The following is a 45151-nucleotide window of genomic DNA, read 5'->3' on the forward strand; positions in this document are numbered from 1 at the left end:
GACAATTATGTTTAAATCCGTTATCATAGAATTAATAGAATATATTTGAAGATTTGTGGTGCCTTGTAAGAGGAGAATAGGGAATCAGGTGTAAGTCCTGTACGAACCCATCACTGTGAATGGTTTTGTTTTTGTATATGTCACTGGTAAAACGGGAAGGCGCAAAAACTGATAAACCTGAGTCAGGAGACCTGCCAGAAATTGATTTTGAGAAACGAAGGTAAAGTTTCGACTATTTATAGTCGAAGCTTTTTTTTTGTATAGAAGGGGATTATTAACTGAATGAAACCAATTATAAGCATTGATTTAGAAGCATTGGTCTTTCCAGAGGAGAAAGAGGCGGCTTTAAAGAATATAAAACTGGACATCAATCAAGGTGATTTTATTGCCGTAACAGGGGGAACGGCTTCCGGAAAATCCTTATTGCTTCATGCTATTACTTCTGCGGCACCCAAGTTTTATCCCTGTACAATTGAGGGGACCGTCAGAGTGGCCGATCGGAATGTGGAAGAAATTCCGCTTTGTGAAATGGCAGATTATGTGGGATATATGATGCAGGAGCCACAAAATCAGATGATCAGCAGAGTCGTTTATGATGAGCTTGGGTTTGGGGTGGCCAATATGAATTTGAGCAGCGAGGAAATACAATCCCGCGTCGGAGAAATCATGTCATTTCTCTCCATCCAGGACTTTGCACACCGGTATACCGATGCTTTGTCCGGGGGCCAGGCTCAAAAAGTTGTTTTGGGCAGCATCCTGACATTAAAAGCGCCTATTTTACTTCTGGATCAGCCGGCGGCAGAGCTTGATCCCAAAACCAGTTCGGAACTCTACAAGTATCTTTCATGGCTTAACAAGAATGAAAAAATTACGACAATGGTTGTTATGGATAAATCAAGAGAGGTTTTAAAATATGCCGATCGGGTTGTTGTTATGGAAAACGGCACCGTCAAGGATTATTTGAGTACCGAAGAATATAAAAATAAATACCAGCAAAAAGAAAAAACCAGGAGACCAATAGAATTAATAGTTGATCATGAAACTGATATCGTCAAATTGCTGGGGACCTCCCATATTTACAAGGGCGGCATCGTCGGATGCAAAGCCATCGATTTTACGCTGAAAAAGGGTGACTTTACCGCGGTGATCGGACAGAACGGATCGGGCAAATCGACGATGCTTAAACTGATCGAGGGGTTGTTAAAGCCGACCGCAGGCTCCATTGAATTGTTTGGATTGTCTGTAACAAAAAAAAATATCGGCGACCTCCGGCGACGAATCGGTTTTCTTTTTCAAAATCCGGATGATCAGATTTTCTGCAGCACCATAAAAGAGGAAATTGGATATGTTTTAAAGCGTAAGGATGATTCGGAAGCGGAAAAAAATAGAAAAATTCAGGATGTTCTGGCGTTTATCGGTCTTGAAGGCTCCGAGGAGGTACATCCACAACGGCTTAGCCGGGGTCAGCGCCAACTGCTGGCATTGGGGTCCGTCATCATCAGTGAACCGGAACTTATTATCGCCGACGAACCGACATCCGGATTGGATGAAAGTCAAAGCAGACTGGTGATGGAAAAACTTTTGTTACTTGCCCAGCAGGGAAAAACGGTTCTTTTAGTCACCCACGATTTGAGCGATGCCAAATATTTTGCTAATCGGATCGTGGTCATGAATCGACACGAACTGGTGCTGGATTTCAACGCCGACCAGATGGACTGCTTCACCGATGATTTAATAAAAATGGAACTCATGTAGGGAGGAAGGTTCAGCGATGATAAATGTAAAAAATTGGGATCCGCGGCTAAAACTGACCTGGTGTTTATTTCTTGTTCTAACAGCGTTAATTTCGAGGAATATGGTACTGGATCTGGTGCTATTGCTAACCATTCTGATAACCGAAATTATTACCGAAAAAAGTCTTAAACGTTTTAAAGTGATTGCAATCCTGCTGTTGATTGCCGGCTCTCAGGTATTGATTATTAATTTACTGTTTGGGAGAGTGGGTGAGCCGGTTTGGTCCTGGTGGATTTTGACTGTTTACAACGGTTCACTTATTGCCTCACTGTTAGGATTTTTAAGAATTTGTGTGATTACCATCAGTGCCATCCAATTTGCGTATAACACCGACGCCACGGATATTGCGCAGATGCTGATTAAATGGCATATTCCCTATCGTTATGCGATGCTGGTACCCATTACGGCGCGGTTTTTTCCGGTCATGGTCAATGAATATCATTCGATTTGTGACAGCAATTCGGCCCGAGGGGTTCCCTGTGACACGGTGATGGAACATATCAGAAATTTGCCGGCCGCCGTGATGCCGCTGATTTACCGGGCCCTGAGAATATCCAACGACGCATCGCTTTCCGTCGAACTGCGAGGCTTTGGCCGCTATGAAACAAGAAATTTTCAAAAAACAATTGGGCTAAGACCTTTTGAAGGAATCATGATCTTGTTTATTATCATGATGTATATCTCGATTATGCTATACATCATGTTTTTATAAATATAAAATACTAAGGAGATTAAAATGGAAAATGAACTAGCTTTGAAGAGAAAAAAGATTTTTAAAACGGACACAAAATCGCTAATCGGCGCAGTTGTAATGGGGATTGTCTTTGTAATTGCCTGTCAGATTACTGGTCAAATTGATAACATGTTACCATGGGGAAAAGCCGGTATGTACCTGATAAATGGCAGTTGCTGGGCATTTTTTACAGCCTTTATTACGCTTATCTACAAACAGCCCGGTGGAATCATTGCGGCAGAGATAGAAGCCTTAACATCAGTGATGTATTCGCCTTTATGGGTAGCTTTTATATTTGCTAATGCCGTTGGCACAATTTGGGTTTCGTTTGTCGCTTCAAAATATGATATGACAAAATGGTCCCATCATATTCTGGCTCAGGCAGGGGTTTGTATTTTAGGTAACTGTATTGTTACTGTAGGCATGATCTTCATTTTGGAAATACCTCTTGATGTTGCCATTATCGAAACCCTAATTCTTATTGCCGTCAACTGGATTGTGGCTACTGTTATTACAAAATTAACCTATGATGCTGTTTTAAAATCAGGCCTGGTTAAATAAAAGTTTTATACTGATGTTTCTGCTATAATTTAATTGATTTTTATTAACGACAATTGTTTTTGCCTTTTTCTCATTGAGAGTCAGGCTTAAGCGATTGTCGTTTAGGTCGTTATACCGTAATTTAAAATATTATAAAGGTGAGGTAAGTAATGAGTCAGGATCTACGCGTATTTTTAGAACAGCTGGAAAAGGATGGAGAAATAAAACACGTTACCGAAGAAGTTAAAAGAGAGTACGAAATCAGCACATTAATGATGGCACTCGAGAAGGAACACCGCTACCCGGTGATGTGGTTTGATAAAGTGGAAGGCAGTGAATTTCCTGTTGTGACAAATATTTTAGGATCAAGAGAGCGCTTTGCGAAGGCCATGGGTGTGAAAACAGAAAATATATCCCAGGAATTCGGAGAACGGGTCAAAAACAGGTTTGATAATTTAAAGGTTGTCGAAAATCCTCCCGCCAATGCAAATCTCATCACTGGAAATGATGTGGATTTAACTAAATTCCCGATTCTCAAACATTTTCCCATTGATGCCGGTCCCTATATTACATCCGGGCTTTGTGTGGCCAAGGATCCGGAAACTGGATCCGACACCTGTGGCTTTCATCGCCTCCAGTTAAAAGGGAAAAACAAACTGGGAATCTCTTTCCATTCCAGAGGGAGAATGTGGGAATATTTTAGAAGAAGCGAAGAGCGCGGCGAAAATATGAAGATGGCCATTTGTATTGGCGTGCATCCCAATATTTCCCTGGGTTCCCAGGCATCCGTGCCCTACAGTCTGGGTAAATTCGGGGCCATTGGCGGTCTTTTCGGAGAACCCTTAGAGGTAGCTCAATGTGCAACCATTGATCTGCAGGTGCCGGCCTATGCAGAAATTGTACTGGAAGGCGAGGTTCTGGCAAATGTTCGGGAGCCGGAAAGCCCGTTTGCCGAATACACCAACTATGCATGCTTCCGGAGTACCGAAAATGTTTTTCAGGTCAATGCCATCCGCTATCGTGAAAACCCTATTTTTCATGATATTACACCGGCCATGAGCAGCGAGCATATCACCATTATCTCGATCCAGAGAGAAGGGGATATTTTAAAAACGCTCAATCAGAACCTGCCAAATATCAAAGCGGTGCATTCACCGTTATCCTCCTGCGGTATTTTCCACTGCTATATTTCCATGAAAAAAATTGCTGAAGGCCAGCCGCAACAGGCGCTTTTGACAGTATTGGGGATGGACCATCATATTAAGATGGCCGTTGTGGTGGATGAGGACGTCGATGTCTTTAATGAGCAGGAGGTTCTGTGGGCAATGGCAACACGGCTCCAGGCCAGCAAAGGGGTCATGATTCTACCAAATTGTATGGGCGAAACCCTGGACCCTTCTTCTGATGAGCTGAGTCGGTCCGACAAAATGGGAATTGATGCCACTAAACCGCTGAGCGGTTTTTCACCCAAGATCGAGATCGATAAAGAGGCCCAGGAAGCAGTCAAGCGTTTATATAAATACACAAAGTAAGAAGGCCGAAAGATGATAAAAATAGCAATTGATACAGGTGGAACCTTCACTGATTATACCTCGGTGGGCAGGTTTAAAGACCAGGCATATCACAAAATATTCGTCAAGAATCCGACAAATCATCAATATCCGGCGGATGGAATCCTGGCTGGTTTAAAAAAGTTAGCTGAGGAATGGGATGCGGATTTAGAGACGTTTTTAAAAGAAACGGAAAAGATAACGCTGGGAACGACCCTGGCACTCAATGCTCTGTTGGAGAAGAAGGGGGTAAAAACCGCCCTGTTCACAACAGCAGGCTTTCGTGATGCTCTCGAAATCCGCCGCGCCCAATTGAAAAACCAGTGGGATCTGGCCGCGGAAAAACCCATGGTTCTGGTTCCTCGCCGATTACGTTTAGGAATCGAGGGACGAATGGATTATCGTGGGGATATTGTAGCCCCCCTGAATGAAGACAAAGTCCGGGAAGCTTGCCGTAAATGTCGGGAGCTAGGGGTCAAGGCCATTGCGGTCTGTTATCTTTTCTCGTTTCTTAATCCCGAGCATGAACGGCGGACAGCGGAAATCATTAAAGAGGAGCTGCCTGATGTGTTTGTTTCCCTATCCGCGGATGTGGCCCCCCGCATCCGAGAATATGAACGGACCACCACAACGGTGATCAATGCCTATCTGACCCCGGTTCTGGCAGATTATTTAAACGATATTAAAAAGGAGCTGGCCCTTTATGGCTGGCAGAAACCAATCCATATTATGCTGAACAACGGCGGACTCAGCGATACCGAAGCGATGGCAGCATTTGCGGTTAAAACCCTGTTATCGGGTCCGGCCGGGGGAGCGGTGGGGAATGAAACCATCGGAAAATTACTGGGTAAAACTCATACGGTGCTGGCGGACATGGGCGGCACCAGTTTTGATATTCATGTTATCAGCGGCAGCAGCAATCAACTGGTGCCGCAAACCGAGCTGGCCGGCTATCCCTTGAGCATTCCCATGATTGACATCAGCTCCATCGGTGCCGGAGGTGGCAGCATTGCCCATGTGGAAATCGGCGGACGGGTCTTTATCGGTCCGGATTCTGCCGGCTCGGTGCCGGGCCCGGCCTGTTACGATTTAGGCGGAGCGGAACCTACGGTTACAGATGCTTTGCTGATCCTCGGACTCATCAATGAGGACAATTTTCTGGGCGGAAAGTTTGCTTTATCCAGAGAGCGGGCCGAGCAGGCGATAAAGGAAAAGGTAGCCGATCCACTTAATTTGTCGGTGCATGAGGCAGCGCGGATCATTTACGGCATTGCTGCCGAAATGATGGCGGATGCGGTTCGTCTGGTGACCACCCAGAAAGGAAATGACCCCAGAATATACAGCCTAATCAGTGCCGGCGGGGCCTTCCCTCTTTTTGCGGCGAAAATTATGGAGTCCCTTCATATGCCGGAGATCCTCATTCCCGTACAGGGACCGGTATTCTGTTCCTGGGGAATGTTGGGAGCCTCCAGCCGCTATGATGCAACCCGAAGCTTTTTTATGGAAAAAAAGCAATGGAATGCAAAAAAAATCAATCAGACTTTGGCACTGATGATGCAGGAAGGTGAAAGTGAGCTGGAGCGGCTTAGCGTTGATAAAGACCAGCGCCGGTTTGATCTGATTTTAGAAATGCGTTATGTCAGTCAGCATCACGAGATAAGCGTCCCATGGAAACAGGGAACATTTTCACCGGATAGCTGGGAGACAGTGGAAAAAGAATTTTATGATACCCATGAAGCAATTTATGAATATGCCGAAAGAGATAAAGACTGGGAAATCATCGATTTACATCTTGCCTGTTATGAAGAAAACGGGGAGAATGTACTTTTCCCAATGGCTTCCCAAAAATCTAATGGACGGACAAAAAAAGTGTCCGGGTATGCCTTTAACCAGGAGGACGAAATCGTGGTTCCAATTTACAATGAGGGCGATTTAAATGAAGTCATCACCGGGCCGGCACTCATTGATTTTGATTACACCACATTGGTTATTCCGGAACACTTCTTTTGTGCGCCGGCAGATGAAGGAATACTTGTACTTAAAAAGGAGGTATTGTAGCATGAATCAGCGAACCGAAGATATTATCAACCGTGCGGTTATTATCAACCGTCTCGACAGCATCACCGGTGAAATGGGAATCGCTCTGGAGCATTCCGCCCATTCACCGATTTTTGCCGAGGCCTGCGATTTTGCCTGCTGTATCTGCGACAAAGATGGAGAACTGGTGTCCCAAATCAGCGGGATTCCGATTCTGGCAACTGCAGGCGCCTTCAGCGTCAAGGCTCTGTTGAGAAAATACGGCCATCATATCGACGACGGCGATGTTTTCATCATCAACGATCCTTACGATGGCGGGAACCATCTTCCGGATATTGGCATCATCACCCCGGTTTTTTATGACGGCGAACTGCTCTTCTTCAGCGTCAGCCGGGCCCATCACGGGGATATTGGTGGTTCCACTGCCGGCAGCTACAATCCCAAGGCGACTGAGATTTTCCAGGAAGGAATTCGCATTCCGCCGACAAAATTAATGAAAAACAATGAAATGATCGACGATGTGCTGGCGTTAATCGCTTTGAATACCCGGAATCCGGAGATGCTCACCAGTGATTTTCTAGCGCAGATCGGTTCCAACCGGGTGGCCGCTAAACGGATCCGGGAAATGCTGGAAACCTATTCGGTGGCGACAGTCAAAAAAGCGGTACAGGATACCATGGAGCAGACAGAAGCCCTTACGAGACAACGCATTGCCGCGGTGCCGGACGGAACCTATGCGGCAGTTGATTATATTGATGATGACGGCTTTCAGGAAGAACCGGTTAAAATTGCCGTTTCCGTCACGATAAAAGGCGATCGGCTGCTGGTGGACTTTGCAGGGACCGACCCCCAGGTCAAAGGCTTCATCAACACCTCAGTGGTCACCGCAACCTGTGCTTCTGGTATCGCCGTATTGTGGTTTTTGGGCAAGGATATTCCTCGAAACGGCGGAGCATTCCGCTGCATCGATGTCAATCTGCCCAAAGGTTCACTGGTCAATCCCAATGAACCGGCACCGATGACACTCTGCACCTTGACGCCCGCCAGTGAAATCATCGGAACAATTTTTCAGGCGCTGGATCAGGCCGTATCAGGGCGGGTTTCAGCAGGCTACCATCGCTATCTGGGACCATCCTATTATGGGGTGGATGCCAGAACGGACCGTTATTACGTGGGCTTTTCTTTTTGCTCTCTGGGCAGCGGCGGAGCCATGGAAGGGAATGACGGCAAGCCTTATATGGCAACCTTGTCGAATTTCGGCGGGGTCAAGGCGCCGAATATTGAATCCAATGAAGTGCAGTATCCCCACATCACCCTTTATCATGAAATGGATACGGATACCGCCGGTGCCGGAGAGTATCGCGGTGGCTGCGGCATGAAATATGCTTTTGAGCTCTATGCCGAACAAAGCGATATCGTCAATTTCGGAGACGGTGTCAAATTCGCCCCGTATGGGCTCAGAGGCGGACATCAAGGAAGTCTCAATCGAAGCGTTTTTGTTCATGATGGCAAAGAAACGGTGATGGAAAGCAAGGAAGCGCCCCGACACGCAACCAAGGGTGATCAGGTTTGCTTGAACACCAGTGGCGGCGGCGGTTGGGGAGACCCGCTGAAACGACCGGCCGGGAAGGTCTATGATGATGTCCAAGACGAGATCATATCTCTGGAAACCGCCGAAAAAGTTTATGGGGTGGCCATCACCAAAAACGGTATTGATTTAGAAAAAACGAAAAAATTGCGAGGAATCCGATGAAAATTGCGGTCGGAATAACAGGAGCCTCTGGCGTTATCTACGGCATTCGGCTTTTGGAAGCATTAAGGGAAACGGATAACCAGGTATCCCTCATTCTCAGTGATTGGGGGAGTAAAACCATTGCCCTGGAAACAAATTACAGTGCGGAATATGTGTGCTCTCTGGCAGATAGCGTCTACGACAGCCACGATTTGGCGGCCGCTGTTTCCAGCGGTTCCTACGGCACGGAGGCCACTGTGATCGCTCCCTGCAGCATGAAAACCCTGGCCGGCGTTGCCAATGGCTTCAGTGATAATCTGATCGTCCGAATTGCGGATGTGGCTTTAAAGGAGCGCCGGCCTTTGGTTCTGATGGTGAGAGAAACCCCGCTGACGCTAATCCACCTGCGAAACATGACCGCCGTCACCGAAGCCGGCGGCATCATCCTACCGCCGATGCCGGGTTTTTACCACAAGCCCCAGACCATCGATGACGTCATCAACCAAAGCGTCGGTAAGGTTTTCGATTTGCTGCGCATTCCCAACCATCTTTTCAGACGCTGGGGAGAGAGCGAATGAAACTGACAGTGGGCAGCGGGCCGACCGCGCTTAAATATCAGATCACGCTGGCCGGAGCCGATGTGCTGATTCTGGTGACTGGAGGAGCAGCCCACATCGGCTGCACAGCCGTGGGCGATGATGGCCGGCTCAGCGTTTATACCGCAATAGAGCACCGGGATGATTCTCTGGCTATTCCCCTGGCGAGAAGGGTGTCCGAGACATTCCACTGCGTCTGCACCGTCTGCGCCGGCTTCCATCTGGATGATATTGAAAGAGCGGACATCGGACAGGTGCTGGTCAATGGGCAAGAGGGCATCAGACAGGTGATTGCGATGATAGAGATGGCGAAAACAAGATGACAGCATCATAAAAACCGCATTCGGGAGGATGCGGTTTTTTGACGGAGTGGATTGATTTTGATGGCGATTTCAGAGTAAATCAGGAGATGAGTTTGTTCTGAAAATATTGGATTCAATAATTATTTCCAGATTTCTGATGATGTCAGCAAAGGCAGAATCAGCGAAAGCGACTATGCGGTTTTTGAGATTGACCATACGGCTGAAGCAGTTCAGCAGGCCTGGCATGAAATATTTCAGGAACTGAGCAACCATGGTTATGAGATGGATGGCTCGAAACCGATCATGGAAAGATATGCGGCCAAAATGGTCAAAAAACATCAGTGTGAGATTTGCGTGCCGATCGTTAGTCGATGATGCCAGCCGGATTGAGCTTGGAAAGCAGATAACGCTTCTTATACTTGATCCGGGTGTATTTGCCGATTTTATTGACCATCAAGGGATTGACCACGCCGCCGATGACGCCCACGATGGGCAGCCCCTGGATAAATTTGGCAGTCAGCAGGGTGTTGGATAAAAGATCGGAAGTTTCCTTCATAACCGCTTTCAGATCAATGTCTATCGGCGTATCGGCATCAATAGCCTTGCCTAAACGCTCGATTTTCTGATCATAAACTTTTCGCAGATCCTCTTTAGTCATGGCGGCACAGATCAGATACAGGATGTACGCTTTTTCCTCATTGGAGGTGTAATGGTAGCCGTAAGACAGAGCAATTTCATTGATGGTTTTGATGATGACGCCAAGAAACAGCGGGATATCCGGAAGCCCAATCCCCAGCAAGCCCAGAACGGCGCCTTCGATTGCCGCAATGGATTCATTGATGGTTTTGGACTGCTTTGAGGATTTATCCAGCGTTTTCAGATGTTTTTTACTCATATATTTTTCAAGTGCGTAATTATTTAAATCGTATTCCACATCGATGTTATCCTTGTTGTATGTTTTTTCGATGAGACTGTTTGCTTTTTCGAACACCAAATGAAAGCCCATGTAGAAGGCCGTGTCCAGGGTGGCTTGTAGTTTTTCCGGTATTTTAGCCTGGATTTTATTGACCACAGGAGTGAAGTTTGATTTGATAAACGGACTGTCTTTCTGATTCAAAAACTTCTGCTCCTGTTTTTCAAGAATCGTCAGCTGTTTGGTCAGGATAAGGTCTTTCTTCATTTTTGTAACTCCAATCGGTAGATTTGATGAATGTATTGTATCATTATTTGTTTAATAAAGACTGTGGTAGAAATATGATTTTAATAGTATAAGTATTGAAATAAAAGACAATAACATTTGCACCGTTTAACAGAGTGGTGTAAAATTTATTCAATGGAATATTCCAAAACGCAACCCGGAAGGAGAACGGATAAAATGAAGAACATTGAGACCAAAAACCTGTTGTTAAGACCATTAACCATGGAAGACACAGCCGACGTTTTTGCCTATTCTAAAAGCAAAAATGTTGGTCCTCGGGCGGGCTGGAAGCCCCATGAAACAATCGAGGAAACAGCAGAGATCATGAAGACAATCTTTGTTGGCCAGGAAAATATCTGGGGGATTGAAAAAGAGAAACAGATTATCGGATCAATCGGATTGATTGAAGATCCCCATCGGCAGAATGATCAGGCACGGATGCTGGGCTACGCTCTGAGCGAGGATCATTGGGGGCAGGGCCTGATGACGGAAGCTGCCAGAGCCGTGCTGGCATATGGTTTTGACACCCTCGATCTCAGTCTGATTTCGGTCGTGCATTATCCATTTAACCTGGGATCCCAGCGGGTGATTGAAAAATGCGGTTTTCTTTACGAAGGTACAATCCGACGGGCGGAAAAGATCTATACCGGTGAAATCCGGGATATCAAAGCTTATTCTATATCCAGCGAAGAATTCCGGTGAAGATATGAAAAATCTGGAAATAAAAAGCCCATCGTTTGAAAATAATGGAAACATACTCAAAAAGCATACAGGGTTTGATGCCGACATGTCGCCTGAGTTCCAATTATTGAATCTTTGCGCTGAGACGAGTTCGCTTGCCATCATCATGGACGATTTGGATATTCCCTTCATAAAGGAATTTAATCATTGGCTAATATGGAATATTCCCAAAACAGATAAAATACCGGAGAATATACCGTCTGGTTCACCGGTATTTTCGTTTCAGCAGGCGATGCAAGGTGTTGGATATGGTGTAAACCGGTATCGCGGACCGAAGCAGCCTTTTTTTGTCAGAAATAGCCATCGATATGTTTTTCGCTTTTATGCACTTGACTGCTTTTTAGATTTGGATAACAGCGCCAGAAAGAAAGATTTGCTGGAAGCGATGGGCGGACATATCCTCCAAACGGGAAGCATCATTGGTAAATACAAGAGATAAGAACTATATTCAGTAGGGGTGAATGAAATGTGTGGACGTTATATTCTGTTTTCCGATAAAGAGGAAAGAGCGATCAAGGCGATTGTTGAAGAAGTCAATAAAAAGTATCACACGGTGATCAAAAAAGGCGATATTTATCCAACCGATCTGGCACCGGTTTACGCACTGCGGCCGGATCAGCGGGGAATGGATCTGGAGTTGAAGCGATGGGGGTATAATCGGCAGTTTGGGAAAAAAAAGACCCTGCTGATTAATGCCCGGTCCGAAACGGTGCTGGAAAAAGCTGCTTTCCGGGATGACTTTCTGAATCGGCGATGCCTGATTCCGGCTGTCGCCTTTTACGAATGGAACGAGGAAAAAGAGAAATTCCGGTTTAGCGGTACGGATGAGCTGATTTATCTCGGAGGCTTCTATCATGGACAGACAGAGGGCTCGGATGCGTTTCTGATTATGACAAAACCGTCGGTGGAAACGGTGGCGCAAATCCACAATCGGATGCCGGTGTTGATTCCGGCCGATCTGGCAATGGACTTTCTTTATTCCACTGAAACAGCGCTAAAAATCATCGCGGAAAACCGGGTTACCCTCAAAAGGAAATTGATTGAGGGTGAAAAACAAGGCAGTTTCATCGGTTTAACAGAGGATTGATCCACCGCGTAATTATATTCAAGGGTTCATGCATACACTTGAAAGAAAACCAAAAAGATTGCAGATCGTTTCATCCAGCAACTGGGGTGCGTTTTCCATATGCCAAGCCAGACCTCTGTCATTTCTGAAAATGGCAAAGGCGGCTGTTACACCACAATCATTGATTTTTTCATACCCTTCTTCCAGAGCGCCGGAAATTACGATGATCGGAATATGCTGTTTCTTTCCGTGCTTGCCAACCCCTGAAATCACTTTTCCCATCACACTTTGAGCATCGGTTTTTCCCTCTCCGGTGATGATCAGATCGGCATCTTTCTGAGGACCGTACACCGCCGCTGATCCCCAGAATTATTTTCCGGAATCCCCGATTGATCACTGCGTCAACAATCATCTCGCCGGTGCCGTAAGTACTGGTAATCAACGGATTGCGTTCATCCGAGTTGAGAAGCGGCAATCCGGAAGCTGTTGCCATCTCAATAACCGCTATCTCTCCGTTCAAAATGCCATACTCTACCATAATTTCCCTGAACAATGGGTCTTTTGCCTTGATTTTTACAATTTCACCGGATCGGTGTTTAACCAGTACGTCCACCAGACTTTCGCCTCCATCTGAGATAGAAATTTTAATGATTTCGGTAGTAGGCATGATCTTAAGAATTGCACTTTCTGCGATGTTACAAACCTCGGCAGCTGATAAAGATCCCTTGAAAGAATCCGGGGCAATCACTATTCTCATTTTGTGGTCTCCTCTTTAAATTTTCTTCGGGCTTTTTTAAAAAACAATAACATGGGTAACAACAAGGTCCCATGCTATTATTGATGATTTTTTCGCTATTCGTAAAATATAAGCATAAACCGATACCAAAGTGTGATGATTCAGTTTTATAATTCCAGCAAAATACCATTAATTATACCCAATATGAAATAGTTTTCAATGGCAATTTTGAACGAATGTTGTTCGTTTTTACTGAACTTTTATAAACAATTCCATCAGTAGGAAAAGTAGATGGCAAGAACGGCAGTGATAGAATCCTTTGAACAAAAGATTGAAAAAGCACAAATGGACGTAGTCAAAACAAAACAGAAGTATGATGCAGCAGTCACTAAACTTGTTCATGTATGGCATTCTGAAACGGAGGACCGGTTCTGTTGTGCAAATACCTATTGTTAGAATACAGAAGATCCATCCTTTCTATCTTCTCGCTGATCTACTGTTTTGTTCAATTCTTCATAATGAGTTAAAATAATCATAAATAAGAGATTATTATTACCGCTGCACTTGAGCGAAAAACCGAGACACTCTTCCATTTTCTTTTTCCTGAAAATGACGGTGTTCTTGTGTATAAACAGGTCGCTTGCAACCTTTTCAAACTGAAAATGATAATCAAAGATTTTTCTCATGGTTATCATGGCATCTTCTGTCCCTTTGCCAAAACGAGACTGGATTTTTTGAAGATAAGGTTTAATTGTCAATGTTAAGATTTCTGGATCCAGTTGACTGTAAAGTCGCCAAAAATAATGGTGGTGGGCAAAATAAACAAATTGGTCTTTTTTATAAACATTGCTTCGGTACAAGCCATATGCATCCCTGTAGGATTTTAAATACCCCTTGATTTCCGGATAATAGCCTCCGATAAAACATTGCAAATCTTTTGCGTACCCGCGGATTATTTCTTCCAGATAGGTATTGATGGACTGTTCAATTGCCCAGGGCACTGTTTCTTTTATGGTCTTGAAAATTAGAATAAAACCACCAGACATCACAGACGAAATATCGTCTTTTAAATGCTTATCCGACATTTTAATCTGATTGAGAATTCTCTCTAGAAATCCCTTCTCAAGGGTTTGATGATTCGAACCAAAATTTAAAATAATAGCGACCCGACGGTTTTCCATATTGTAACCGATACGTTTTCCCCAATCCACAATTTCTTTCTGGCTGATGGTCATCTGGTCACTGATCAGGGTATTCAAAAAGATTTCTTTATCATTTCGGTGAGAGTAAAATCGGTTCATGGTTTCCTGCTGTTCAATGATCAGTTCCGCTGTCATTTTTACCAGCTTGCCGATGTTTCGGACTTCATCTGGATCACCAGTTATTCCCACCACACCGATAATATTTCCGGTTTTATCAACAATGGGCATATTGATTCCCGGCTTGACTCCCTGGAGTTTCTTTGATTCTTCTTCAGTTACTTCATAAGTCAGACAGTTTTGGATGACAAACATTGCTATCTCATGGAAGGTACCGAGGCGTTTTGAAGAACCGCTTCCAATAATGATGGCATTTTCATTCATGACATTTATATTATATCCAAGGCTAGTCATGACCTCATCGGCAATCTTCTGAGCAATTTTCTTATCCAGCATCTGTTTACTCCTTATTGGTCGATCTCAAGTTTCAAGGGATCATGCATATATTTAAAAGAAAACGGAAAAGATTGCTGATTATTTCATCCAGCAATTGGGGGGCGTTTTCCATATGCCATTCCAGACCTCTGTCATTTTTGAACATGGCAAAAGCAGCAGTTACACCACAATCATACGTTTTTTCATACCCTTCTTCCAGAGCACCTGAAATCACGATAACTGGAATATGCTGTTTCTTTCCGCGTTTTCCAACCCCAGAAATCACTTTTCCCATCATACTTTGAGAGTCGGTTTTTCCCTCTCCGGTGATGATCATATCCGCATCTTTTATGGCGGTTTCAAAGCCAGTTTCATCCAATACAATATCCAGCCCGGATTTTAATTCGGCATTGAAGAAAGCAACCAGAGGTAAGGCCATGCCGCCAGCGGCGCCAATTCCCTTCAAATCCATCAGCTTCTTTCCGGACTGCTGCTCCAGAAGCTGCCCAAAAACATGCAGTCCCTGATCCAGAAAAGCCACCATTTTCTCGTCGGCACCTTTCTGAGGACCATACACCGCCGCTGAACCCAGATGTCCGCAGAGTATATTTTCAACATCGCATGCGATGGTTATTTCCACGCCCTGGAATCGGGCATCCACCTGACGAGTATCAATGGTCATCACCTGGCTCAGATTTTCACCACTTGGTGTCAGTAGCTGCTTGTCCCGGTCGTAAAAACGGATGCCCATGGCGCTGGCTACCCCCAATCCGCCATCGATGGTTGCGCTGCCGCCGATCCCCAGAATTATTTTCCGGCATCCTCGATTGATCACTGCGTCAACAATCATCTCGCCGGTGCCGTAAGTACTGGTAATCAACGGATTGTGTTCTTCTGGTTTGATAAGCGGCAAGCCGGAAGCTGTTGCCATCTCAATAACCGCTATCTCTCCGTTCAAAATGCCATACTCTACCATAATTTCCCTGAACAATGGGTCTTTTGCCTTGATTTTTACAATTTCGCCGGATCGGTGTTTAACCAGCACGTCCACCAGACCTTCACCTCCATCTGAGATAGGAATTTTTATGATTTCGGTAGTAGGCATGATCTTAAGAATCGCACTTTCTGCGATGTTACAAACCTCGGCAGCTGATAAGGATCCCTTGAAAGAATCCGGGGCAATCACTATTCTCATTTTGTGGTCTCCTCTTTAAATTATCTTCGGGCTTTTTTAAAAAACAATAACATGGGTAACAACGAGGTCCCATGCTATTATTGATGATTTGTTTTGTTTAGTCATTGATAAAATCTGAAATGATCTGATTGAATTTATCAGGTTCTTCCCAGAATAGCATATGGCCGGAATTCTCAAAAAACTCTAGTTTCGCTTCTGGAATCTTCTCAGCTACATAAGCGCTTCCCTGCCAGTTGAAAACGGCACTGTGGCGGGCTACACACACCAGAGTTGGGAGATTGATGAATGGCAGAAAATCTCGCCAATCTAAATTTGTATGGTCCCGCATGATTTCGATACGCACGGTTTGCGGACATTTTGAAATTTCGTCAGCGATGAATTTTACTTCTTCCGGTGCTGGTTCGTGATGTAGACAGGCAAAGGCCAACCCTTCGGCACTCTCTCTTGGTGCGTATTGTATTTCGCAGCAAGTCCTTATAAACATTTCTACATCATAACATCCATTTTGTCCCCAAACCCAATCAGGTCCGGTATATTGGAGCGGTGCCTGCTCAACACAGACCAGTTTACTCACTCGATGATTACCAAATAATTCCAAATAACTCCAGAGTACAGCAACACCCATTGACCATCCCAAAATGGTAACATCCCGAATATCTAATTGATCTAGCAGTTCTTTCACATCCATAGCGTAACGAGAAATCCGATGACTGTGCAAGACCTTTTCTGATTCACCATGCCCTCTGAAATCCATTAATATCACCTGAAAATTTTCGGCAAGAACATCGCTGTTTTTTTTGAAAAACTGGGTGGTACAGGTCCAGCCCGGAATCATGAGCAGAGGTTTTCCTTCGCCCTTCACCTCATAATACAATTCAACATGATCATTGGTATAAAAAGTTGCCATAGTTTACCTCCTATAATTGATAATTTTAGAATTCATTCCGCTTTGATTATTGTTTAAGAATTGATGATTTTTTCGCTATTTGTAAAAGATAAGCATAAACTGATATCAAAGTGTGATGATTCACTTTTGTAATCGTAGCAAAATACCATTAATTATAATTATACCCAATATGAAATAGTTTTCAATGGCAATTTTGCCAATTAATTCTATCGATATTGGGCAATTATACAATAATCGTAATTTATATTCAGGTGACACAAGAGGGAGGGTTTTGTTATTCTGATTCCCGGCGTTCGAACATAAATGGGACTGATCCCACGATCAGTGCGAAAGGCTACAGCCGTCGGAAAAAAAACACATGTTATTCTTAAGGCTTGATTTGTATAATACATTCAATAATTGTAATTAATTAATATTTGATTCTTGGATGATTTGTAAAACTACGTTAACTGAAGTTAATAAAAAGGGTACGTGAAATTTAGGAATTAGGTATCTTCCAGAAAGAAGGCAGGTGAATATAATGATGTATTTAGGTGCGTATGGTATGTGTTTTGGACTTAGTATGATAGGAAGAATAGGTGGTATGATTATGATGTGTTTATTGTTAATAGCATTTGTAGTATTTGCGATTGTTTGGATGTCTAAAAATTCAAATCTAAGAAAAAGCGTAGATGAGTCTCAACAGCAACAATCAACCAATCGAGCAATGGAAATTTTGAACGAACGTTATGCTTCGGGAGAAATAACAGACGAAGAGTATGCTAAAAAGAAAGTAGAACTTAAAAAAGTGTGATCTTTATGGTATTGATGCCCCAGGCTTAACGTCTGGGGCTTTTTTCGTGCTGGTAATTACAATCAATCGATACGGCACTTTCATTTTGTTGAGATTCTCCAATACGCCGCAGTGGATTTTCCACAAATATTCATATTACTTACCAAAAAAATAGACGAAGATTGGCCTGACAGCGTCAGGCCAATTGCCCCAAATTTTATTGAAAACCGAAAAGTATGGGGAGTAAAAAGGCCACCATTCCAAACCATATGGCATAAACATAGAGGTAGGAAGTTTGAAACACTTCAATCTTTTTAAAATCAAATTTATTTAAGAAAAAGCGGATGTACAGCCAGGCCAGACCAGCAAGATTAACTAGAAGTACCAGATTCTCGCCCAGCGCCGCAACTTTATTTGGTGTGAGCCCATAGGCAGACAAACGGAAAACGATAGCGGATAAGGCGATGCCGTCGATGATCAGGGCGGTGAGAATCAGGGCGAGATTGATATAATCAAATACCGTGTTTCTTTCATGGGGATTTCGGGCTGAAATCACATAAATTACCAGACCAAGAACCAGAGCAAGCATGAAATCAAAAGCGATCAGGTAATCCCGCTCAATAAACGGACTTTTACTGCTGCCAATCATCACACCAAGAAAAACAAGCATCACCAATAAGAAAAGCGGGCTGAATATTTTTGCCAGAATCGGTGCGAAATTCTCCACAACACTTTTCTTGGTCTCCACCAGGTAAATGGTAATCATAGCGGCTGAACTGGCACCGTAGACAATCAGATAGTTCTGGATGAACCAGCTGGCATTTATTTGAATGGCAAAGAACATGGCCTGAATAAACATGGCCAAAACGATGATTCCGCAGAAGATCAGGGTACCATAAATCACCGATTCTCCAGTAAACCGAATGAAATTCATCCGGGCTTTGGTGGTTTTCCAGTTTATGCCCATATAGGCGATGCCGGTGATCAACCATAAAAATAACGGAAGATGCAAGGCGGTCAGGAATTCCGTATCATTGGGGGAGTAGGTCGGGTACAGGTTGATCAGTAGCCAGGCCAATGCAAAAATACCCCCGATCACAGCCGGTGTTTTCCAGGGTGACTGGTGTTTGATCAAGAAAAAAGCAGCAACAAACGGCAAGATAAAAAAGCTGATGTTCTTAAAAAACAGGACTCCATTCTCCGAATCAAGCAGATTTAAACCGAATAGCTCGGGAAGTTTGAAGAGGGTACCTGAGACTAGGGAAAAAATAATCACCATGGCAATATATTTCCGATTCTGGCCGGAATCAAGTGCGCCATCCGGATTGAGCATTAGATGTTTCCAAAGATTTTCGGTACTGACTTTGGAATACTCTTTGGAAATCGCATGAACATTTCCCATCCGCTTTACGCTGATCAAAAACGCTTCTTCCGTTGAAAGTCCGATCGTTATCAGATCGTCAATTTCATCCTTCAAATGATTTTCCAATTCGATTATGTCCGGCTCGCTCAAGTCACCTTTTGCGCGGAGCAGATCACTCCAGGACCGAATATTAGCAGCTAAATCAAACATATTGAAATTCCTCCTTTTTCTTAATTAAATTCAGCCAGGTTTTTGAAAGTGCGGAGTGGACTATATCCCACTGTTTTTTTTGCATGTCCAGCTCGGTCAGGCCCTCTTCTTTAATGCGATAATATTTTCGCTGACGACCTTTTTCAGAACCCTGCCAGTAAGATTCGATAAAGTTTTTCTCTTCAAGACGATGGAGTACCGGGTACAGCATACCCTCTGACCAGATAAGTTCATCTGCGGTTAATTCTTTCACTTTTTTAATAATTGCATAACCATAACTGTCCTCCTGTTTTAAAATAGCAAGAATAAAAGGAATCGCCGAGGCTGCAATTAAATCCTTGGATACATTCATAAAACCTCCTATATACCAAGATGTTCTAGGTATAGTTCTATTATACATAGAAGTTCTAGGTAAGACAAGCACTATTGAAAAATATTATATGATATTTTTTAGTTTTTTATTTTACTAGGTGTTATAATGATGATAGTTAATCGTTATCATTATTATCACGATTGTACACATGGTCCGCTGAATCTGGATCAGCTTTTGTGGAAGAGAAACAAAATAATTACTAAAGTTCTATAGATTTCAGTAGTGTATTCGATTTATTGTTGAAAGGCGGCCATTGAAAAGAAGGTTGGAGAATCAATCCGGATTATTGATTATACCCACTAATAGCCGGAAAAGTAATGAAATTTTTAAAATTACAAATTAGTATAAAATAGTTGCTTGATTTGGATAATTGCAAAATTTAGAAGAATTGAACAATTGCTATTTTGAGGCTGGATTTGCAATTGCTTTTTATTTTATATCATTCAAGGAGGTAGGATAATGAAAAAGATTTTAATTGTTGGTGGCGTCGCTGGTGGCGCCACTGCTGCAGCACGTCTGCGACGTTTGAGTGAGGAAGATGAAATTATTTTGTTTGAACGGGATGAGTATATTTCTTTTGCCAATTGTGGGTTGCCTTATTATATCGGCGATGTGATCAAAGATCGCAGTAAATTGCTGGTTCAGACCGTGGCGGGAATGTCCAAACGCTTTAATCTTGACATTCGAAATTTCAGCGAAGTCACCTTCATTGATACTATTGGAAAAACGGTGGAAGTCAAAAATCAATTGACCGGGAAAACATATCGTGAAACCTTTGATAAACTAATTTTATCGCCTGGAGCAAAACCTATTACACCACCGATTCCGGGACTTGCAGAAGCTAAAACGATACTGACGCTGAGAAATATCCCGGATACAGATAAAATTAAAGCTATTATTGAAAGCGGCAACGTGAAACGAGCAGTGGTCATCGGTGGCGGTTTCATCGGGGTTGAAATGGCAGAAAACCTTTCTGAACTGGGTGTCAATGTTACTCTGGTTGAAAAATTGAATCAGGTACTTAAACCTCTGGATTTTGAAATGGCGCAACTTGTCCATCAGGAAATTAACGCAAACTGTGTCAATCTGATTCTAGAAGATGGGGTGGATCATTTCCAGCAACAGGGAACCGAAGTAGTGCTGGAAAGCGGCAGAGTTTTAGAGGCCGATTTGGTGATCCTCGCTATTGGTGTTGTTCCGGAAAACGGACTTGCCAAGAGTGCCAACCTGAAATGCGGGCCACGCGGTCACATTGTCACCACTGAAAACTATGAAACAATGAGTGCAGAAAATGACATCGTAAATCCGAATATTTTTGCTATCGGTGATGCTATTGAAGTTAAGGATTTTGTTACAAAAAATAAGACTGCCATCGCCTTGGCCTGGCCGGCCAACCGTCAGGGCAGGGTAGTCGCGGATTTCATCAATGGCAAAACGATCAGGAATGCCGGCATACAGGGAACCGCCGTGGCCAAAGTATTTAATAAAATCATTGCCTCTACCGGCAACAATGCAGCTCAGCTGAAGATGAAAAAAATAACCTATCAAGTGGTGGTAGCCCATCGGGCCAACCATGCCGGCTACTATCGAAATTCCACCAATATCGCATTAAAACTGCTTTATGACCCGGAAACTCTAAAAATATTGGGTGCTCAGGCCGTCGGACAGGATGGCACCGAAAAGCGGATCGATGTGATCGCCTCCGCCATGAAAACGGGAGCCACCGTTCTGGAGCTCCAAGATTTTGAACTCTGCTACGCACCGCCTTTTTCTTCGGCAAAAGATCCGGTCAATATACTGGGTTACATCGCTGAAAATATCATCGACGGGATTTACAAAACCGTGGAGTGGGATGAAATCGATGAAATCGTCTCAAATGGTGGATTTCTGTTGGATGTTCGGACACCGACAGAAGTCAACGCTGGTGTCATTAACGGTGCGGTAAACATTGAACTGGATAGCCTGAGGGATCGTATCGGCGAAATTTCCATTGCCAAAGATGCACCAATCTATGTCACCTGCCAGGTCGGCCAGCGTGCCTATCTCGCCATTTGTATTTTAAAAGGAAACGGATTCACCAATATTTATAATCTGGCCGGTGGGTACAGCACTTACAAAGCGGCTCACTACAAGCTGGCTGAGCTGGACTTCACGGTCGGGGAGTGTGCTCCTCCAAAAGATGATGCTGATAAACGCGATATTGATCGGGGTTGAGGAGATTCCCATCATTAGAACAGGAGAACCGACCTCTCGATCTTTAACTTAGTATTTCCTTAATTAATAAGACAGTTGACGTGATTTACAGACGATCTTAAGCTTAAATAGCTACTATATATATGTGAAAAGTAATGGACATACTTCTCACTTTACTATTCCTGAGCAACGAATCCTTTATGGGTTCGTTGCTTTTTTAGTTAGCCGTTTATTGCAAGATTTTGTGGTTTTAAGAAGAATCTGTGACTTGAAATATTGGTGGAGGACTGGTTCTGATAATTGCGGAAATTAAAAAGCACCTCGGTGAGATGCTTGTCAAAACGGGCTATTTACTTATTAGCTACATCAGCTTTTTTGAATCTTTCTTATTTCGCTTCTTTGGATAGTTTCTGAACGCCCCGGGTAATGAGGCCGATGCCATCTACGTGTTCAGGTTCAAAACTAGAACAACCACATAAAGGACAGGTCTTTTTCTTAAAGGCAAAATAATAAACGATATAGACAATACCGCCTACTAACCAGAGACAATTAATTAAAAACCAAACGATGCTAAATTTTTTTGTCGGGATAACGTTCTGACCACAATCACTACAATGTTTCATATGAGAACCCCCTTCATTTATTAATTGCAGTATATCACATTCTAATTTAATTTAATACAACTATTGTGAAATATTTTTAGCATTTAACTGGCCTAATCCTTGTTTTTATTTTTATGGTATCATAACGATCATGTCCAAGCAAATATCAAAAAATCAGCTAAGCTTCCTAACCGGAAACTGGATTTCGGTCAGCCAGTCTGCCTCTGAATCTTTATTCCAGACCCCATCAATGTAGGATTCCCGGGGATTGTCGATGATTTCATAACCATTGTTTTCCACCCACTTCAGCACAGCATTGTAGGCTCGGGGGAATCCCACATAGGAGCCTTTGTGAAGTGCACAGGCCGCATTTTCAACCCGGTTAATGATCTTGAATGTCAGCATGTCCGAGTCCGCTTTTTTTTCGGTGACCGCCTCGCAGATTTCAACATCCACATCGGTTTCCCGGTATTCACCGTCATGATAGATATTAAAGCAGTATTCAGGAACGGCACAGACACAGTCGAGTCGTTCCATTTCGGCACCCATTGGGGGGAGAATATGAAACAGGGAGTCGTACCCGGGGACGATGGTACGCATGGATGCCACAATCACCTGAGGGAGCTCCTTGAGGATAACGTGGTATTCCCCGGTATCCCCATCATTTTTAGCCAGATAGGATTCCACTTGGGACAGCCGCATGGTGTCCTCGGCAATTTTATGCATGAGCTCCAGTTTTTTTTGCTGAAGCAGATTTCTTTCTGGGATGCCGCCCTGAACCTGCTTAATTTCGTCCAGCGTAAACCCCATTTCCCGCAGCGCCAGAATTTGGTGCAGGACGGGGAGCTGTTCAGATGTATAATACCGGTATCCGGTAAATTTTTCGATGAAAGCCGGTGCCAGAAGACCGATTTCGTCATAGTGCCGAAGGGCTTTGATGGTGACCCGGTTCATTTTTGAAAACAGCCCGATTTTATAATATACGGTATTTTCTTTTCGTTCGCAATGATAGGTTTCGTTCATTTTCTTTCCTTTCTTATTCCCAGCGGAAGAATCGCATCGATAGAATAATTCCGATTACCAGAGATCCAAACAAAACAATCAGGGGAATCAGCAGACTTGTTTCCAGCCCCAGACTTGTTGATTTTAAAAGCTTAATGCCCTGGGTAAGGGGGAGAAAACCAGCTACTGCCTGGAGTGGTTTGGGAAAAATCTCAAAGGGAATGGTGGCACCGGATAAAAACAGCATCGGGAAGTAAACAATACTACAGACCACGTTGGCGGTTTTGACCGTTTGGCACAGGCTGGCGATGAGCAGTCCCAGGCTGTACATGGAAACCATGACCAGCAGATAAGACCCCATAAACGCCAGCTTGGAGCCCATCATTTCATAACCGAAGAAGGTCTTGGCCACGGCGTAAATCAGCAGGGCTGAAACGACTGACAGCAGCATGTTGATGACAGCATGTACCCATAATAGCATAGTTGGACTCACCGGTGTCACAAAAAATTGCTTGAGAATTTTCTTGTCCCGATAATCCGCGATAGTCAGGGGGATGCCCATAAACGCAGTGGCACAAATCCCCACCGTGGCCAGGGCTCCGAATGAACTCTGAATCAAGGTAGTGCCGGCATCGCTAGTGGTCGGGTTTTGTCCGGCAATGAGTCCGATTAAGATCATAATGCCCACCGGCATGCAGACTCCGAAAAAGATGCTGTCAATGCATCGCAGGGAAAGTTTGCCTTCGATTTTTAGCAAGGTTAAAAATTTTTTCATACCGCGATTTCCTCCTTCATTACCCAGAGATAAGCGTCTTCCAGTCGTTTGTAGGGACTTCTTTTAATTAGCTCAGGAACGGTGTCTGTCACCAGCGCATGCCCCTGGTTGATGATGCAGATTCGGTCACAAAGAACCTCCACTTCATCCATGTAATGAGAGGTGAGAAAAAGTGTCAGCCCCTTTTCTTTCAGATCAGTTAAAACATCCCATACCGCCCGTCTGGCCTCGGTGTCCAGCCCGGTTGTGAGCTCGTCCAGGAAGAGGACCTCGGGCTGAGGAATCAGCGCCAGCAGCACTGAGAGCTTTTGTCTTTCGCCGCCAGAAAGTTTTGCCACGGGCTGCTTGTGGAATTGATCCAGCTTAAACTGGGCCAGCAGGTCATCGTAATTAGCCGGTGAGTGGTAAAGGGCAGCAATTTCCTCACAGATTTCGCCTACCCGGATATTGCCCTGATAACTGGAGGACTGCAGCTGCACACCCACCCGCTCAAAAAGTCGCTTTCTTTCTTTTGTCGGATCCATGCCCAGAACCTGAACCGATCCGTTATCAAAGGATTTAAGACCCAGGATACAATCGATGGTGGTTGATTTGCCAGCCCCATTGGGACCCAGAAGACCAAACACCTCTCCTTTTTTAACGGTGAGATTTAAGTTGTTCACCGCAACCCGATTGCCGTAATGCTTGTTTAAATTTTTCACTTCGATACTGATTTCCATTTTTTCCTCCAATCATTTCTTGCTACAGTTTGAAGTATAAATCCTCCTCCACGGGGAGAGTCAAGGGTGAGTTTTTATAATTTTAACAGGAAAAAAGAGCAAACTGTTTCGGAATTACACCTGCCTGGTTTCGCTTGATCAGAGGTAAATAATACAACGCGGCGGTCTGTATCGACCAGCAGGCTCCAAAAAATAGTACCGACCATTGCTGAAGGTGCAGCAATGGTCGGTATAGCTTTTTACTTTTATGACATGATCAAATCAACGGTCTGATTGAATGATTTCACATAAATATTTATTTTTTCAGTCGTCATTTCATCGTTGTCAAATTCATTCAATAAGCCGGCAAAGGAGTACACCAGCAGCTTATTGATTTGATCGTATTTATCGGTGATCACAGGATCCTTTTTTAAGCTCAGTTCCCAGGAATCTTTCATATAAGTGAAAATATGGTTGGTCATATCCCGCATCATTCCGGCCATAGCGGCAACCTTTGGATTCAGGTAATCGGTATCGGCTTCGTAGGTGGAGTGATCAGAAATATTGAGTCGTCCTTGCTCCTTAAGGGCTTTGTAGGATGAGCTTCCCTGAAGAATGATCATATGATGATAGAGAACATTGACGCTTATTTCCAGTTTTTCCAGAAGATCATTCCGTTTAAGAAAATCGTAATTTATTTTCAGATCTTCAAGGGTGGAGTCCGGTTCGAACATAATAAAGCCGACGCTGGGTTCAATACCGTATTTTCTCAAAATCTTCAGAGCTTTTTCATTATCGGCAACGGTGGTCAGTTTGTTCAGCCGTTTTAACGCCTCATCCCGGCCACTTTCCAAACCGATGAGAATATGGCAAAGACCGGCATCAGTAAGAGCCGTGATGGTTTCTTCCTCAATATCGTTGGCTCTGGCTTCAATGCCGAAGCGGATGTTTCGATCTTTCAAGAGTGCGGCAAGTTTGAGCACCCGGTCTTTTCCGGCCCGACCGGGACCATAAAAGTTGGGATCCACAAAATAGAAATAGCGGATATCGGTTTCCTTCATAATAGCGTCAATTTCGGCAATGATATTTTCAGGGCTTCGCCCCCGCCATTTTCGTTTGGCATCCCCGTAATAGGGGTTGATGTAGCAGAAGGTGCAGCCGCCGTAGCAACCGCGGCTGCCGGAGATGTTGATTTCGCCAAAAGAATAGGATCCTTTACTGCGCAGCGGAAAAGGGAGTGAATCCACATCGGTGGTGATCTCCCCCTGAGTGGCGATGATTTTCCCGTCTTGTCGGTAGGCAATTCCCTGCAAATGGTCATCCGGAAAATGATCCACAAGTTTTGAGAACGTCAGCTCGTTTTCGCCTAAAAGTGCCGAGTCGATGGCCGGGCAGCGGTTGAGAATTTCCGCATAGGCAAAAGTGGGATAGAAACCATAAACAGTGACGTAGTCAATGGCATAGGCCGCTTTGACCTGCTCAATAAACTGGTAGAGGGTTTGATTGTTTTCCCAGTGATACACCAGGTGAATACCTAAAATGGTGGGGCGGATTCTGGCAATCTCTGCTTCAATGGCGGGATAATCCAGCTTTTCCAGGTAGCCGTCGACGATGGTGACATCGATGCCTTTGGAAGCAAGCATTCCCCCGATATAGCCGGTATTTAAACAGGCGGATAAGGGAGCATTGGCGATATCGTTGCAGCGATCTTCCCCATAGGAGCGGGGATGTTCTAATAAAAGTACTTTCATAGTGCGACCTCCTGCCACATAAATATATTTTTCTTGGTATGATAGATTTCCAAATCATAACGCAACCGATCAAAAGGGGCGGGGTTGTAATAAGTGGGGTAGAGCAAATCGGTTTCCGGTGTAATCACATGATTTTCAAGCGCTTGTTTTTCAACCTTGGTTCCCGGCAAAATACGAATATTGTTTAAAACAATCGTACCCAGGGTTTTCGATGCATAGTGGATGTTATAAATTGCGTCGATGAGCTCTTTGGCCTCTTTAATGGTTTCCTCGGTGTCTCCCGGGGTATTAACCAGAAAATGATAAACAGTCACGACACCGCTATTGGCCAGCACTTGGGCGGTATTGAGGATATCTCTGACAGCCATGTGTTTATCCATAGCATCCAGTGCGGTTTGACTGAGCCCGTCAGGTGAAAGGGAAAAACACTCACAGCCGGACTTTGAGTAAAGAGCCACATTTTCTTCGGTTAGAAGGTTTTCTCTGAAAAAACCGCTCCAATTGATCTTAAGACCGCGTTTTAGTATTTCCGTACAGATGTTATCCAGGTGATCAACGGGAAGATTTACCACCGAATCGGTGAAATGAATCCGGGTGACACCATAGGTATTGTAAAGAAATTCGATTTCATCCACGACGGATTCCGGGGTGCGGCAACGCATGTTGTTTCCCTGGAGCAGTGGATAGGAACAGTAGCCGCAGGTAAAACTGCATCCGCGTTTGGTTTCCACACCGATGCTTTCCACATATTTATTGACGGTCAGATAGGGCCGGGGGTCCAGCAAATCGCGATTGGGCATCTGGTATTCCAACATATTGTAATCTCCAACGGGAGGGACAATTGAAACGTTCCCGTTGGCTCTGAAACATAAACCGGGCAGGCGGGGCGGGTTCGCTAAATTTGCCAAAAGCGGAACGATGATTTTTTCTGCTTCGCCGGTGACCCCGAAATCAATTTCTGGATATTCTATCATTAAACGTTCTGGAAATAAAGAAAAACCGGTGCCTCCGACTAAAATCGTTGCTTCCGGAGCGTATTTGTCAATGAAAGCTAAAGTTACCGCAAAGTTAGGAATGAGGGACGATGTTTTGTTTCCGAGGGGATCGATATTTCGCAGCGAAACGCAGATAACGTCAGGCTGATGGGCATCCAGCTGATGTCTCAGATCCCCATAGGGGTCCGGGGACATATTCATATCAAAAAGATGGAGATCGTAATTGGTTTGACGTTCGACCTGGGAAGCAAGAACAACGATCCCAATGGGATAAACCCGCTCGATGTCAATGCCCTCCATGGAGAGCGCTTGAACGAATAGTATTTTCATGATGGCTCCTTGATTGTATTTTTTAGTAATGTGATGAATCAATCGTCATAAGTATGATAAAAAGTGCGGGTTACTCCAGCAGCAACAGTCCGTAATATTTGACGATCTGGTCTTTGGCGGAGCGGGTTTCCAGCGTCTCGCCGTTTCCGCGAACAGTTTCAAAAACATCAATTCCCGAGCCTTCCATGGAAGGTCGTCGATTTTTCGTGTTTTTGCAGGGTTCATCAGGATCGCATTTAGGACAGATGGCACAGGGACCGGCCCAAAAGGAGAAAGCTTTATGAAAGCCAGCAGTGAACGCTAATTTTTCAGCAGCCAGTATTTTATGCTGAAAATCTCCGGTTGGGGGTTCGCCTTTCAAAAGAAGGGCTTTTGAATAGCTGGAGATAAGACTCCGGGTCTCATCCAGACTGATGTCGTTGGCTTCACAATGCTTTTTATCGTAGGATGAACATCCGAAACGGCACTTGTTTTTGGCAAAGTCTGTAATCACCACTGAATCAGGAGAAATTTCGAAGACATCATGAAATCCCACTTCCCGGATCGGATGAATTAGTTTCTGAGTGGGTGTGATGGCTAAATTTTCAATCAGAGATAATGACTTGGTACCAAAAATAAGGGCTGTATCGGTTTCCAATGGGATAAGGGGAGTGGTGGATAAACCGTTTTTTCTTAACGTATCAATCACCCATGCTCCCGAAAACACTTTGCCGTTGTAAGTATTCAGCAGCATGTTGACATCGGAAAGGTGTGCTTTAACGGTGCAATGTTCATTAAAAAAATCATGAATGAGAAGGATGCCGTCATCCGTTAAATGTTTTGCAGCGGTACTTAACACCAACTCATTTTCGGCTTCAGCATAAGCATGGACAATGTTGGATAGAATAATTAGTTGGTATTTTTTAGTCAGTCCCCATTCCGGTTCTAAAATATTGCCGGGATGATAGTCAACCCGAGCTGAAAAAGGTGTTTTTTCGATTATCTTTTTTGTCTGGGGAAGAACCTGACGGATGTCCAACAGAGTAGCCCTGGTATCCGGAAACTTGTCTAAAAAAGCTAGCGCCATAGCTCCGGAACCGGTGCCAACATCGAGGATTTCGCCGGAAAGAGAGCTAAAAAAAGTGACACACTCACTGGCTTTAAGTTTAGCGATGTTATCCATGGCTTTGATATATTTCTCCCGGCGGTTATCCAACTCATCTTCACTGGTATCTTCAGACAGAAAATTAACCCGGCCTCCGGCTTGCAAAGAAGCTTTCAGGGTGTTCCAATCCGCAGTAAGATTTTTTCGCCACAGAATGGAGTCCCCCTGGTAGAGGGGACTTTCCTTCAGTAAATAGTCTTGAGTGAGCAGAGAATTGCTATAAAACTCCTGATATCGTTCTAAAAGGCCCAAACTTCTTAGCAGTTCAAGATAACGGCCGACTGCGGCTTCGTTGGAACATAAGGTCTGGGAGAGCTCACTCGGGGTTGCCCCCTGGCTGCCAAAAACATGAATTGTTTCAAAAATGTCCATTTCAAGTGCCGTAAACAAAGCATCGGACAACCAATAGGCGGTTGAAAGATCTTCTAAATATTGGCCGCCGTTAGTGTGGGGATCATAAGCTTTCAATAGTACCTGCTCCTTTGGTAACACCGGCATCTTCATAGGTAAACATATCGCACATAATCCGGGCGGATGATTCCACGATATGCATGGCAACTGCCGCTCCGGTTCCTTCTCCAAGTCTGAAATTTAAGTTAAGGAGAGGATGCAGGCCCAAGTTCTGCCACATGAGCTGATGACCGGGTTCTTCGGATTGATGGGCGGGAATCATATAATCCAGAGATTGAGGACAAAGTCCTTTGGCAATAAGCGCTCCGGCAGTGGAAATAAAGCCATCCACCAAAACCGGCACCCGATGATAAGCCGCTCCAAGAATTACTCCGGCAATGCCGGCGATTTCAAAGCCGCCAATTTTGGCCAGGACATCAATCGGATCATTTTTATCTGGTTGAAGGCGATTGATGGATTCCCGAATCACCTTGATTTTTTTAATCAGGGCGGCGTTGTCGATGCCGGTGCCTCTGCCGGTGACGGATGAAACCGGATATTCCGCCATGACGGCTAAAATTGCGGCGCTTGGGGTGGTGTTTCCGATGCCCATGTCGCCGGTAGCTAATAAGTTGATCCCTTGTTCTTCAATCACTTTAGAAGCGACATTGATGCCTGCCTCCAAAGCCTGAACGGCCTGTGCCCGGGTCATTGCCGGTTCATGGTAGAAGTTTTTAGTACCATAGTCTACCTTGCAGTCAATCAGTTGGCCGTTTTTGACAAGCTCCGGCAGGTCAACGGCAATGCCCATATCCACGACAATGACTTCGGCGCCGGCGGCTTTAGCCAGAATATTGATTCCCGCTCCGCCATTAACGAAATTTTCAACCATTTGGGGTGTGACTTCCTGGGGACAGGCCGAAACCCCTTCGGCAACCACGCCATGATCTCCGGCCATGGTAATGACCATTTTTCTGTCTACATTGGGGCGAATGGTTCGTTGAATCCCGGAGAGCTGTTCCCCTAAAGTCAAAAGCTGTCCCAGGCTCCAGGGCGGGATTGCCAGTTTTTCAATGTGATCTCTTGCCGCCAGCCGCCACTTCGGATCAGCTGGTTCAGTGTTTTCGATAACTTGTTTGAGTGTATATTTTGTTGCGATCATGTCGTATCCTTTCATGTGAAATTGCTATATCAGTTAAATTTGTAGGGGCGGGTATTACCCGCCCGGCCAGAACATGCCCCGATGGAACAAGCCGGTCATGATAATGTTTTCAGTTTAACAGCAAATTCTATTTCAAGCAAGGCCAAAGAATTCCGCCGCCACATCAGCAGGACAACGCGTATCCCGGCAGACGGCGCAGCCGTGAGATGGACTGGCAGCGAAGGCGGCAGTCAGGTTGGCCTGATTGATCGCCAGTTTGATTTGATCCTCCTGGTTTCGGGCGACTCGCGCTTTTGCCATCGCTAAATCTTTGTTCCAGGCGGTTCCCCGTTTTAAAACATTGGCAGCCTGAGCGGCGATTTTGGTGGTTCGGACCCCGATACGGACATCCTCTTCGTTGGGAAGACCCAAATGTTCCGCAGGAGTCAGGTAGCAGAGGAAATCAGCGCCGTGCATGCCGGCAAAAGCACCGCCGATGGCGCCGGAAATATTATCATAACCGGGAGCCACATCGGTGGCCAGGAAGCCCAGAATATAGTAGGGAACATTGTAACAAAGACGTTTTTGCAGAAGCATGGCGGTGGGAATGTGGTTCAGCGGCACATGCCCGGGACCTTCAACCATCACCTGGACTCCGGCTGCCAAGGCACGTTTGGTCAATTCTCCGGCAATCATCAGGCCGCGAAGGTGTGATTGATCGAGTGAATCAGCATTAGAGCCTGGACGGATGGCATCTCCGATGCTGAGAACCGTATCGGTGGCTTTAAGAATCTTCAGAAGACGGTCAAACTCTGCATATAAAGGATTCTCTTTGTCATTGTGGAACATCCATCCCGTCATCAAAGAACCGCCGCGACTGACAATGTCGGTCACCCGGCCGGTTTTTTTGAGAATTTTCAGCAAATCCATATTCAAGGCGCTGTGAACTGCCATAAAATCCATGCCTTCTTCACATTGTTGTTCAATGACTGAAAAAAGATCGTCAGAGGTCATATTAACCATCAAATCTCTTTTTTCAACGGCTTCCACGCTGGCCTGGTAAACCGGCACACAGCCAACAGCGATGTTTGACTGAAGACTTAGCTTACGCATTTCATTGATATGCTCACCCATGCTTAAATCCATAAAGGCACTGGCGCCTTCTTCTTCCATTGCCTGTATTTTTTTAACTTCCATTTCCATATCGTCCCGATCGCTGGATGTTCCCATCAAACCGTTGATCTTTATATCCAGTCCGCCGCCGATGCCGCAGATTCGGGAATGCTCGCGATTTTTATTTTTAGGAATGACGATGCGGCCGTTGGCAACACCATTGCGGATGAATTCTGGGGTTACGCCTTCTTGAAGCGCAACCATTTCCATTTCTTCGGTTATTTTTCCGGCCCGGGCTTTTATCATTTGAGTCATTATTAGTTCCTCGCTTCCTTGTTTTCTTCTCTTAAGTAATGGCCAATAACTTTCATCGCACAGAAATCTCCGCACATGGTGCATTCAGAGGAAAAATCGGTACTTCGGGCCTTCCACGTTTTAGTGGCGGTTTCGGGATCAATGGCTAATTCCATCTGTCTGTTCCAGTCGAGCTTGCGGCGGGCGACGGACATTTCTTCATCCCAGGCGATGGCGTTAGGATGACCTTTCCCGATATCTCCGGCATGGGCGGCAATACGGCTGGCCATGACCCCAAGGTAGACATCTTCAACGTTAGGCATGCCGATATGTTCGGCAGGTGTGACATAGCAGAGAAAGTCAGCTCCATAATAGGAAGCAATGGCGCCGCCGATGGCGCCGGTGACATGATCCATGCCGACTCCGGAATCGGTGGGAAGACAACCGAAGACAAAATAGGGAGCACCGCCACAAAGACTTTTCTGTAATTCAACGGTGGTTTGAATCCGATCCAATGGCACATGTCCGGGACCTTTAACCATGACTTGAACACCGGCTTTTCGGGCTTTCTTAACCAGTCCGCCAAGGATCACCAGTTCCTGAACCTGAGCACCGTCCAGGGAATCAGCGATGCAGCCAGGTCGCATCCCATCGGCGAAGCTGAGAACCACATCGTATTTCCGACAGATTTCCAAAACACGGTCATACTGGGTAAAAAACGGATTTTCACATTGGTTGTGAATCATCCAGCCGATCAGATGGGATCCGCCATAACTGACGAGCGGGTCAATTCGTCCTTCTTCTTTGGCACGATTGACGACATCCATGGTGGTGCCGCAGTGCAGAGCCAAAAAACTCACGCCTTCAGCGGCCTGCTTTTCCATGATTTCAAACATGTCGTCGGCGGTCATATCCAGAGCGGTGCCATATTTTTCCTGGGCCACGGCAAGGGTCTGGTAGAGGGGCAGGGTTCCCACGGGTCGGTCGACTGTTGATAAAACTTTCTCCCGCATTGCATCAATCGGTCCTCGGACACTTAAATCCATTAGGGTATCCGTTTTGGCTTTTACAGCGGCCGCAATCTTAGCCAGTTCACCATCAATGGTGTCGGACTCTTCGTACATGCCGACGCTGGCGGATACTTTGGTGTAAAGGCCTTTTCCAACGGCGACCGGTTTAATATTGGGGCGGGTGCTTTTTAGAATAACGATTTCACCGGCGGCAACTCCCTGACGAATGAGTTCAGGGCTGATCCCTTCTTTTTCTGCGACAACAATCATTTCAGCGGTGACTTCACCGGCTCTGGCTTTTTCTAGAATGGTCATATTCTCCTCCTGAATTTCAATTAATCTTTAGGAAAATAAAAAAAGTCCACAGTTATTAAATAATAATAACCATGAACTTTACCGTCATTCATACAAACCGAATCATAGGCAGGTCTCCTGACTTGGGGATCAACGCATGCCACACCTTCCCATTAAAAAAACAGTGGTTATTGTGGTTTGCTCCGCCCTTACAGTGATGGGTTCGCTCAGGATTTTCACCTGATTCCCTATTCTCCTTGCATTCAAGGCACCATATGTTCGCTTCTTTTATTCACTTAATTTTGATTATACACATAAAAAATTAGATGTGCAAGAAAAAAATATAAAAACAACTCTGTATAGTTTAGAGCGTTTAAATTTCAGAAAACGGAGACTATTGTTGTAATTGATTTTTAAGCTCGAAATATTTCTTGAAATAAGGCGTGAATTCCACTCCAAATATTAAAATTGTGGTATAATCATTTTTCATAAAAAGGAGGTGATTGTGACGAAAATTAGCATAAATATTATTGAAAAAGTCTTAAGTAATCATATTGTGCAGAAAAATATCCGCGATGATGCGGATATGGTGATTGATACATATGAAATTTACAATCCCAACCATTTCGACTTTAGAGAAAACTGTCTTTATCTGATGAAATCCGAAGATTTGCCCGACTCGGATGCAGTTCCGGTTAGTTTGAATGTGGTCTGCTGGGGAATACCGGAAGGATTTGAAATAAAAAAATATAAGAACATCAATCTTCTGATGGTTGAAGGGATTACGCCGGAAAAAAACATAAATTTTATTATCAGTATTTTCCATCGTTACAATTCCCTTGAAGAGCGGCTGAATTCGCTGATTCTCGAAAATGCCTCATTGCAGGAAATTATTGACCTGGCGACAGAAATGGTGGAAATGCCGGTCAATATTCTGGATCTGAATCATAAGGTTCTGGCCATCAGTACAGAAATGGATGCGCCGGATGATCCGATATGGAAATCACTGAAATTAGGGTATATGACTGAATATTACGAAAATATTTTGAATACTTCACCGACGATGAGGGATATCATCAAGGCGAAAGGCAGCTCGATTGAGATCACTTCGAGCATCAGCGGACATCATGTTCAGGTTTCACTGTTGCGTAGCGGTGGCCGACCGATCGCCTATTTCGGCATGCATAAATTCTATGAAACTAGGAAACCTTTTGACAAGCACACGCTTCAGCTGTATGAGTACCTTTTCAGGAAAATAAACCGGAATTCGGGTCAGTACTTTGAGATGAAAGCGGACCGAGGTCTGATCTATGAGGAGTTTCTGCTCAATCTTTTCAACCGGAAATTCAAAGATTCAGATGAAATTGATGCGCTTTTAGTGAAACTTGGATTCGATGTGGATTCCAGCTATCAAATGGCGCTGATTTCATTCAGAAACAGTGACATCAGGGCGGATTTGTATTTTACGATTATGGATTATCTGGAAAAAGTGATGCCGAATTCAAAATGCATTGCGATGGACCTGTATATTTATATCATCATTCCGATTGGTGGGGACGACTATCTGTCCGATGAGACCCAGAAAATTATGACGGAATTTCTCGATCTTCATCATTGCCTGTGCATATTAAGTCCTCCTTTTGAATCATTTTTGAAACTGCACAAATTCAATCCTATGTTTGAGACGGTTCTGGGTTTCATAAAAAAACAGGGTAGAGAGGACCGGCTCTATCATTTTTATGAATTTGCGGACCTTTATGGCATGAAGCTCCTCGCTGAAGAGATGCCGACTGAACGGATGGTTCATCCGATGATTCAGAAGTTGCTTGATTATGATGCGGAACACAAATCAGATTATTTTGAAACCTTTAAAGTATATCTTAGGAATGAAAGCAGTATTTCGACGACTTCAAATTTGCTGCACATGCATAGAAATTCATTACAGTATCGAATTAATCGTATCGAACAGCTTCTGGGTGATCACTTTGATGATTGGAAACTGCGAGAACTACTTTTGTTTCAGATGAAGTGTTTGGAATATCAGGATATTTTTTTAAAATAATAATTCGGAATGATCAAAATTAGAAATAGAAACAGATTAATATTAAAAGTTTGTATGGGATGGTGCCAATTCATACAGACTTTTTTATTTGCCTAAAAATCGCCAAGTTATTTTGGAAAAATAATATTTAGTCTTATTTAAAACAGAGAATTGGTTATGGACGAACCAGGAAGTGCAGAGATCTAGAAGTTTATCAATTAAAAAAGCAAAATAGAAGTCGCTTTATTTTGCTTTTTCGATGATGAATAGGCAGCATGAAACAGTTAGAATAACGTATAAAGGCATTTGAATAATTCATGGCGTAAGTTTCCATATCTGAGGATCCGTTTAGAGGCTGTGCATTTTGAACAGCACCCGCATATTATTTTGTGCAATTATACGTTGCTATAATAATCGTAAAACCTTAAGATATACAAATAAATAAAAGTTGTACGCATATAATAATTGCCTCATTAAGAGTTCGAAATTTTCTGAATCAGATATCTTTTGCAAAAGGAAAGCTCTTAGGAAATAGATTGAAAACGATTAATGAAAACGGTTTCTAATATGCGCGGAGAGGCAGCTGAGAATAACATATCAAAGGCTGTCGAGTGTATCAAATCTGTATAAATGTAAGGAAAGTGAAAGATTTTAATTGAGTAACCCTTGTATTAAAGCAGTATGAAAGGATGTGTCAATAAATTAGTTTGTAGTAAAGCTGATGTTAATAAGCACTGGTCATGGAATTTATATAATTACTAATAATTTTGGAGGAAAAAATGAAAAATAGTAAATTTCTAAAAATAGCCGTTCTTTCCGTTTTCTTTGTTCAAATGGGAGTTGGAACAATTACTCCGGCAATTGCAAATATTGCTGCAGCATTTCCAACCGTGCCATTTACAACCCTATTGCTTGTTTCAACGCTGGCAGTGCTCATGTCAGTACCGGCAACATTAATTTCCGGTCGCCTTGCCGGAAGTGTTGTTAAGTATAAAACACTCTTAATCATTGGTATGATTCTCTTTATCGGTGGTGGCGTGGCTCCTTATTTCATGGCCACTTCGTCTTTTACTGCAATCCTGATCGTTCGTGCTATCTTCGGTATCGGTCTTGGGATTACCGTACCACTTGGCGCCGCTTTAATTATTGCCTTCTTTGATGGTGAAGAGCGTGCTAAGATGATGGGTTTAAGTAACGTTGTTGCAAATGTTGGCGGCATTCTTTTTCAAATGCTGGGTGGTATAGCCGCTACTGCATCATGGGAATATGCGTTCCTGATTCATGGTCTGGGTATTATTACCCTTATTCTTATTCTTTTTTTACCTGAACCGGCAAAAGTACCGGCCCAAGCCGCTGGTGAAGAAAAGCCGAAATTACCGGGTTCTGTTTTTGGATTTGCCCTTGCTATCTTTTTTATAATGGCTCTTATCTATCCTATGTTGGTTAACATGTCAACCATCATCGCTACCACAGGTATGGGCGGTGCGGCAGAAGCCGCTTTGGTTTTAACGATGTTTACGGTGGGCGGAATGCTTGGCGGATTAATTTTTGCTAAAGTATTCGCTATTTTCAAGAAAAATTCTCTGGCTCTAGGTCTTGCACTTTTGGCGGTTGCCATGACTAGTATTGGCTTAGGCAATTCAATTATATTTATGTATATCGGGACAACCCTTGCGGGAATTGGTTTTGCTTTCATCATACCGACTGTTTTTATGGATTTAGGTGCTGCTGTTCACCCCAGTCAAATGCCAACCGCTTCCGGTATCGTTATGGCAGCTCTGAATATTGGTGGATTCTGCTCGGCTTATATGTTTGCTTTCCTTGCCGGAATCATGGGTATGACAGAAAACATCAAATTCCCATTTTATGTTTCATTGACTGTGTTTGCATTGGCTGCAGTTGCTTATTTATTAATCAAACCAAAAAAAAATGGAGCACTACAGCCTGAATAATTTTCTTGTCTGATTTTAAAAGAATAAACTTTCAACAAATATACGACCTTGATAGAATGAATTTGAATTTATTTTTTCAAGGTCGTTTTTGTATGCAAAAAAACTATGGTATAATCTAGAGACAATATAAAAATAGGAAAGGAAAAGAAAATTTGGAAAAACAACACAAGAATATTTATTTAATCAAGCGCTTTTTACCCTATTACAAAAAATACCGATGGATTCTGGCTCTGGATCTTTTTTGTGCCATGCTGACAACGGTTTGTGATTTGGTATTGCCACTGATCATTCGGTATCTTACCAATATGGGGATGAATGATCTTCAAGGGTTGACCATTAAAATCATTTTGTCCCTGGGTCTGTTTTATATGACACTGCTGATCATTGATGCAGTCGCCAATTATTTTACGGCGTACATTGGTCATGTGATGGGAACAAGAATTGAAACGGATATGCGACGGGATCTGTTTAGTCATTTCCAGAAGCTTTCCTATTCATTTTACAGCAATACAAAAGTCGGACAGCTGATTTCCCGTATTACCACTGATCTTTTTGATATCACTGAATTTGCTCATCATTGTCCGGAAGAATTTTTTATAGCAGGATTGAAGATTACAGTCGCGTTTATAATTTTAGGCAATATCAATATCTGGCTGACGGTGATTATTTTTATCGGATTTCCGTTGATGTTGATATCAACGAGCTATTTTAGAAAAAAAATGCGGGAAGCGTTTAAACGCGCCCGGGTACAAACCGGTGAAATTAATGCTCAGGTTGAAGATAATCTTTTGGGAATCCGGGTTGTTAAATCCTTTGCCAATGAAAAATTAGAAGAGGAAAAATTTGGCGTTGGCAACCGATTGTTTTTAAAAATAAAAAGGGAATCCTATCGCTATATGGCTGGATTCCAGGCGACCACACGCATATTTGATGGACTGATGAGTATTTTAGTGGTCGTGGGCGGATCCTTATTTATGATTAATGGAGCCATTAATCCGGGTGATTTTATCGCTTATTTATTGTATGTTACAACGTTGCTGGCATCCATTCGAAGAATTGTTGAATTTGCTGAACAATTTCAAAGAGGAATGACCGGAATTGAACGTTTTATTGAAGTGATGGATGAACCGCCGGAAATAACCGATGCTGAAAATGCCAAGGAACTGACTGAAGTCGTTGGCGATATAGCCTTTGAAAAAGTGAGCTTTAAATACTCAGACGGAATTGATGAGGTGCTTTCCAATATCGATCTTAATGTCACCCACGGACAGAATATCGCCATCGTTGGACCATCAGGGAGTGGTAAAAGCACCCTGTGTCATCTTATTCCGCGGTTTTATGATGTGACTGCCGGTCGTATCTGCATTGACGGACAGGACATCAAGGAGTTGAAACTTCACTCCCTGCGGTCTCAGATTGGGATGGTTCAGCAGGATGTTTATTTATTCTCGGGAACGATCCGGGAAAATATCATGTATGGACGGCCTGATGCCTCCGCTGAGGATGTGGAGCTTGCGGCGAAACAGGCGGGAGCTCATGATTTTATCATGAAACTGCCGGAACAGTATGATACTTATGTAGGGGAACGGGGTGTCAAGCTGTCCGGTGGGCAAAAACAACGGATCAGCATTGCCCGGGTATTCTTAAAGAATCCACCGATCCTGATTTTGGATGAAGCCACTTCGGCATTGGATAATGAAAGTGAACGAATCGTACAGGAATCACTTCAAAAATTGACAAAAGGGAGAACCACCTTCACCATCGCTCACCGGCTGACCACGATTCGGAATGCGGACATTATTCTGGTGCTGACGGATGAGGGCATCGTGGAACAGGGATCGCATGAGACACTCATCAAAAGCGAAGGCATCTATTACGATCTGTACCAGATGTACCGAGATCTGGATGAAATAAACGAGGAGTTTTAACCGTTCATATTTCCGCAGCCATACCCAGACAGATCCAAAGTGACCGTCTTAATACCCAGGTTTTTAAGGGTAGCCACCAATGTTTGGCGGTTTTCAATAATGGCATTGAAATCTTCGGGGGCGCATTCGATTTTTGCAGTATCGCCAAGTAAACGCAGACGATACTGGCTGAGTCCGATTGATTTGAGATAATCCTCGCCGGCTTCCACAGACTTAAGCGCCTCGGGTGTAATCCGGGTGTTGGTTGGAATGCGAGTTGCCAGGCAAGCCATGGCCGGTTTGGCAGCGGTGGGCAGACCGAAGTAAGCCGAAAGATCACGAATGTCCTGCTTTGTCAGGCCGGATTCTTTCAACGGACTGTAGATACCCAGTTCCCCAAGAGCGCGGATCCCAGGGCGATAGTCTTTCATGTCATCAAGATTGGATCCATCGAGAATGACGTTATAGCCATTTTCAATGGCCGCTTTTTTTATTTGGGTGAAAATAAATTTTTTACAGTGGTAGCAGCGATCAGGAGGATTTTTGACGAAATTTTCCAATGCGAAAACATCTGCTTCGATCACTAGCGGAGAGACACCAATTTCGTTAGCAAGGGCCTGAGCCTCGGCGAATTCAGAACGGGGAAGCATGGCGCCGTTAACGGTGATGGGCAATACTTTTTTACCGAGAACTTCGACGGCGGTTTTTAGCAATAGAGTACTGTCCACTCCGCCAGAAAAAGCGATGCAGACATTTGAAAAATCATTCAGGCATTCCTTTAAATGGGTGAGTTTAGCCTTAAGAACAGGGGATAAAGTTGTTTGATTAGCCATAGAATCTCCTTTAAAATGACGACTGATATTTAGCTTTTAGGAGCAGTCGATCTGTGAGTATATTATAACTCCTTAAATGGGTTTCCCGCCAGTTAATCTTTTGATATAATAGGTACTAAATAAAGAACAGGAGGACTAATGAATGAGCAAAAGAAAATTGATTTTATTGTTTGCCGGCATTGGGGCATTAATCCTCATTGCTTGTTTAATTTATGGTTGCACTAATTTGTATAATAACGACAATGGAAAAAACCATTATGTAAGAGGTGTCGATTTATCTGCTTATCAGGGGGTGATTGACTGGAAGACCCTGGCTGAACAAAATATTGATTTTGCCTATATCAAAGCGACAGAAGGTAATGATTATGTGGATACCCAATTTAAAACGAATTGGGAAGCAAGTCAGAAAACCGACTTAAAAGTAGGGGCTTACCATTTCCTGGATTATGATACCACGGGAAAAGATCAGGCAAATAATTTCATTGCAAATGTACCGGCATCAAAAGATAATTTGCCACCGGTCGTTGATCTCGAATTGTACGGTCAATATGACGAAAATCCGCTGCCAAAGGAACAGGCTAAGGTCATATTGAACGAGTTTCTGAAAGCACTTGAAGATCATTATGGTGTTAAACCGATTATTTATACTTCGCAACGAGTTTTCAACTTATATATCGGGACAGATTATACGGACTATAAAATTTGGATCGTCGATTTGGACAACAGCTGGCCGAAAACGCTTCCCAATGGAGGCTCATTTACATTCTGGCAGTATACCCAACGGGGCATTTTAGATGGATACGACGGAAATGAAACCTTTATCGATTTTGATCTTTACAAAGGCACTTACGCCGAGTTCCTGGACGAGTTTTTTTAGAAAATATTAAAAAAGAAGCGGCCTGAAAAGGCGGCTTCTTTCAAATTTGTAAAGTATTTAAATTATAGACTTGCTTTCCATAAACCATGAAGGTTACAATATTCATAAGCGGCAATCACTTTATCGCCAGGTGTTAGAGCGAATTCGATATGTGGTTTACCATCAACTGGTAAACATTTGCGCTGGCCACCTTGAGCTGTTTCCAGATATACCCAGGCGATGTGGTGTTCAGGTGTCATTGGATGCGGAACGCTTCCGATATCAACGCTGACCTTGTTACCGTCAACAGTAATGACTGGAACATGTTTTTCTTGAGCAGCATCAGTTGTGTTAGGAACAACTTCCGTCATAGGATCGCCGCAGCAAATCATTTGAACACCGGATTCATGGATCATACCAACAAAATTACCACAATGTTTACAGACATAAAACTTTGGTTCTTTACACATAATAGACCTCCTGAGTCATAATTGATGTTTTAAATATTCCCCAAAAATCGGAATTTAAACATCAATAGTTTAGATTAATTCTAATTTACATTATAACATAATATAAAAAAAAGAGAAGTCTCTTTTTTGAAAAATTTAAAAGGAGAGAAGCTACGCTTCAATTAGAGAAATGGAAAAACAATGGATCGTATGGGCAAGAGAGTTACAATCGATATCTCAATCTGGGTTAACATATTGTAAAAATGATTATGATTTAGATCGTTACAGAGAAATAGAAAAATTATCTCGGGAAATTATTGAAAAACACACCGAGGTCCCAAAAGAAGTAATTGAATCATATTATCAAAGTGAAGTCGGTTATTTAACACCGAAAGTTGATGTTCGTGGAGGTGTCATCGTTGATGATAAAATTCTTTTAGTTAAAGAAAAAATAGACGGTTGCTGGTCGCTGCCAGGCGGTTGGGCAGATGTGAATAGAACTCCGCAAGAAAATGTGATCAAGGAAGCTTTTGAAGAAGCCGGTGTTTTGGTAAAACCCACCCGGCTTGTGGGTTTGCTGGACCGCAGTAAATGGGTAGAGGATGCGTGCCCTTTTACAATTTATAAAATTTTAATGCTATGTGATTTACTGGAGGGCGATTTTAAAAAGAATACCGAAACCATTGAAAGTGGATTTTTCTCTTTAAACAATCTGCCGCCTCTTTCTTTAGGACGAACGACCGAAGAACAATTATCATTGTTCTTTAAAGCCCATCAAAATCCCGAGTTTTATCCGGTATACGATTAAAAATCGGCAAAAATAAGTGTGCCTCCAGCTATCGGACTTTTTATGTCGGGTAGCTGGAGGCGCTTTTTATTTTAGTGCTAAGCTTAAACCGCATAGATGAATTGAATTTCTTTACAACTAATTGGTGTTGTAAGTAAATTGGTAACAGCATCGAAGCCTTGGCTTTGCAGTGTTGTCTCGGTCGTTTTATTAATTGGAAGTGAACCGGAAACCATCGTCCCATCAGCATTAGCCGGGAAGAAATTTCCGGTTCCTCCTGAAAAAGCTGCATAGACACGATAAACGATATTGCCCGAAGCATCAGTGAAGGTATACATACCGGTTTGACCTGTTGGTGTGTAGAAGCTGAAAGGCAATTCACCTTGATAATTTTCAGGAGTTCCTGTTCCTGGATTAACTTTAGCGAGGGGAGAATTGCCTTCCTTTAATGATACAGAAATATTTTGACCATCTTTTACAAAATTTATTGGATAAAAACCCTCTTCCTGTAGGTGGGTTTGATCATTTAAAACTGATTTCTTTTCACCATAGGCATAGTATTCAACTTCGCCTTGTGTATTTGTGAAACCAAATATTGCGAATTGTGCTGTCATTGGGGTTTCAGGGGCATTGGGATCGGCATTGGTGATACTTAAGATGCAATCAAGATGCAGTCCGTTTGGAACCGTGGCTTCCATAGGAACTGACATTAAAGTGATATAAGTCTTTGAACCATCATCTTTAACACATCCGGTAAAAAATAATACAACAAAAGTGATAATTGTGATAATTAAAAATGTTCTCTTTGACATGCTTTATCTCCCGCTTTCTATAAGTTACATTTTATAATACTTTTTAGAGAATAGCAATCACGCTTTGGTCACAATTATGTCTAAGATTCTAACTTTGCTTGTGATTATGATGCTTTTCGTTTAAAATAATACGTATGGTATTTCAATGACAAAAGCAAGTGGAACTTCTCATTAAAATTAAGCATATAAATATGGAAGGAAATAGAATGAATCAGTACAAAAAACCATTAATTGGGGTTTTACCTCTATATGACAGCAACAAGAAATGTATCTGGATGTACCCCGGTTATACCGATGGAATTACAACAGCAGGAGGCATACCGGTGATCTTGTCACTGTTAAAAACGCAGGATGACATTGAAGAAATCGCTGATCGATTAGACGGATTTCTTTTTAGCGGTGGCAAGGATATTGATCCGCAATATTACGGAGAACCAGTATTGGAATATTGTAATGAAATAAACCCTCCGTTGGATAGCCTAGAAATGAAGTTGCTGAATGCAGTTATTGCAAAAAACAAACCCATATTTGGAATCTGTCGAGGACTGCAATTAATAAATGTTTTTTTTGGTGGGAGTCTTTATCAAGACATTAATATCCAAATGGACCGCGAGCAACCAATCCTTCATGAACAAGAAAATAATTTTGAGTATCCGGTTCATGATATAAGCATTCTAAAAAACACCCGACTGAACGATATTATCTGTGCTGAAAGAATTCGGGTTAATAGTATGCATCACCAGGGCATTTCAATTTTATCACCTCGAGTACTTGCAACAGCTTATAGTGATGATGGACTGATAGAAGCCATTGAGATACCGGAGATAGATTTTGGAATTGCAGTGCAATGGCATCCCGAGTTTCTTTGGCGTGAAGATGAAAATACTTTGAATCTATTTAAAGCCTTCATTGATGCTTCACGGTAAAAAAATTAGTTCGGCAGCACTCTGATATTTTAATCCTATTAACAAAAAATATGAAATCATTTAAAAATAATTGCTTGTAGTTATAATTTATGTGAACAATTATTATATATTTGTAAACAAAAGATGATTAATGTTATAATGCAATAAATATATTAGAAATGAAAGTGATGTTTAATGAATAATAAGGAAAATAATAAAACAAGTTGGATCATACAGCTTGTTAAAGATTTTAAGAAAGAAGCCAGAGAGAATAAAATTAAGACCTTTGTTTATATTTCATTGAGGATTTTCGTAGTGATTGTCCTTATTGCCGAGGCTTATGATAACAATTATAACAATGTTTTTCTTTGTGTTTTAACGCTCATATTGTTTATGATTCCTTCGGTTCTAAATAAACGACTGCATATCGTGTTGCCAAATACTCTTGAGATTATTGTACTCTTATTTATTTTTGGCGCTGATATTTTAGGAGAAATCAACTCGTATTATCTTATTTTTCATCAATGGGATGACATTCTCCATATCATAAACGGCTTTCTATGTGCGGCCATTGGATTTTCCATGATTGATATTTTGAATCGAAATGAAAAAGTGAAGTTTTCTCTTTCTCCTGTTTTTGTTGCGTTTGTTGCTTTCTGCTTTGCAATGACAGTTGGTGTAATGTGGGAGTTTTTTGAATTTGGTATGGATATATTGTTTCATACAGATATGCAGAAAGACACGATTCTGCCGGCCATCAGTTCGGTTATTCTAAATCCTACCGGAGCAAATGTAGCGGTTACTTTGCCGATACATGATATAGTTGTGAATGGAGTAACCTGGGATTATGGCGGATACATCGACATTGGTTTGTATGATACCATGAAGGACTTGTTTGTAAATTTTATTGGAGCAGTGGTCTTTTCAGTTATCGGTTATTTTTATATTACTAAGCGAAGTAAAGGGAATTTTGTGAAAAGATTTATACCGCGACGCAAAACAGAAGATGAAATTCTGGAAGAACGTGAACACAACAAACTGCGGCATCATTAAAAAATAAATAAAAAAAGCTTTTCAAAAAAATTTCACTGTGCTATAATATAACTCGTGGCCAACGGAAGTATCCCTGGCCACGATATTATTGGGCGCCCGTAGCTCAGCTGGATAGAGTGTTCGGCTACGAACCGAGAGGCCGTGGGTTCGAATCCCGCCGGGCGCACCATTTTTCGCATAGCAAAGCCATTTATAAGGAAACTTATAAATGGCTTTTTTAAGTGCGCCCGGCATGGACGCAATCTAACGGGTGAAAGTCCCGAGTACAGGTAGGTAGTGCCAAGTGCATAGCTTAAGGCAAGGGTGTCCCCGGCGACGGGGAATCTGAAGGAAGCCGGCGGCAAA

At 43.2% G+C, this 45151-nt stretch carries 43 protein-coding genes, 1 tRNA gene and 2 riboswitches; of the genes, 23 read left to right on the forward strand and 21 right to left on the reverse strand.

Annotated elements, in window-relative coordinates; all coding sequences use genetic code 11:
* Window positions 1-39: 39 nt before the first annotated feature.
* Window positions 40-213, forward strand: a riboswitch (cobalamin riboswitch).
* Window positions 214-282: 69 nt separating this feature from the next.
* The 9 genes from FZC41_RS12745 to FZC41_RS12785 all read left to right on the forward strand — a co-directional run bounded on the left by FZC41_RS12745 (window position 283) and on the right by FZC41_RS12785 (window position 9659).
* Window positions 283-1755, forward strand: coding sequence for an ABC transporter ATP-binding protein (locus FZC41_RS12745; RefSeq protein WP_148567788.1), 1473 nt, complete (start codon window positions 283-285; stop codon window positions 1753-1755).
* Window positions 1756-1771: 16 nt separating this feature from the next.
* Window positions 1772-2506 (forward strand): energy-coupling factor transporter transmembrane component T family protein, encoded by a 735-nt coding sequence (locus FZC41_RS12750; protein ID WP_148567789.1) that lies wholly within the window; start codon window positions 1772-1774, stop codon window positions 2504-2506.
* A 24-nt stretch (window positions 2507-2530) separates the two neighbouring features.
* Window positions 2531-3088 (forward strand): hypothetical protein, encoded by a 558-nt coding sequence (locus tag FZC41_RS12755; protein WP_148567790.1) that lies wholly within the window; start codon window positions 2531-2533, stop codon window positions 3086-3088.
* 149 nt (window positions 3089-3237) lie between these two features.
* Entirely contained in the window at window positions 3238-4599 is a 1362-nt protein-coding gene (locus FZC41_RS12760) for a UbiD family decarboxylase (protein ID WP_148567791.1), read from the forward strand.
* Window positions 4600-4611: 12 nt separating this feature from the next.
* Complete coding sequence (locus tag FZC41_RS12765) at window positions 4612-6675, forward strand: hydantoinase/oxoprolinase family protein (protein WP_148567792.1); 2064 nt, start codon at window positions 4612-4614, stop codon at window positions 6673-6675.
* Window position 6676: 1 nt separating this feature from the next.
* The gene (locus tag FZC41_RS12770; RefSeq protein ID WP_148567793.1) at window positions 6677-8407 is read left to right on the forward strand and encodes a hydantoinase B/oxoprolinase family protein; all 1731 of its coding nucleotides are present in this window, start codon (window positions 6677-6679) and stop codon (window positions 8405-8407) included.
* Complete coding sequence (locus FZC41_RS12775) at window positions 8404-8964, forward strand: UbiX family flavin prenyltransferase (protein WP_148567794.1); 561 nt, start codon at window positions 8404-8406, stop codon at window positions 8962-8964. The genes FZC41_RS12770 and FZC41_RS12775 overlap by 4 nt, the downstream gene beginning before the upstream one ends.
* Entirely contained in the window at window positions 8961-9305 is a 345-nt protein-coding gene (lpdD, locus tag FZC41_RS12780; RefSeq protein WP_148567795.1) for a prenylated flavin chaperone LpdD, read from the forward strand. Before FZC41_RS12775 ends, lpdD begins: the two co-directional genes overlap by 4 nt.
* A gap of 129 nt (window positions 9306-9434) precedes the next feature.
* Window positions 9435-9659: a GyrI-like domain-containing protein gene (locus FZC41_RS12785; RefSeq protein ID WP_279235186.1), complete on the forward strand. Its 225-nt coding sequence runs from the start codon at window positions 9435-9437 to the stop codon at window positions 9657-9659.
* Here the strand turns inward: FZC41_RS12785 and FZC41_RS12790 are convergent.
* Window positions 9649-10464 (reverse strand): EcsC family protein, encoded by an 816-nt coding sequence (locus tag FZC41_RS12790; RefSeq protein WP_170253983.1) that lies wholly within the window; start codon window positions 10462-10464, stop codon window positions 9649-9651. The two genes, FZC41_RS12785 and FZC41_RS12790, sit on opposite strands and share 11 nt — an antisense overlap.
* A gap of 195 nt (window positions 10465-10659) precedes the next feature.
* Here FZC41_RS12790 and FZC41_RS12795 point away from each other — a divergent pair, with 195 nt between their 5' ends.
* Genes FZC41_RS12795 through FZC41_RS12805 form a run of 3 tightly spaced genes read left to right on the forward strand, consistent with a single transcriptional unit; the run spans window position 10660 to window position 12310 of the window.
* Window positions 10660-11184 carry a GNAT family N-acetyltransferase gene (locus FZC41_RS12795; RefSeq protein ID WP_148567796.1) on the forward strand — a complete coding sequence of 175 codons (525 nt, stop codon included), beginning with the start codon at window positions 10660-10662 and terminating at the stop codon, window positions 11182-11184.
* Window positions 11185-11188: 4 nt separating this feature from the next.
* On the forward strand, window positions 11189-11662 hold the full coding sequence (locus FZC41_RS12800; RefSeq protein ID WP_148567797.1) for a YbhB/YbcL family Raf kinase inhibitor-like protein: 474 nt from the start codon (window positions 11189-11191) through the stop codon (window positions 11660-11662).
* A 27-nt stretch (window positions 11663-11689) separates the two neighbouring features.
* The gene (locus tag FZC41_RS12805) at window positions 11690-12310 is read left to right on the forward strand and encodes an SOS response-associated peptidase (protein ID WP_148567798.1); all 621 of its coding nucleotides are present in this window, start codon (window positions 11690-11692) and stop codon (window positions 12308-12310) included.
* An 18-nt stretch (window positions 12311-12328) separates the two neighbouring features.
* Here FZC41_RS12805 and FZC41_RS17915 read toward each other — a convergent pair whose 3' ends face one another.
* Together FZC41_RS17915 and FZC41_RS12810 are read right to left on the reverse strand one after the other, a co-directional pair.
* The gene (locus FZC41_RS17915) at window positions 12329-12571 is read right to left on the reverse strand and encodes a glycerate kinase (protein ID WP_420797222.1); all 243 of its coding nucleotides are present in this window, start codon (window positions 12569-12571) and stop codon (window positions 12329-12331) included.
* The gene (locus FZC41_RS12810; RefSeq protein ID WP_205737077.1) at window positions 12480-13046 is read right to left on the reverse strand and encodes a glycerate kinase; all 567 of its coding nucleotides are present in this window, start codon (window positions 13044-13046) and stop codon (window positions 12480-12482) included. The genes FZC41_RS17915 and FZC41_RS12810 overlap by 92 nt, the downstream gene beginning before the upstream one ends.
* A gap of 270 nt (window positions 13047-13316) precedes the next feature.
* On the opposite strand from FZC41_RS12810, the gene FZC41_RS17340 reads away from it, so the two are divergent.
* Complete coding sequence (locus tag FZC41_RS17340; protein WP_170253984.1) at window positions 13317-13481, forward strand: hypothetical protein; 165 nt, start codon at window positions 13317-13319, stop codon at window positions 13479-13481.
* Here FZC41_RS17340 and FZC41_RS12815 read toward each other — a convergent pair.
* The 3 genes from FZC41_RS12815 to FZC41_RS12825 all read right to left on the reverse strand — a co-directional run bounded on the left by FZC41_RS12815 (window position 13478) and on the right by FZC41_RS12825 (window position 16761).
* Window positions 13478-14680, reverse strand: coding sequence for a CdaR family transcriptional regulator (locus tag FZC41_RS12815; RefSeq protein ID WP_148567799.1), 1203 nt, complete (start codon window positions 14678-14680; stop codon window positions 13478-13480). The genes FZC41_RS17340 and FZC41_RS12815 overlap by 4 nt on opposite strands.
* A gap of 31 nt (window positions 14681-14711) precedes the next feature.
* Window positions 14712-15854, reverse strand: coding sequence for a glycerate kinase (locus tag FZC41_RS12820; protein WP_148567800.1), 1143 nt, complete (start codon window positions 15852-15854; stop codon window positions 14712-14714).
* Window positions 15855-15951: 97 nt separating this feature from the next.
* The gene (locus FZC41_RS12825) at window positions 15952-16761 is read right to left on the reverse strand and encodes an alpha/beta fold hydrolase (RefSeq protein WP_148567801.1); all 810 of its coding nucleotides are present in this window, start codon (window positions 16759-16761) and stop codon (window positions 15952-15954) included.
* 520 nt (window positions 16762-17281) lie between these two features.
* Between FZC41_RS12825 and FZC41_RS12830 the strand changes: the two genes are divergently transcribed.
* Window positions 17282-17554, forward strand: a complete 273-nt coding sequence (locus FZC41_RS12830) for an SHOCT domain-containing protein (RefSeq protein ID WP_148567802.1) — start codon at window positions 17282-17284, stop codon at window positions 17552-17554.
* Between the two features lie 196 nt (window positions 17555-17750).
* On the opposite strand, the gene FZC41_RS12835 is transcribed toward FZC41_RS12830, so the two are convergent.
* Together FZC41_RS12835 and FZC41_RS12840 are read right to left on the reverse strand one after the other, a co-directional pair.
* Entirely contained in the window at window positions 17751-19106 is a 1356-nt protein-coding gene (locus tag FZC41_RS12835; protein WP_148567803.1) for a permease prefix domain 1-containing protein, read from the reverse strand.
* A complete protein-coding gene (locus tag FZC41_RS12840) occupies window positions 19099-19458 on the reverse strand; it encodes a PadR family transcriptional regulator (protein WP_148567804.1) in 360 nt (119 codons plus the stop codon). The genes FZC41_RS12835 and FZC41_RS12840 overlap by 8 nt, the downstream gene beginning before the upstream one ends.
* Window positions 19459-19938: 480 nt before the next feature.
* Here FZC41_RS12840 and FZC41_RS12845 point away from each other — a divergent pair, with 480 nt between their 5' ends.
* The gene (locus FZC41_RS12845; RefSeq protein WP_148567805.1) at window positions 19939-21693 is read left to right on the forward strand and encodes an FAD-dependent oxidoreductase; all 1755 of its coding nucleotides are present in this window, start codon (window positions 19939-19941) and stop codon (window positions 21691-21693) included.
* A gap of 365 nt (window positions 21694-22058) precedes the next feature.
* On the opposite strand, the gene FZC41_RS12850 is transcribed toward FZC41_RS12845, so the two are convergent.
* From FZC41_RS12850 to thiC, 10 genes are all read right to left on the reverse strand, one after another.
* Window positions 22059-22295 (reverse strand): hypothetical protein, encoded by a 237-nt coding sequence (locus tag FZC41_RS12850; RefSeq protein ID WP_148567806.1) that lies wholly within the window; start codon window positions 22293-22295, stop codon window positions 22059-22061.
* 153 nt (window positions 22296-22448) lie between these two features.
* Window positions 22449-23297 carry a MerR family transcriptional regulator gene (locus FZC41_RS12855; RefSeq protein WP_148567807.1) on the reverse strand — a complete coding sequence of 283 codons (849 nt, stop codon included), beginning with the start codon at window positions 23295-23297 and terminating at the stop codon, window positions 22449-22451.
* A 13-nt stretch (window positions 23298-23310) separates the two neighbouring features.
* On the reverse strand, window positions 23311-24051 hold the full coding sequence (locus FZC41_RS12860; protein WP_148567808.1) for an ABC transporter permease: 741 nt from the start codon (window positions 24049-24051) through the stop codon (window positions 23311-23313).
* Complete coding sequence (locus FZC41_RS12865; protein WP_148567809.1) at window positions 24048-24770, reverse strand: ABC transporter ATP-binding protein; 723 nt, start codon at window positions 24768-24770, stop codon at window positions 24048-24050. The genes FZC41_RS12860 and FZC41_RS12865 overlap by 4 nt, the downstream gene beginning before the upstream one ends.
* Before the next feature lie 245 nt (window positions 24771-25015).
* Complete coding sequence (locus FZC41_RS12870; protein ID WP_148567810.1) at window positions 25016-26500, reverse strand: B12-binding domain-containing radical SAM protein; 1485 nt, start codon at window positions 26498-26500, stop codon at window positions 25016-25018.
* The gene (gene bzaD / locus FZC41_RS12875; RefSeq protein WP_148567811.1) at window positions 26497-27825 is read right to left on the reverse strand and encodes a B12 lower ligand biosynthesis radical SAM protein BzaD; all 1329 of its coding nucleotides are present in this window, start codon (window positions 27823-27825) and stop codon (window positions 26497-26499) included. Before bzaD ends, FZC41_RS12870 begins: the two co-directional genes overlap by 4 nt.
* 70 nt (window positions 27826-27895) lie before the next feature.
* A complete protein-coding gene (locus tag FZC41_RS12880) occupies window positions 27896-29437 on the reverse strand; it encodes a DUF2284 domain-containing protein (RefSeq protein ID WP_243136719.1) in 1542 nt (513 codons plus the stop codon).
* Window positions 29424-30521, reverse strand: a complete 1098-nt coding sequence (gene cobT, locus FZC41_RS12885) for a nicotinate-nucleotide--dimethylbenzimidazole phosphoribosyltransferase (RefSeq protein ID WP_148567812.1) — start codon at window positions 30519-30521, stop codon at window positions 29424-29426. The genes FZC41_RS12880 and cobT overlap by 14 nt, the downstream gene beginning before the upstream one ends.
* Before the next feature lie 132 nt (window positions 30522-30653).
* Window positions 30654-31928 (reverse strand): B12 lower ligand biosynthesis ThiC-like protein BzaB, encoded by a 1275-nt coding sequence (gene bzaB / locus FZC41_RS12890; RefSeq protein ID WP_148567813.1) that lies wholly within the window; start codon window positions 31926-31928, stop codon window positions 30654-30656.
* Window positions 31929-31930: 2 nt separating this feature from the next.
* On the reverse strand, window positions 31931-33232 hold the full coding sequence (thiC, locus tag FZC41_RS12895) for a phosphomethylpyrimidine synthase ThiC (protein WP_148567814.1): 1302 nt from the start codon (window positions 33230-33232) through the stop codon (window positions 31931-31933).
* Between the two features lie 90 nt (window positions 33233-33322).
* Window positions 33323-33502: riboswitch (cobalamin riboswitch) on the reverse strand.
* A 214-nt stretch (window positions 33503-33716) separates the two neighbouring features.
* Between thiC and FZC41_RS12900 the strand changes: the two genes are divergently transcribed.
* From FZC41_RS12900 to FZC41_RS12910, 3 genes are all read left to right on the forward strand, one after another.
* Complete coding sequence (locus FZC41_RS12900; protein WP_148567815.1) at window positions 33717-35273, forward strand: PucR family transcriptional regulator; 1557 nt, start codon at window positions 33717-33719, stop codon at window positions 35271-35273.
* 758 nt (window positions 35274-36031) lie between these two features.
* Complete coding sequence (locus FZC41_RS12905; RefSeq protein WP_148567816.1) at window positions 36032-37204, forward strand: MFS transporter; 1173 nt, start codon at window positions 36032-36034, stop codon at window positions 37202-37204.
* Between the two features lie 152 nt (window positions 37205-37356).
* Window positions 37357-39132 carry an ABC transporter ATP-binding protein gene (locus tag FZC41_RS12910; RefSeq protein WP_148567817.1) on the forward strand — a complete coding sequence of 592 codons (1776 nt, stop codon included), beginning with the start codon at window positions 37357-37359 and terminating at the stop codon, window positions 39130-39132.
* On the opposite strand, the gene larE is transcribed toward FZC41_RS12910, so the two are convergent.
* Window positions 39129-39944: an ATP-dependent sacrificial sulfur transferase LarE gene (larE, locus tag FZC41_RS12915; RefSeq protein ID WP_148567818.1), complete on the reverse strand. Its 816-nt coding sequence runs from the start codon at window positions 39942-39944 to the stop codon at window positions 39129-39131. The two genes, FZC41_RS12910 and larE, sit on opposite strands and share 4 nt — an antisense overlap.
* 142 nt (window positions 39945-40086) lie before the next feature.
* On the opposite strand from larE, the gene FZC41_RS12920 reads away from it, so the two are divergent.
* A complete protein-coding gene (locus FZC41_RS12920; RefSeq protein ID WP_148567819.1) occupies window positions 40087-40821 on the forward strand; it encodes a glycoside hydrolase family 25 protein in 735 nt (244 codons plus the stop codon).
* Between the two features lie 62 nt (window positions 40822-40883).
* Here the strand turns inward: FZC41_RS12920 and FZC41_RS12925 are convergent, their stop codons facing one another.
* Window positions 40884-41270, reverse strand: coding sequence for a desulfoferrodoxin family protein (locus FZC41_RS12925; RefSeq protein ID WP_148567820.1), 387 nt, complete (start codon window positions 41268-41270; stop codon window positions 40884-40886).
* 169 nt (window positions 41271-41439) lie between these two features.
* Between FZC41_RS12925 and FZC41_RS12930 the strand changes: the two genes are divergently transcribed.
* Window positions 41440-42057: an NUDIX hydrolase gene (locus tag FZC41_RS12930; RefSeq protein WP_148567821.1), complete on the forward strand. Its 618-nt coding sequence runs from the start codon at window positions 41440-41442 to the stop codon at window positions 42055-42057.
* 83 nt (window positions 42058-42140) lie between these two features.
* Here FZC41_RS12930 and FZC41_RS12935 read toward each other — a convergent pair whose 3' ends face one another.
* Window positions 42141-42848 carry a hypothetical protein gene (locus tag FZC41_RS12935; protein ID WP_148567822.1) on the reverse strand — a complete coding sequence of 236 codons (708 nt, stop codon included), beginning with the start codon at window positions 42846-42848 and terminating at the stop codon, window positions 42141-42143.
* Window positions 42849-43054: 206 nt separating this feature from the next.
* On the opposite strand from FZC41_RS12935, the gene FZC41_RS12940 reads away from it, so the two are divergent.
* The 3 genes from FZC41_RS12940 (at window position 43055) to FZC41_RS12950 (ending at window position 44975) form a co-directional block, all read left to right on the forward strand.
* Entirely contained in the window at window positions 43055-43774 is a 720-nt protein-coding gene (locus tag FZC41_RS12940) for a gamma-glutamyl-gamma-aminobutyrate hydrolase family protein (RefSeq protein ID WP_148567823.1), read from the forward strand.
* A gap of 174 nt (window positions 43775-43948) precedes the next feature.
* Window positions 43949-44806, forward strand: a complete 858-nt coding sequence (locus tag FZC41_RS12945; RefSeq protein WP_148567824.1) for a DUF2238 domain-containing protein — start codon at window positions 43949-43951, stop codon at window positions 44804-44806.
* A 92-nt stretch (window positions 44807-44898) separates the two neighbouring features.
* A tRNA-Arg gene (locus FZC41_RS12950) sits at window positions 44899-44975 on the forward strand.
* The last annotated feature ends 176 nt before the right edge of the window (window positions 44976-45151 follow it).

The organism is Acetobacterium paludosum, from assembly GCF_008086595.1.
Classification (GTDB): Bacteria; Bacillota; Clostridia; order Eubacteriales; family Eubacteriaceae; genus Acetobacterium; species Acetobacterium paludosum.

Excerpts from the sequence above, each read along its gene's own strand:
- FZC41_RS12795 (WP_148567796.1), top strand. The coding sequence starts at position 10,660 with ATGAAGAACATTGAGACCAAAAACCTGTTGTTAAGACCATTAACCATG.
- FZC41_RS12800 (WP_148567797.1), top strand. The coding sequence starts at position 11,189 with ATGAAAAATCTGGAAATAAAAAGCCCATCGTTTGAAAATAATGGAAAC.
- FZC41_RS12840 (WP_148567804.1), bottom strand. The coding sequence starts at position 19,458 with ATGAATGTATCCAAGGATTTAATTGCAGCCTCGGCGATTCCTTTTATT.
- bzaB (WP_148567813.1), bottom strand. The coding sequence starts at position 31,928 with ATGACTCAAATGATAAAAGCCCGGGCCGGAAAAATAACCGAAGAAATG.
- FZC41_RS12745 (WP_148567788.1), top strand. The coding sequence starts at position 283 with ATGAAACCAATTATAAGCATTGATTTAGAAGCATTGGTCTTTCCAGAG.
- larE (WP_148567818.1), bottom strand. The coding sequence starts at position 39,944 with ATGGCTAATCAAACAACTTTATCCCCTGTTCTTAAGGCTAAACTCACC.
- FZC41_RS12770 (WP_148567793.1), top strand. The coding sequence starts at position 6,677 with ATGAATCAGCGAACCGAAGATATTATCAACCGTGCGGTTATTATCAAC.
- FZC41_RS12830 (WP_148567802.1), top strand. The coding sequence starts at position 17,282 with ATGATGTATTTAGGTGCGTATGGTATGTGTTTTGGACTTAGTATGATA.
- FZC41_RS12945 (WP_148567824.1), top strand. The coding sequence starts at position 43,949 with ATGAATAATAAGGAAAATAATAAAACAAGTTGGATCATACAGCTTGTT.
- FZC41_RS12870 (WP_148567810.1), bottom strand. The coding sequence starts at position 26,500 with ATGAAAGTACTTTTATTAGAACATCCCCGCTCCTATGGGGAAGATCGC.
- FZC41_RS17340 (WP_170253984.1), top strand. The coding sequence starts at position 13,317 with ATGGCAAGAACGGCAGTGATAGAATCCTTTGAACAAAAGATTGAAAAA.
- FZC41_RS12775 (WP_148567794.1), top strand. The coding sequence starts at position 8,404 with ATGAAAATTGCGGTCGGAATAACAGGAGCCTCTGGCGTTATCTACGGC.
- FZC41_RS12845 (WP_148567805.1), top strand. The coding sequence starts at position 19,939 with ATGAAAAAGATTTTAATTGTTGGTGGCGTCGCTGGTGGCGCCACTGCT.
- FZC41_RS12835 (WP_148567803.1), bottom strand. The coding sequence starts at position 19,106 with ATGTTTGATTTAGCTGCTAATATTCGGTCCTGGAGTGATCTGCTCCGC.
- FZC41_RS12860 (WP_148567808.1), bottom strand. The coding sequence starts at position 24,051 with ATGAAAAAATTTTTAACCTTGCTAAAAATCGAAGGCAAACTTTCCCTG.
- FZC41_RS12820 (WP_148567800.1), bottom strand. The coding sequence starts at position 15,854 with ATGAGAATAGTGATTGCCCCGGATTCTTTCAAGGGATCCTTATCAGCT.
- FZC41_RS12865 (WP_148567809.1), bottom strand. The coding sequence starts at position 24,770 with ATGGAAATCAGTATCGAAGTGAAAAATTTAAACAAGCATTACGGCAAT.
- FZC41_RS12790 (WP_170253983.1), bottom strand. The coding sequence starts at position 10,464 with ATGAAGAAAGACCTTATCCTGACCAAACAGCTGACGATTCTTGAAAAA.
- thiC (WP_148567814.1), bottom strand. The coding sequence starts at position 33,232 with ATGACCATTCTAGAAAAAGCCAGAGCCGGTGAAGTCACCGCTGAAATG.
- FZC41_RS12855 (WP_148567807.1), bottom strand. The coding sequence starts at position 23,297 with ATGAACGAAACCTATCATTGCGAACGAAAAGAAAATACCGTATATTAT.
- FZC41_RS12940 (WP_148567823.1), top strand. The coding sequence starts at position 43,055 with ATGAATCAGTACAAAAAACCATTAATTGGGGTTTTACCTCTATATGAC.
- FZC41_RS12825 (WP_148567801.1), bottom strand. The coding sequence starts at position 16,761 with ATGGCAACTTTTTATACCAATGATCATGTTGAATTGTATTATGAGGTG.
- FZC41_RS12815 (WP_148567799.1), bottom strand. The coding sequence starts at position 14,680 with ATGCTGGATAAGAAAATTGCTCAGAAGATTGCCGATGAGGTCATGACT.
- FZC41_RS12765 (WP_148567792.1), top strand. The coding sequence starts at position 4,612 with ATGATAAAAATAGCAATTGATACAGGTGGAACCTTCACTGATTATACC.
- FZC41_RS12805 (WP_148567798.1), top strand. The coding sequence starts at position 11,690 with ATGTGTGGACGTTATATTCTGTTTTCCGATAAAGAGGAAAGAGCGATC.
- FZC41_RS12920 (WP_148567819.1), top strand. The coding sequence starts at position 40,087 with ATGAGCAAAAGAAAATTGATTTTATTGTTTGCCGGCATTGGGGCATTA.
- FZC41_RS12755 (WP_148567790.1), top strand. The coding sequence starts at position 2,531 with ATGGAAAATGAACTAGCTTTGAAGAGAAAAAAGATTTTTAAAACGGAC.
- FZC41_RS12930 (WP_148567821.1), top strand. The coding sequence starts at position 41,440 with ATGGAAAAACAATGGATCGTATGGGCAAGAGAGTTACAATCGATATCT.
- FZC41_RS17915 (WP_420797222.1), bottom strand. The coding sequence starts at position 12,571 with ATGGGAAAAGTGATTTCAGGGGTTGGCAAGCACGGAAAGAAACAGCAT.
- cobT (WP_148567812.1), bottom strand. The coding sequence starts at position 30,521 with ATGATCGCAACAAAATATACACTCAAACAAGTTATCGAAAACACTGAA.
- lpdD (WP_148567795.1), top strand. The coding sequence starts at position 8,961 with ATGAAACTGACAGTGGGCAGCGGGCCGACCGCGCTTAAATATCAGATC.
- FZC41_RS12810 (WP_205737077.1), bottom strand. The coding sequence starts at position 13,046 with ATGAGAATAGTGATTGCCCCGGATTCTTTCAAGGGATCTTTATCAGCT.
- FZC41_RS12925 (WP_148567820.1), bottom strand. The coding sequence starts at position 41,270 with ATGTGTAAAGAACCAAAGTTTTATGTCTGTAAACATTGTGGTAATTTT.
- FZC41_RS12905 (WP_148567816.1), top strand. The coding sequence starts at position 36,032 with ATGAAAAATAGTAAATTTCTAAAAATAGCCGTTCTTTCCGTTTTCTTT.
- bzaD (WP_148567811.1), bottom strand. The coding sequence starts at position 27,825 with ATGAAAATACTATTCGTTCAAGCGCTCTCCATGGAGGGCATTGACATC.
- FZC41_RS12750 (WP_148567789.1), top strand. The coding sequence starts at position 1,772 with ATGATAAATGTAAAAAATTGGGATCCGCGGCTAAAACTGACCTGGTGT.
- FZC41_RS12760 (WP_148567791.1), top strand. The coding sequence starts at position 3,238 with ATGAGTCAGGATCTACGCGTATTTTTAGAACAGCTGGAAAAGGATGGA.
- FZC41_RS12850 (WP_148567806.1), bottom strand. The coding sequence starts at position 22,295 with ATGAAACATTGTAGTGATTGTGGTCAGAACGTTATCCCGACAAAAAAA.
- FZC41_RS12935 (WP_148567822.1), bottom strand. The coding sequence starts at position 42,848 with ATGTCAAAGAGAACATTTTTAATTATCACAATTATCACTTTTGTTGTA.